58 protein-coding genes and 1 pseudogene (1 of these 59 only partly in view) are annotated in these 55,625 nt (G+C 61.0%); 26 read left to right on the plus strand and 33 right to left on the minus strand.

Going from position 1 to position 55,625, the window contains the following annotated elements; all coding sequences use genetic code 11:
* Nucleotides 1-340: 340 nt before the first annotated feature.
* Nucleotides 341-727, minus strand: a complete 387-nt coding sequence (locus KSW38_RS10045) for a hypothetical protein (RefSeq protein WP_216924779.1) — start codon at nucleotides 725-727, stop codon at nucleotides 341-343.
* On the opposite strand from KSW38_RS10045, the gene KSW38_RS10050 reads away from it, so the two are divergent.
* A complete protein-coding gene (locus KSW38_RS10050; RefSeq protein WP_216924780.1) occupies nucleotides 726-1,340 on the plus strand; it encodes a dihydrofolate reductase family protein in 615 nt (204 codons plus the stop codon). The genes KSW38_RS10045 and KSW38_RS10050 overlap by 2 nt on opposite strands.
* A 38-nt stretch (nucleotides 1,341-1,378) precedes the next feature.
* Here KSW38_RS10050 and KSW38_RS10055 read toward each other — a convergent pair whose 3' ends face one another.
* From KSW38_RS10055 to KSW38_RS10065, 3 genes and pseudogenes are all read right to left on the minus strand, one after another.
* Nucleotides 1,379-2,479, minus strand: a complete 1,101-nt coding sequence (locus KSW38_RS10055) for a CU044_5270 family protein (protein ID WP_216924781.1) — start codon at nucleotides 2,477-2,479, stop codon at nucleotides 1,379-1,381.
* On the minus strand, nucleotides 2,476-3,150 hold the full coding sequence (locus KSW38_RS10060; protein ID WP_216924782.1) for an RNA polymerase sigma factor: 675 nt from the start codon (nucleotides 3,148-3,150) through the stop codon (nucleotides 2,476-2,478). The genes KSW38_RS10055 and KSW38_RS10060 overlap by 4 nt, the downstream gene beginning before the upstream one ends.
* Nucleotide 3,151: 1 nt before the next feature.
* A pseudogene (locus KSW38_RS10065) lies at nucleotides 3,152-3,652 on the minus strand (FAD-dependent oxidoreductase); the annotation flags it as partial.
* Between the two features lie 96 nt (nucleotides 3,653-3,748).
* Between KSW38_RS10065 and KSW38_RS10070 the strand changes: the two are divergent.
* Both KSW38_RS10070 and KSW38_RS10075 read left to right on the plus strand, forming a co-directional pair.
* A complete protein-coding gene (locus tag KSW38_RS10070; RefSeq protein ID WP_254186321.1) occupies nucleotides 3,749-4,120 on the plus strand; it encodes a dihydrofolate reductase family protein in 372 nt (123 codons plus the stop codon).
* 341 nt (nucleotides 4,121-4,461) lie between these two features.
* Nucleotides 4,462-5,310: an esterase/lipase family protein gene (locus KSW38_RS10075; RefSeq protein ID WP_216924783.1), complete on the plus strand. Its 849-nt coding sequence runs from the start codon at nucleotides 4,462-4,464 to the stop codon at nucleotides 5,308-5,310.
* A 333-nt stretch (nucleotides 5,311-5,643) separates the two neighbouring features.
* Here the strand turns inward: KSW38_RS10075 and KSW38_RS10080 are convergent, their stop codons facing one another.
* The gene (locus KSW38_RS10080) at nucleotides 5,644-6,567 is read right to left on the minus strand and encodes a phosphotransferase family protein (protein ID WP_216924784.1); all 924 of its coding nucleotides are present in this window, start codon (nucleotides 6,565-6,567) and stop codon (nucleotides 5,644-5,646) included.
* A gap of 426 nt (nucleotides 6,568-6,993) precedes the next feature.
* Between KSW38_RS10080 and KSW38_RS10085 the strand changes: the two genes are divergently transcribed.
* Nucleotides 6,994-7,254: a hypothetical protein gene (locus tag KSW38_RS10085; protein WP_216924785.1), complete on the plus strand. Its 261-nt coding sequence runs from the start codon at nucleotides 6,994-6,996 to the stop codon at nucleotides 7,252-7,254.
* Nucleotides 7,255-7,355: 101 nt separating this feature from the next.
* Nucleotides 7,356-7,958 carry a T6SS immunity protein Tdi1 domain-containing protein gene (locus KSW38_RS10090; protein ID WP_216924786.1) on the plus strand — a complete coding sequence of 201 codons (603 nt, stop codon included), beginning with the start codon at nucleotides 7,356-7,358 and terminating at the stop codon, nucleotides 7,956-7,958.
* Nucleotides 7,959-8,036: 78 nt separating this feature from the next.
* On the opposite strand, the gene KSW38_RS10095 is transcribed toward KSW38_RS10090, so the two are convergent.
* Together KSW38_RS10095 and KSW38_RS10100 are read right to left on the minus strand one after the other, a co-directional pair.
* Entirely contained in the window at nucleotides 8,037-8,588 is a 552-nt protein-coding gene (locus KSW38_RS10095) for a hypothetical protein (protein ID WP_216924788.1), read from the minus strand.
* A 982-nt stretch (nucleotides 8,589-9,570) separates the two neighbouring features.
* Complete coding sequence (locus KSW38_RS10100) at nucleotides 9,571-9,906, minus strand: hypothetical protein (protein WP_216924790.1); 336 nt, start codon at nucleotides 9,904-9,906, stop codon at nucleotides 9,571-9,573.
* Between the two features lie 207 nt (nucleotides 9,907-10,113).
* On the opposite strand from KSW38_RS10100, the gene KSW38_RS10105 reads away from it, so the two are divergent.
* Nucleotides 10,114-10,578 (plus strand): hypothetical protein, encoded by a 465-nt coding sequence (locus KSW38_RS10105; RefSeq protein ID WP_216924792.1) that lies wholly within the window; start codon nucleotides 10,114-10,116, stop codon nucleotides 10,576-10,578.
* A 15-nt stretch (nucleotides 10,579-10,593) separates the two neighbouring features.
* Here KSW38_RS10105 and KSW38_RS10110 read toward each other — a convergent pair whose 3' ends face one another.
* Entirely contained in the window at nucleotides 10,594-11,121 is a 528-nt protein-coding gene (locus KSW38_RS10110; RefSeq protein WP_216924793.1) for a hypothetical protein, read from the minus strand.
* A 183-nt stretch (nucleotides 11,122-11,304) separates the two neighbouring features.
* On the minus strand, nucleotides 11,305-11,781 hold the full coding sequence (locus KSW38_RS10115) for a hypothetical protein (protein WP_216924794.1): 477 nt from the start codon (nucleotides 11,779-11,781) through the stop codon (nucleotides 11,305-11,307).
* 204 nt (nucleotides 11,782-11,985) lie between these two features.
* Here KSW38_RS10115 and KSW38_RS10120 point away from each other — a divergent pair, with 204 nt between their 5' ends.
* Nucleotides 11,986-12,519, plus strand: coding sequence for an ankyrin repeat domain-containing protein (locus KSW38_RS10120; protein ID WP_216924796.1), 534 nt, complete (start codon nucleotides 11,986-11,988; stop codon nucleotides 12,517-12,519).
* Between the two features lie 100 nt (nucleotides 12,520-12,619).
* Entirely contained in the window at nucleotides 12,620-12,898 is a 279-nt protein-coding gene (locus KSW38_RS23915) for a hypothetical protein (protein ID WP_487345392.1), read from the plus strand.
* Between the two features lie 702 nt (nucleotides 12,899-13,600).
* On the opposite strand, the gene KSW38_RS10130 is transcribed toward KSW38_RS23915, so the two are convergent.
* Nucleotides 13,601-14,464: a hypothetical protein gene (locus tag KSW38_RS10130; protein WP_216924799.1), complete on the minus strand. Its 864-nt coding sequence runs from the start codon at nucleotides 14,462-14,464 to the stop codon at nucleotides 13,601-13,603.
* A gap of 571 nt (nucleotides 14,465-15,035) precedes the next feature.
* On the minus strand, nucleotides 15,036-15,401 hold the full coding sequence (locus tag KSW38_RS10135; RefSeq protein WP_216924801.1) for a hypothetical protein: 366 nt from the start codon (nucleotides 15,399-15,401) through the stop codon (nucleotides 15,036-15,038).
* A gap of 279 nt (nucleotides 15,402-15,680) precedes the next feature.
* Between KSW38_RS10135 and KSW38_RS10140 the strand changes: the two genes are divergently transcribed.
* The gene (locus KSW38_RS10140; RefSeq protein WP_216924803.1) at nucleotides 15,681-16,184 is read left to right on the plus strand and encodes a hypothetical protein; all 504 of its coding nucleotides are present in this window, start codon (nucleotides 15,681-15,683) and stop codon (nucleotides 16,182-16,184) included.
* Nucleotides 16,185-16,553: 369 nt separating this feature from the next.
* On the opposite strand, the gene KSW38_RS10145 is transcribed toward KSW38_RS10140, so the two are convergent.
* The 4 genes from KSW38_RS10145 to KSW38_RS10160 form a co-directional block, all read right to left on the minus strand.
* Nucleotides 16,554-17,798 (minus strand): flavin-containing monooxygenase, encoded by a 1,245-nt coding sequence (locus KSW38_RS10145; RefSeq protein ID WP_216924805.1) that lies wholly within the window; start codon nucleotides 17,796-17,798, stop codon nucleotides 16,554-16,556.
* Entirely contained in the window at nucleotides 17,788-18,561 is a 774-nt protein-coding gene (locus tag KSW38_RS10150; RefSeq protein ID WP_216924806.1) for an alpha/beta fold hydrolase, read from the minus strand. The genes KSW38_RS10145 and KSW38_RS10150 overlap by 11 nt, the downstream gene beginning before the upstream one ends.
* Before the next feature lie 56 nt (nucleotides 18,562-18,617).
* A complete protein-coding gene (locus KSW38_RS10155) occupies nucleotides 18,618-19,481 on the minus strand; it encodes an SDR family NAD(P)-dependent oxidoreductase (protein ID WP_216924808.1) in 864 nt (287 codons plus the stop codon).
* Between the two features lie 67 nt (nucleotides 19,482-19,548).
* On the minus strand, nucleotides 19,549-19,914 hold the full coding sequence (locus KSW38_RS10160) for a TfoX/Sxy family protein (protein ID WP_216924809.1): 366 nt from the start codon (nucleotides 19,912-19,914) through the stop codon (nucleotides 19,549-19,551).
* Between the two features lie 209 nt (nucleotides 19,915-20,123).
* Here KSW38_RS10160 and KSW38_RS10165 point away from each other — a divergent pair, with 209 nt between their 5' ends.
* The 6 genes from KSW38_RS10165 to KSW38_RS10190 all read left to right on the plus strand — a co-directional run bounded on the left by KSW38_RS10165 (nucleotide 20,124) and on the right by KSW38_RS10190 (nucleotide 27,840).
* On the plus strand, nucleotides 20,124-20,756 hold the full coding sequence (locus KSW38_RS10165; protein ID WP_254186322.1) for an MBL fold metallo-hydrolase: 633 nt from the start codon (nucleotides 20,124-20,126) through the stop codon (nucleotides 20,754-20,756).
* 239 nt (nucleotides 20,757-20,995) lie between these two features.
* Nucleotides 20,996-21,199: a transcription antiterminator/RNA stability regulator CspE gene (gene cspE / locus KSW38_RS10170; protein WP_011773907.1), complete on the plus strand. Its 204-nt coding sequence runs from the start codon at nucleotides 20,996-20,998 to the stop codon at nucleotides 21,197-21,199.
* Between the two features lie 185 nt (nucleotides 21,200-21,384).
* Complete coding sequence (locus tag KSW38_RS10175; RefSeq protein WP_216924811.1) at nucleotides 21,385-22,002, plus strand: hypothetical protein; 618 nt, start codon at nucleotides 21,385-21,387, stop codon at nucleotides 22,000-22,002.
* Nucleotides 22,003-22,347: 345 nt separating this feature from the next.
* The gene (locus tag KSW38_RS10180; protein ID WP_308169330.1) at nucleotides 22,348-24,906 is read left to right on the plus strand and encodes a LuxR C-terminal-related transcriptional regulator; all 2,559 of its coding nucleotides are present in this window, start codon (nucleotides 22,348-22,350) and stop codon (nucleotides 24,904-24,906) included.
* An 83-nt stretch (nucleotides 24,907-24,989) separates the two neighbouring features.
* Nucleotides 24,990-26,255, plus strand: a complete 1,266-nt coding sequence (locus KSW38_RS10185; RefSeq protein ID WP_216924813.1) for an APC family permease — start codon at nucleotides 24,990-24,992, stop codon at nucleotides 26,253-26,255.
* Between the two features lie 325 nt (nucleotides 26,256-26,580).
* Entirely contained in the window at nucleotides 26,581-27,840 is a 1,260-nt protein-coding gene (locus KSW38_RS10190; RefSeq protein ID WP_216924815.1) for a plasmid pRiA4b ORF-3 family protein, read from the plus strand.
* A 24-nt stretch (nucleotides 27,841-27,864) separates the two neighbouring features.
* Here the strand turns inward: KSW38_RS10190 and KSW38_RS10195 are convergent, their stop codons facing one another.
* From KSW38_RS10195 to KSW38_RS10235, 9 genes are all read right to left on the minus strand, one after another.
* A complete protein-coding gene (locus KSW38_RS10195; RefSeq protein WP_216924817.1) occupies nucleotides 27,865-28,293 on the minus strand; it encodes a MarR family winged helix-turn-helix transcriptional regulator in 429 nt (142 codons plus the stop codon).
* Nucleotides 28,293-28,709, minus strand: a complete 417-nt coding sequence (locus tag KSW38_RS10200; protein WP_216924818.1) for an SRPBCC family protein — start codon at nucleotides 28,707-28,709, stop codon at nucleotides 28,293-28,295. Before KSW38_RS10200 ends, KSW38_RS10195 begins: the two co-directional genes overlap by 1 nt.
* 81 nt (nucleotides 28,710-28,790) lie before the next feature.
* Nucleotides 28,791-29,363, minus strand: a complete 573-nt coding sequence (locus tag KSW38_RS10205) for a hypothetical protein (RefSeq protein ID WP_308169331.1) — start codon at nucleotides 29,361-29,363, stop codon at nucleotides 28,791-28,793.
* 276 nt (nucleotides 29,364-29,639) lie between these two features.
* Nucleotides 29,640-29,948, minus strand: coding sequence for a hypothetical protein (locus KSW38_RS10210; RefSeq protein WP_216924820.1), 309 nt, complete (start codon nucleotides 29,946-29,948; stop codon nucleotides 29,640-29,642).
* Nucleotides 29,949-29,956: 8 nt separating this feature from the next.
* Nucleotides 29,957-30,232, minus strand: a complete 276-nt coding sequence (locus KSW38_RS10215) for a hypothetical protein (RefSeq protein ID WP_254186323.1) — start codon at nucleotides 30,230-30,232, stop codon at nucleotides 29,957-29,959.
* An 11-nt stretch (nucleotides 30,233-30,243) separates the two neighbouring features.
* Nucleotides 30,244-30,705, minus strand: coding sequence for an Hsp20/alpha crystallin family protein (locus tag KSW38_RS10220; RefSeq protein ID WP_216924823.1), 462 nt, complete (start codon nucleotides 30,703-30,705; stop codon nucleotides 30,244-30,246).
* Between the two features lie 159 nt (nucleotides 30,706-30,864).
* Nucleotides 30,865-31,752 carry an SGNH/GDSL hydrolase family protein gene (locus KSW38_RS10225; RefSeq protein ID WP_216924824.1) on the minus strand — a complete coding sequence of 296 codons (888 nt, stop codon included), beginning with the start codon at nucleotides 31,750-31,752 and terminating at the stop codon, nucleotides 30,865-30,867.
* Nucleotides 31,753-31,838: 86 nt separating this feature from the next.
* Nucleotides 31,839-33,188: a UDP-glucose dehydrogenase family protein gene (locus KSW38_RS10230; RefSeq protein WP_216924826.1), complete on the minus strand. Its 1,350-nt coding sequence runs from the start codon at nucleotides 33,186-33,188 to the stop codon at nucleotides 31,839-31,841.
* The gene (locus tag KSW38_RS10235; RefSeq protein WP_216924827.1) at nucleotides 33,185-34,351 is read right to left on the minus strand and encodes a glycosyltransferase family 4 protein; all 1,167 of its coding nucleotides are present in this window, start codon (nucleotides 34,349-34,351) and stop codon (nucleotides 33,185-33,187) included. Before KSW38_RS10235 ends, KSW38_RS10230 begins: the two co-directional genes overlap by 4 nt.
* Before the next feature lie 153 nt (nucleotides 34,352-34,504).
* Between KSW38_RS10235 and KSW38_RS10240 the strand changes: the two genes are divergently transcribed.
* The 3 genes from KSW38_RS10240 to KSW38_RS10250 all read left to right on the plus strand — a co-directional run bounded on the left by KSW38_RS10240 (nucleotide 34,505) and on the right by KSW38_RS10250 (nucleotide 39,522).
* Complete coding sequence (locus KSW38_RS10240) at nucleotides 34,505-36,403, plus strand: FG-GAP-like repeat-containing protein (protein WP_216924828.1); 1,899 nt, start codon at nucleotides 34,505-34,507, stop codon at nucleotides 36,401-36,403.
* A gap of 67 nt (nucleotides 36,404-36,470) precedes the next feature.
* Entirely contained in the window at nucleotides 36,471-38,366 is a 1,896-nt protein-coding gene (locus KSW38_RS10245) for an FG-GAP-like repeat-containing protein (RefSeq protein ID WP_216924829.1), read from the plus strand.
* Nucleotides 38,367-38,508: 142 nt separating this feature from the next.
* Complete coding sequence (locus tag KSW38_RS10250) at nucleotides 38,509-39,522, plus strand: Abi family protein (RefSeq protein ID WP_216924830.1); 1,014 nt, start codon at nucleotides 38,509-38,511, stop codon at nucleotides 39,520-39,522.
* Nucleotides 39,523-39,582: 60 nt separating this feature from the next.
* On the opposite strand, the gene KSW38_RS10255 is transcribed toward KSW38_RS10250, so the two are convergent.
* Complete coding sequence (locus KSW38_RS10255; protein ID WP_428982379.1) at nucleotides 39,583-40,041, minus strand: MerR family transcriptional regulator; 459 nt, start codon at nucleotides 40,039-40,041, stop codon at nucleotides 39,583-39,585.
* A gap of 142 nt (nucleotides 40,042-40,183) precedes the next feature.
* On the opposite strand from KSW38_RS10255, the gene KSW38_RS10260 reads away from it, so the two are divergent.
* The 3 genes from KSW38_RS10260 to KSW38_RS10270 all read left to right on the plus strand — a co-directional run bounded on the left by KSW38_RS10260 (nucleotide 40,184) and on the right by KSW38_RS10270 (nucleotide 41,632).
* Nucleotides 40,184-40,606, plus strand: coding sequence for an Hsp20/alpha crystallin family protein (locus KSW38_RS10260; protein ID WP_216924831.1), 423 nt, complete (start codon nucleotides 40,184-40,186; stop codon nucleotides 40,604-40,606).
* A 226-nt stretch (nucleotides 40,607-40,832) separates the two neighbouring features.
* A complete protein-coding gene (locus KSW38_RS10265; RefSeq protein ID WP_216924832.1) occupies nucleotides 40,833-41,258 on the plus strand; it encodes a J domain-containing protein in 426 nt (141 codons plus the stop codon).
* The gene (locus KSW38_RS10270; protein ID WP_216924833.1) at nucleotides 41,255-41,632 is read left to right on the plus strand and encodes a hypothetical protein; all 378 of its coding nucleotides are present in this window, start codon (nucleotides 41,255-41,257) and stop codon (nucleotides 41,630-41,632) included. Before KSW38_RS10265 ends, KSW38_RS10270 begins: the two co-directional genes overlap by 4 nt.
* 42 nt (nucleotides 41,633-41,674) lie before the next feature.
* Here the strand turns inward: KSW38_RS10270 and KSW38_RS10275 are convergent, their stop codons facing one another.
* The 3 genes from KSW38_RS10275 to KSW38_RS10285 all read right to left on the minus strand — a co-directional run bounded on the left by KSW38_RS10275 (nucleotide 41,675) and on the right by KSW38_RS10285 (nucleotide 44,163).
* Nucleotides 41,675-41,869, minus strand: a complete 195-nt coding sequence (locus KSW38_RS10275) for a hypothetical protein (RefSeq protein ID WP_487345393.1) — start codon at nucleotides 41,867-41,869, stop codon at nucleotides 41,675-41,677.
* Nucleotides 41,870-41,906: 37 nt separating this feature from the next.
* The gene (locus KSW38_RS10280) at nucleotides 41,907-43,379 is read right to left on the minus strand and encodes a flotillin family protein (RefSeq protein ID WP_216924835.1); all 1,473 of its coding nucleotides are present in this window, start codon (nucleotides 43,377-43,379) and stop codon (nucleotides 41,907-41,909) included.
* Between the two features lie 313 nt (nucleotides 43,380-43,692).
* Complete coding sequence (locus tag KSW38_RS10285; protein WP_216924836.1) at nucleotides 43,693-44,163, minus strand: DUF4383 domain-containing protein; 471 nt, start codon at nucleotides 44,161-44,163, stop codon at nucleotides 43,693-43,695.
* Between the two features lie 129 nt (nucleotides 44,164-44,292).
* On the opposite strand from KSW38_RS10285, the gene KSW38_RS10290 reads away from it, so the two are divergent.
* A complete protein-coding gene (locus KSW38_RS10290; protein ID WP_216924837.1) occupies nucleotides 44,293-45,624 on the plus strand; it encodes a cell division protein PerM in 1,332 nt (443 codons plus the stop codon).
* A 38-nt stretch (nucleotides 45,625-45,662) separates the two neighbouring features.
* Here KSW38_RS10290 and KSW38_RS10295 read toward each other — a convergent pair whose 3' ends face one another.
* A complete protein-coding gene (locus tag KSW38_RS10295) occupies nucleotides 45,663-46,112 on the minus strand; it encodes a hypothetical protein (RefSeq protein WP_216924838.1) in 450 nt (149 codons plus the stop codon).
* Between the two features lie 11 nt (nucleotides 46,113-46,123).
* Here KSW38_RS10295 and purN point away from each other — a divergent pair, with 11 nt between their 5' ends.
* The gene (gene purN, locus KSW38_RS10300; RefSeq protein ID WP_216924839.1) at nucleotides 46,124-46,696 is read left to right on the plus strand and encodes a phosphoribosylglycinamide formyltransferase; all 573 of its coding nucleotides are present in this window, start codon (nucleotides 46,124-46,126) and stop codon (nucleotides 46,694-46,696) included.
* A gap of 420 nt (nucleotides 46,697-47,116) precedes the next feature.
* Complete coding sequence (locus KSW38_RS10305) at nucleotides 47,117-47,752, plus strand: hypothetical protein (RefSeq protein WP_254186324.1); 636 nt, start codon at nucleotides 47,117-47,119, stop codon at nucleotides 47,750-47,752.
* Nucleotides 47,753-47,821: 69 nt separating this feature from the next.
* Here the strand turns inward: KSW38_RS10305 and KSW38_RS10310 are convergent, their stop codons facing one another.
* The 3 genes from KSW38_RS10310 to KSW38_RS10320 form a co-directional block, all read right to left on the minus strand.
* Complete coding sequence (locus KSW38_RS10310) at nucleotides 47,822-49,174, minus strand: MFS transporter (protein WP_216924841.1); 1,353 nt, start codon at nucleotides 49,172-49,174, stop codon at nucleotides 47,822-47,824.
* A 73-nt stretch (nucleotides 49,175-49,247) separates the two neighbouring features.
* The gene (gene murQ / locus KSW38_RS10315) at nucleotides 49,248-50,198 is read right to left on the minus strand and encodes an N-acetylmuramic acid 6-phosphate etherase (protein ID WP_216924842.1); all 951 of its coding nucleotides are present in this window, start codon (nucleotides 50,196-50,198) and stop codon (nucleotides 49,248-49,250) included.
* Nucleotides 50,173-51,120, minus strand: coding sequence for an N-acetylglucosamine kinase (locus KSW38_RS10320; protein ID WP_216924843.1), 948 nt, complete (start codon nucleotides 51,118-51,120; stop codon nucleotides 50,173-50,175). Before KSW38_RS10320 ends, murQ begins: the two co-directional genes overlap by 26 nt.
* Nucleotides 51,121-51,297: 177 nt before the next feature.
* On the opposite strand from KSW38_RS10320, the gene purH reads away from it, so the two are divergent.
* Entirely contained in the window at nucleotides 51,298-52,968 is a 1,671-nt protein-coding gene (purH, locus tag KSW38_RS10325; RefSeq protein ID WP_216924844.1) for a bifunctional phosphoribosylaminoimidazolecarboxamide formyltransferase/IMP cyclohydrolase, read from the plus strand.
* 105 nt (nucleotides 52,969-53,073) lie between these two features.
* Here purH and KSW38_RS10330 read toward each other — a convergent pair whose 3' ends face one another.
* The gene (locus KSW38_RS10330; RefSeq protein WP_216924845.1) at nucleotides 53,074-54,075 is read right to left on the minus strand and encodes a trypsin-like serine peptidase; all 1,002 of its coding nucleotides are present in this window, start codon (nucleotides 54,073-54,075) and stop codon (nucleotides 53,074-53,076) included.
* 320 nt (nucleotides 54,076-54,395) lie between these two features.
* Here KSW38_RS10330 and KSW38_RS10335 point away from each other — a divergent pair, with 320 nt between their 5' ends.
* Nucleotides 54,396-55,625 carry the 5' portion of an NADP-dependent isocitrate dehydrogenase gene (locus tag KSW38_RS10335; RefSeq protein WP_216924846.1) on the plus strand. 990 nt of this gene lie beyond the right edge of the window, so only the first 1,230 of its 2,220 coding nucleotides appear in the window; the start codon lies at nucleotides 54,396-54,398; the stop codon falls past the right edge of the window.

Here is a 55,625-nt window from a genome sequence, read left to right on the forward strand (position 1 = left end):
CTAGACCGTGTGCCCGAGCGCGTGCAGGTAGTTGATTCGTGCCCCCACGGTCTTGCGTGACCTTGTGGGGCTCGCCCACGGGTCACTGGCCAACACCGTGGTCGGCTTTGGGTGCAAAAGCCGTTGAGGTCTTCGATGCGTTGGCGCAACTTTCACCCGCCTAGACGACATTATGACGACCGTCTAATGAGGAACAGTTCGGGTTTGTATCCGGTGGCCCACAGGATTGATGTGATGTTTGCCTGGGCCAGGTCCAACCGCGCTGGCTCCGAGGGCATCCAGTCGTCCTCTGGAGTTGGAGGCTGCTCTTCTGTGTCGATGCCCGCGCCTGCCATAGGCGTCAATGGCTTTCCGCATCCGGGTTGAACCGAGATTCGACGGTTGCGGGGCGTTCGGGGAGGTCGTCGCTGAAGGTGATGTCGCCGTCGTCGATGTTCTCCATGTGGCGGTGCAGGTGCATGCCGCGGCGGCCGAGTTCGCGGAGGTGGATCTCGTGGCCGCCTTCGGTGCCGGATAGTAGTGGTTTGCAGGCAAAGCGGGCGGCGGGGAGGAGAGCGCCTGCGGGTCCCTCATACGGCTCAAGGCCCCTGATTCGGCGCGACAGCGCAAGTGCTGTCGCCGTCGTAGATCTGCTCCGGTGACCATTGCCTCTTTGGGGTTCGTGTGTCAGCCTCGACATGATCCTGTCGCCGGGGTGACGACGGGCAGCAGGGAAGGAACCCGACATGGGACTGATCCATATTGACCTGTTCACCACGCTCGACGGCGTCGCGCAGGCGCCCGGAGGGCCTGAGGAAGATCCCGAGGGCGGTTTCGAGTTTGGCGGCTGGCAGGCGCCCCTGTTCGACGATGCGGTTGGCGAGCAGGTCGAATCAGGGATGGTGGGGATGGACGCGCTGCTGCTCGGGCGCCGGACCTACGAGATCTTCGCTTCCTACTGGCCTCATCAGGACAGTGGAATCGCGCAGTTGTTTAACCGGATCCCGAAGTACGTGGCCTCGCGCCAGTCCCTGAACCTTGAGTGGGATGGTTCCTCCCAGCTAGGTCCTGACGTGGTGGCTTCTCTGGGTGAGCTCCGTGGCAAGCACGAGAACATCCACGTGATCGGCAGTCTGGACTTTGTACAGACCCTGTTCGCTGAGCGGCTGTTCGACCGGCTCAATCTCTGGGTGTATCCGATCATCCTGGGCCGTGGGAAGAAGGTGTTCGCCGATGGAGTAGTGCCGACGAACCTTCAACTTATTGAGCCGGTTGTTGCCTCGCCAAAGGGGGCGGTGATGCAGCGCTATGCTCTGGTTGAGGGGATGCCTGGAGTAGGGGATATGACCGAAATCGATTAAGGCTCCGCTCATGCGCCCCACCTAGGACCGGGTAACAGTCAATCGATAGAGTCTACGACTGATGTTCGGACGGAAGTCCAAGCTGTGGTGGTGCCGGCGGGGACGCTTGAGTTTCCTGTTTCGTTGACCGCGCGCATGCCGATGAACAGCCCGCTGGCCGGGTCAAAGATGACGTCCGTGCGCACCCCATCCTCGGTTCTGCCGACGGCTGTCCCGGAGCGGCCATCCAATGTGATCTGCTGTTCCGTGACGATGGCGCCGGGAACCAGGGCTGCGGCCCGGTAGAGCGCCGCCCTCCACTCGGCCGGCACGATTCCGGTGGCCAACTGACCTGCAATGAAGCTCCAAACGCTGGCGTCGGTGCCTTTGATCTCGGCCTTGATCCAATCCACCAAGGCTGCAGGTTCCCTCGGAATGGTCGCTTCCTCCGTTGGGCTCAGATTCCCAAATGTCACAGAATTCGCGCTGAAAACGACGCTGCCTCCCAGACCGCGTAGTTGTCGACCGGGCTCAGGGCTTTGGAGCTCTTTGGACCTATAGTAGTTTTCTATTTTTTCCTTGGTGGCGGCGCCGAAGTACTCAGCTGGCTCAAGAGGACCAAGATTAAGGACCCATTCACCGTTCCGGTCGTACGGAACAAAGAGTTGGTTGTCGGAGCGCGCGGTCCACGTGAGACCGCTTTCGGAGTAAGCGATTGTTGATTCGGCCATATCGAGCCTTAAGTACTGCCCCGGACCAACCGCCGGATCCGTCGTTGCAATGACGGAGTCGGCTGCCCTGTTCAACAGCTCAGCAGCATGAGCCGTTGCCGGAATGGTGTTTCCTCCAAGATGAATCACGTCGGATACCACGAGACCTCCAGCCAGCACGGCTGCCGCTGCGGAGACAAGGATTGTCCTCCGGAGTATCCTCTTCGGCTGCGAGAGCTGTTGCGCTTGGGCTTCGCCGTTGCTTTCGGCGCGTGAGGCGGAACTTCTATGTTGGGCGTCGGCCCCGAGGGGCTGCAGTGTTCTGGCCCGGATCCCGGTGATTTCTAGCCAGTTACGAGCGGACCGGGATGTCCGGTTCGCTTCCTCGACGAGAAGGATCTGGACGCGGCTTTTGGTGTCCTTCGGATAAGTCACTTCAGACAGGTTCATGACAGTCTCGTTTCAACGATCTTGATGTCGGTTTGTTCGATGCGCTCTTTTGACCGTCTAAAGGCGGTCAGCTTCACCCGGGCGCGGTGAAGTCTTGACTTCACCGTCCCGGCGCGGATGCCTAGTGTTGTTGCGGCTTCGTCCTGACCGATTCCGTTCAGTAGGCACAGGATCACTACGTCGCGTTCGCCGTCGCTTAGTCCCTCCGTCGTGGCCAGCAAGTCACGAACGGAGCGTTCGGCGTCGAGTCTTGTGGCGATCGCTTCCGCATGGTCAGCTTCGTGTTCTCCATGACGTGAATCCGAATGCGGCAGCCTGGCAAGAAAAGCGGCATGCCGTTTGGCTGCCCTGGCGCGGTTGCGGTTCGCGTTTGTTGCGACCCCAAGAAGCCAAGGCAAGACACTATCCCGTTCTAGCTTTAGCCTGTTCCGTTGCCGCCATGCCTCCAGAAAGGTGATTGACGCGAGTTCTTCTGCATCGTGCCATGAACCGCAGCGGCTCAGGCAGTACCGGAAGACCGCGTCTGCATGCCGGTCGAATAGGGCACCGAATGCGTCAGCGTTGCCTGCGACGCACTCTTGCCACAGGTCTTGATCGGATTCCCCCGTTTGCCTCATGCCTTGTAGTGTCCGCAGCTCCTGAATTGGTTCCCGGAAAGCCAGATCTTCCAAGTTAGGCCATTTTGCCCGCCACGTACTCCGCGTCCAGCCCCACGCCGCCGAGGATCGAGGAGTAGTGTCGCGTCAGCCACGGAAGCCCCACCGCGTATAGGCCGGGCTGTTCGGTGACGCCGGCCGTGTGCTTTGGGTAGCCCCATTCGTCCAGGACCGGGATGTCGATGAAGGACAGATCGAGTTTGTATCCGGTGGCCCAGAGGATTGACGTGATGTTTGCCTGGGCGAGGTTTAGCCGCGCTGGTTCCGACGGCAGCCAGTCGTCCTCTGGTGTTGGACGCTGCTCTTCTGCGTCGATGCCCGCGGCTGCGATGTAGGCGTCGATGGCTTTCCGCATTCGTTGGTGGAAGCTGGATTCGACTGTCGCGAGGCGTTCGGGGAGGTCGTCACTGAAGGTGACGTCGCCGTCGTCGACGTTCTCCAAACGGCCGTGCAGGTGCATGCCCCGGCGGCCGAGGTCGCGGAGGTAGATGTCGTGGCCGCCGTCGGTGCCGGAGAGCGCGGCCGCGGCCATGGCCTTCGAGATCTTGTGTGCCCGGCACCGCGATAGGGATTCGCTTCGTACTGGCCGCACCAGGATAGCGAAATCGCGCAGTTGTTCAACCGGATTCCGAAGTACGTGGCCTCGCGTCAGTCGCTGAAGCTTGAGTGGGATGGCTCCTCCCAGCTCGGTCCTGACGTGGTGGCTTCCCTGCGCGAGCTACGTAACCAGCACGAGAACATTCACGTGATCGGCAGTCTGGATTTTGTGCAGACCCTGTTTGCTGAGCGGCTGTTCGACCGGCTGAATCTGTGGGTGTATCCGATTCTCCTTGGCCGTGGGAAGAAGGTGTTTGCCGATGGGGTGGTCCCGACGAGCCTTCAACTTATTGAGCCTGTGGTCGCCTCGCCAAAGGGTGCCGTGATGCAGCGCTATGCTCTGGTTGAGGGGACGCCTGGGGTGGGGGATATGACCGAAATCGATTAAGGCTCCGCTCATGCGCCCACCCACGAGGAGAGCTGGGCTCGCCTTTGGACCATCACGATGCTGGGAGCATTCTGGCAAGCCTATGCGATGGCCTTCGCTGCCTTGATCTTGGTTCGCCGAGGCCGGCGCTAATGACTTCTACTGGACCCTGGACCGCTGCTGATTGCTGCGCCGCCCAGTGAAGATCGGCTTACGAGCGCTTGTGCGGCAGGCCAGGTCCGCGTGAGAGGTGCACGTTTTCTCAAAATCATGGCACGCTATTGCAACCCGTCGGTAAGTTACTGCAAAGTAACTAGGGATGCCGTGGACATAGGGGTTCGCGGCCAAGAGAAAGGCAGGCCATGCGCCGATTTCGACTAACCGCCGTCCTCGCCGCTGCGGCGCTCACGATTGGACTCTTCGCCGCACCCGCGGCTCAGGCCGACTCGATCTCGCCAGACCCGCCCGGAGCCAATGACTGGACGTGCAAGCCGTCGAGCGTTCATCCATATCCGGTGGTCCTCGTCCCCGGGACGTTCGAGACAATGTACAAGAACTGGGCGCTGCTTTCACCAGTGCTCAAGGACCAGGGGTACTGCGTCTTCGCGCTCAACTACGGTGTGGCCAACGATCTCCCCGCCAGCGGGGCAATTCGGAACTCCGCAGCTGAGCTTGCGACGTTCGTGAAATCAGTTCTCGGCGCGACGGGTGCGAAGAAGGTCGATCTGGTCGGGCACAGCCAAGGCGGGATGATGCCGCGGTACTACATCGGCTTCCTAGGCGGCGCCAAGTATGTGCACCACCTCGTCGGCATTGCGCCGTCGAACCATGGCACTCAAGGCCTCATCGCGCCGTCGCCCGCGGGGATGATTCTCGACACGACCGCAACCAGCACCCTATGTCAGGCCTGCGCGGACCAGTACGCCGGGTCGGCGTTCATGGCCGAGCTCAACTCGATCGGCGACACCGTACCCGGCCCGTCCTACACCGTCATCTCGACCCGTTACGACGAGATCGTAACCCCTTACACGAGCCAAGCTCTCGTTGGGCCGGTGAAGCAAGTATCCAACCTTGTGCTTCAGGACTACTGTCCTCTCGACACTTTCGAACACGATCAATCTCCTAACGATCCGAACGTGTGGTCCCTCGTCTCCAGCGCGCTCCTCCAGAGCGGCCCCGCAGATCCAATGTATCGCCCGCAGTGCGTGTAGCGGGCAGTATCCCGCCTCGTATTGTTGGTCCCCACCGATAGGTCCGCAGATTTGCCGCACCCACAATCGATGTTAGTGGTGTCCCATTCCTTCGAACCAGGCCATTCCAAGCGGGGACACTTCCCAAGGTATTGATTTGATAGCCATATATTGAGTTCTGTGATCGCTCGGTATAGCACCGGGCGCACGTAAGACGATCGGCTTAGGGACGGGGCGGGGGCAGGCTTAAGCCTGTCTCTTCGGCGGCCACTCCCAAGGTTCCTTTGTCCGTGTCACATGCAGCAATGTTCCATGCACGCCTGAGTTCGGCTGGCTTCTTAGACGGGGTCACTGTCACAGGAGCAGCGCCTCGAGCTCCGGAAGTCGGCTGAACAGGTCGGGGAGGCCGCGCACCCCGTTGCGCACGGACTCGTGCGACAGCGCGAGGTCAGGGCCGGTGCTCGCCTCGACGCCGGCGAGGCACCGGAGGATGTTCCACCTCGTGTGCCCCAGCCAGCCGCCGATCATGTAAACAAACCAGCTTGGACCTGGTGGCGGCAGCGCTCCGCCCCCCGCGACGTAGCCGTCGAGAACCGAGCGGAATATGGCGGGCTTGATGTCGTTGAAGCCAGGCCCCTTCGCGAGGCTCAGCGCGGTCGAACCGAGCTCGCCGGAAAGGTCGAGCATCCCCGAGAGCTCCCAGTCGAGCACCACCGGCCGACCCTCTCGGGAAAGCAGGTTCCACGGTTGGATGTCCCTGTGGGTCAGCACGACGGGGCCGGGCCGTTCGCAGGTCTCGACGAAGTTGGCAATCGCGAGGAACGTCTCGACATTGGAAGCGAGCTCGTCGGCCCACGGTTGCCGGGTCGCCGCCGCCCGCGCGGCGAGCCCGGCCCAGTCCCTTGACGTCGTGTCCTCCACCGACACATGGCTCCACGCGACGTCGAGCACGTGGATGCGCGCGAGGATCTCACCGATCTCACGCGCGTAGGCCCCCGGCACCGGCGCTTCGGGCACCTTCTCGCCTTCGACCCACCGGTGAACAAGCATGTCGTGGCTGGCCGAGATCGGCTCTGGCATCGGAATGCCGGTAGCGAAGGCCGCCTGTTCAAACCTGAACACGTCCTCGGCGGGATGGGTCCAGGGGCGGTCGACAAGGTTCAACTCCTTCACCGCGAACGACCCCTGGTCGGTGTCGAGTCGGTACATCCGGTTGGCGAACCCGCCGTGGACGCGAATCATCGGCCCGATCGGTGCGCCGAGATGCGACAGGTCCACCTAGTCATTGTAGGAGCTGGCACTTCATTGGTGCACCGGACTTTCCCGTACATCGCGGCTCCAGCTCCCCGGATGATCATGGTCCAATGTGATCATGCCCATAGGTCGGGATAGCAGGCTGTCGTCCCAGACAGTGGTTCCCAACCACGATCGGCGCCCCCTCCAAAGTCGTTGTCGTGGTGTCGACGCTCACCGAACCGCTTTGTCTGCTTCAATCGATCTTCGGGGCGGGTCTGGCGAGCCGTTGGTCAGGCACTTCAGTGAACGACCAGGCACCAAACCTCAGAAGCGTCCGGTAAGGGATCCTTCTGCGGACACTAATGAACTACTTGCGCGGAGAGAACTTGGCAGCTCTTGATGACGGACTGCGCACTCTCCGCGACCGCTTGTGGTTAAATCAACGCGTGCTTCTGACACGGAAACGACTTGGTGATCGCTGACATGCCACGGCCACCCCTTGACGAGTTCCTTTCTGGGGAGTTGAACGGCTATATCCGGGCTCAGCTCCTCACGGCGATAGAACAGTTGCAAACTGGGCGGCGATACTTCACGTACAACGCCTTCAATGTGCTGCTCGACGCGGAAGCAGACACAGTCACAGTTGAAGATGAGTTTGACGTTGATCGCCAGAGTACGGTGGCGCTTGAAGAGTTCCGGAAGCTTCTGCTAGCCGTCGAGGATTCATGAGTCGCTAGCTCCATAAGGCGCTCGGCATAAGTACATAGACACAACTGAGTGGCTGGCCAGGGGGAGCCGCTCGCTTCAATTTGTGAGGCATGATGGTGCACATGCTCGAGATCTTCGGTACGAGGTTCGATGTCACGGATGGAATCCCTGGATCTCCCGAGAATGCCGGAATTAATGTCGCCTACTTATTCAGCCGTTACGGCGGTTGTACCTTCAATGGCGGCCTCTATCGCGTGCATTCAACAGAATCATTTCGCAAAGCGTCGGCTATGGTAGCCGAGGCCCACCCAGAGTTCGGCTTTCCACTGATTCCCTTCGCGTTCGATTGGCTGGGCCGTCAGTTTGTCCTTGACCTGCGAAGCGGTGACGCTGATCCCGAGATCCTTCTTCTGGAACCGGGAACGGGTGAAGCGTTGGAGATTCCAAGGAAATTTTCGACCTATCACGACGACGAGCTAGTACGGGATCCGGAACCCAGCCTCTGCGTTGGCTTCTTCAATGAATGGAAGATCGAAAACCCTACCGACTTGGCTTTCGATCAGTGTGTAGGCTACAAAGTCCCTCTTTTTCTAGGCGGCGAAGACTCCATCCACAACCTTGAGCTCAGCGATATCGAGGTCTATTGGTCTCTGATGGCCCAGCTTCGTCTCGCCACGATCGATCTCGCTCCAGGCACGCGGATAAGCGAGATCGAATTCGGTTAATGACCTCCATTCGGGTCATCACTCAGCCAGAGCAACTGGAGACGTGCCCGTATACCGATCCTTCAACGGGACAATGGCTCATTCGCTGCCAAGACCACCACGACCGGCCGATGCACCGTCGAAAAAGACGGCGCTGATGGGCTCGAAGAATGAGTCCCAGTCGGCGACCTCGGAGCCAAGGGTGGCGCGGTCATGATTTGCGTAGTTGGGCGGCGCCTCCGTCAGTCCCAGCACATCCCCAGTAAAAAAGGCTGCGCTCTCGGCCTTCAGCGACAACTGGGCACCTGGAGCGGGCCACATTCCAAGCTGCAACGCGAAGAGTCCGTCAATCGATTGCGGCTCGCAGCCCGCAACAGTCCAGGCCGTCAAAGGAGTGTCCCGGCTGGGCCCGGACCACGTCATCTCACGGACACCATGGGCGATGAGGACTCCGGTGTTCGTCTCCCGCAATTGGAGGGCCACCCGAAGCTCAAACAACAATCCCGCCACGCCAGACAGAACGTCGAACTTAACGCCGAGGAGTTGCGCTTCTTGGAGCGCGCCTGCCTCCGTCAGCGGGTCCATCTCGGGCATTGGGGTGTGCTGGCGAAGCTCGTAATCCCGGAGCAGAAGATCACCGATCCTCATCATGGCAGGGGAAGGTAGGAGGAGGAATGAGTGGACAGCATCGTCTCGCCAACGAGCATGTTTGTGATTTGTCCAATGCGGTTCATGTAGACAGCGTAGCGATCGGGGATCCTTTACCGTACGCCGCCGCCTAACGTGGTTAGGAGCAGGTGCCCCCATACATGGGCACCGAAACTGTGGAGAATTTACCGGTTGCGGTCTCGGTCGCTCTGATAACCACACAGGCTGGCCCTCGGATCAAGGTCATGCCCGGGAACTGCGTGGGCCGGTCCTGATATGCGCTGACCGTATAGGAGCTCGGTAGGTCGAGGTCTTCTTGTCGGAGCGCTTCGCTGGTTTCCCACTCTGTTGCGGAAGAAACAATGAGTGACGCATCTGCGGGAGCGTCGATGGTGATGGTCCGTTCCCCAGATCCCGCTGCCACAGTTATCGGGGTCTTCCAGGCCCCGAATTTCGTGCCTCCGCCGTCCGTGTAGGAATACCCGTTCACCTTGTCTCGGATGGGCCAGGAATGGCTTGTAGGGCTGCCCTCCCAAGCAAGGGAGGAAACGCCTTCGGCTGTCGGAGCTTCAGGTGCGGGTGGAGGACTGCCTTCCCATGCATCTCCGCAATTCAATGTGGAGGAAAGGTGAAGCCGTGGGCTGGCGGTATCTCTGACCGGATCCAATTGTTTCGGAGTGCAACCATTGGCTGCCACTAAAGCAGCCAACACCGCTGGCACGAGGACCCGAATTGAATGCATAGCTGCCCCCGTTGAGCCATTGAACAACTCTAAGCACAGCACGCAACACTCCAAACTGGTACCCAGCGCGATAGGGATCCCCTAACGGGCGCTTGGAGCGTCCGGAGAGCAACCGGATAACGGGCGCAATCTCTTCAGCCCGAGGGAGAGAGAAAGCGGTCGCCAAAGCAGGTACGCATCCATCCTCACGCTGCAAGTCTTCGAACTGGTCCGGGACTCACTTGGCACCCTGGACCTCTGGCATCACGACACTGAGAATACTTGAAGCTCCTCCGGCCAAACGATCACAAAGCATTCTCCATTTATCGGTCTATATGCCGCCCGTACGCTGGCCCATCGCCGGTCAGTACTCAGTGATGTCATCGCGTGCTGGAAGGCTTCTAGCGGTCGGTCGGTGTGGATGAAGATGTTCATCTCGCCGGCGCCAAAGTCGTGCCCGTCTACGACGCCGCATGCATCCAGGAGATCCGACCGAAGCAGGGCCTCCTCCATCGAGATGAGCGCACCATAGTCGGCCTCAGACGTTGCTGGCCACTGCAAAGCGAGGATGTATTTATGGATTCCCTGTTCACTGGACATCGCGCCACCCCGAGCATTCGCCATGTGTGGAGTCTTTCACTTCTGGCGTCGGCATTGATAGATGCCAGGGGGTCCACAGCTCAACTGACTTGCCGTGGTCCGGTGAAGGATCCTCCAGCGGACATCTCGGTCACAGAGAAGCGCAACGTTCCCTTGGGACCAAATCACAACGCTGATATCGTGCGGCACGTATGTAAGGCTGATCAAATGAAGCTGCAGCCGACCCCTACCCAGGCCATGGCTCTGTTAGCCTCCGGGCTGTTAGCAGTCGAAGAATCCCCTGACATTGCTGCTCAGTGGCTGGCAGACGGCATGGATTCGGAGAACCTTCGCATGCTTGCCGCTGCCGGCCAAGAGGATCCGGACGACATCCGCGAATTATGGACTGCAACCCTCAAGGACCTGAAGATCCGAGCTATTCCGCTTGAAGACCGATGGCCGCTCATCTGGGCATACGAACTAGCCACTTGGAAAGCGGGCGAGCGAACTAAAGGGCAGGTCCTGCGAGACGCCGTTACGTACCTTCAAGAAGTCGAATATGCAGACCGGGAAGCCGACGAAGCGTATGTTCTTTGGAACCTTTGGGACGAGCTCACCAGCAACTACATCCTGCCAAGGACCGATGCTGAGATCTGGGCCGACGTGGAAAGGTACCTTCACAGCTTTGTTTGACCCAAATCATGTAAGTCAGCTCGACTGAGAAATGAGGGGTGCCCGGCGAGGGACCTTCAGCGGGGCCCTAGTCACCAGTGTCAGCCGACCGCTTCTGCTGAGTGAGGCGTAGATATGGGTGAAGTAGACGCCGTACTCGCTATCGTCCGAGAACTCCGACAGGTCCAAATCGCCGCTTGTCTCGAACTCTGACCACAGCTTTTTCCCAACAGACTCCCATGGCGTCGGACCGCAGCCGCAACACCAAGGGAACGTCTTCGACATCCAACCCAGGACGAATCGAACCGTGGTGTCAATCTCGGAAGGCGATGTGAGGTAGGCAGCCAGCTCGGGGAAAAGAGAGGTGTCGTAGTCAGGTAACCCGGTGAGAAAGTCAGGTTCACTGCAAGAGCACCACTCGATGAATGCGAGCCTAAGTGCGGTTCCTTTGTCCGGCGGAAGGGAGTGCCAGCGGTCAAGCAACGCTTCGCGCGATGCGGAGAGTGCTCCCGGGCGCTCCAACTCAATTGCTTCTCGCAATGACAAGGCCCGGTTCTCGTTCACGTCGCGATTCTACGGCACCTGTTTCGGCTGAGTTTGGCGTCCGTAAGCCGGTGGCTCATCGGGCGCCGACGCGTCCCGTAAAGGATCCCCCTGGCGTGCACGGGCCGGGTGTCCCGTCCTGACAGAGGATCCTTTCTCACCAGGGAAAGCCCGCCCTGAGGGGCCGCTAGCTGTCTTGCATGGCTAGTGTTTCGAGACGCTTCGAATGTCTCTGGTAAGCATGAATAGGGCAGGCACTCCCGCGACCAGAGCAGGGATAAGTAGCAGCAGCCCGTAACCGGGAATAGACGTAGAGATGACGGCCGCGGTAACGGACGCTGCCAAGGAAGTCACCAGCGCAAGGGACAAGCCTCTGCGTTCGTCCAGGGCATTGAAGAAGCGAAAGCCTCCAAGAGCCGCAGTTGCCACGGCACAGGCGACGACACTGACTGTAACCGATCCCGTCCCTGGTCCCGGAACATCCTTGAGCCGATCGATGAGGGTGATCGGAACTACGAGCATCCAGCCACCGAGAAGTACCGCGAAAACGCAGCCGGCAAAGCGTCGTTTGGGCACGCCTTTCCGCTTGTAGATTTGGTCTGCAGGCAGGTCCGTCTGCTGGACGTGGCGATGGGCTGCCGGTGGTGGCGGCTGCGATGGTCGAGCGGTATCTTCAAGCATTGTTCCCCCGGATGTCGTTGCTCAAACTATCGTTCAGCATGGCACCTGCCCCTCGCTGCAGGAAAGCGTGTCGGCCACCGCAGATAGTAGGGTGCCCGATAGAGGATCCCTTACCGGACGTTTCCGGTGCTCTGAACAAAATCTGCTGCAGGAATTGGGTGGGCACCTCCGAGCGAGTCGCGACTCTTGGTGGATGCTTAGAACATGCCCTCGAAGCCGAGCACCCCACGCACATTGGGGTTCGCCGTATGGAGCGACAACGTCGCCCTTGTCCGCGAATTACTGGACGCCGGTGCCCCTGTTGACAATTACGGATCTGACACCGCTGCCGATGTGACTCCCTTGATGGAATCAGTCGACGAGCTTGAGCCCTTCTATGACCCTTCGAGGCTCGTTGTGACACAGCTTCTCCTGTCGGCCGGTGCTGACGTATCGAGGCGCGACAATGCCGGACGTACCGCCTTGCACTATGCCGTCGGTGCAGGTGGTTTGGCGGTCGAGGTTCTTCTGGCGGCAGGTTCGGATGTGAACGCCGCCGACGACGGAGGGGGCACACCGCTACACGAAGCGATCGTCCGCGGTAATGTCTCAGCTATCGAAGCTCTCTGTCACGGCGGCGCCAATTGCAGCGCTCGAGACCGGAGAGGTCGGACACCTGCCGACCTCTTGATCGAGAACAAGGACGTGTTCACATCTGACGAACTTGCCGCCGTCAATCTTCTGCTTGTATCCACCTAATCCGCGCCCGTTAGCCGGTCGCTCACCGGGACAGCTTGTGGGTTTGTTGTTGCGTTCGGGGAGCCACCGCAGGCATTGGCTGACGGGTGATAATCAGACAGTGATCCAACTAGAATTTTGGCCGGACTATGGCCCAGGCCCACTGTGGGAGCAAGGAAAAGCTGCGGATCTGCGATCTCTGGGGCTTTCTCGCGAGCTCTCCGAGCAGCTCATGTCTTGGAACTCTCAGTTCGAAGAAGACAAAGTCCCACTTTCGGGCCCAGGCGACGCTGGCTGGGTTGTAGAGGGAGTGCGCCTTCTGCGCCAGGTTCGCGTTGCCCTGGGAACTGGCTACAACGTCGTGGTCACTGAGCCTTGGTGGGGAGAGGCTCTTCTCTGAGATTGCGTGCAGTTCGCACAGTTCAGCATGCAACGATCACGGAAGACGGCCTCTGTTTCCGGTCCAGATTGTCCGATCAACGATCCTTTACCGGGCAGTCATTCGGGTGTTCCTGCTGCCGAAGGTAGCGCGATAGGATTGCTCCCAGTTAGCCGCGACCGTGTTGGACTGACTACCAAGAATCTCCGGAAGGCAGCGCTCCACGATGGTTGGAAAACCTTCACGGCCTGGGTGGTGGCGCCGGGGTGAATTGAAACCCAGATTCCTTTTGCTGGGCGTCCTCCTCGGGGTGGCTGGATCAGCCGTTTATTTCCTTAGTCTGGGGTGGGGAAAGCCAGTCGAGCTGGGGGAGCTCCTATGGGCTCTGTTCGCCTTCTTCTTCATCACGTTAGCCACAGCAGCGCTCGGGCTTCTCGTTGCTGGAGTCGTCGATGTTTTAGAGCGTTTAGTGCCAGAATCGTCATCTCGATCGAGGCGTGCCATGTTCGCAGGTGCCGTGGCAGTGGTAGCTTCATCTATCGCGACCTTTGCCTTCTTCAGTTCTCTTCCACTGGTACTGCATGCAGATCGCTGGGCGACGGCTGCTGTCACAGGAATTTTCGGAGGCGTCGCATTCGGCGCGCTGTCATATTGGCGTTCCCACGAGGTCTGACCGCTGCAACAGCGCCCTCAAGCCGATCCCTTACCGGGCATCTTGATGGATCATCTTGTACTGAATTCACGGGCTGTCCGTTGCGGACATCGCCGCTTCGATGGCGGCCTGGAATTCAGGCTGACGTGGATGGATAGGTTGCCGTCCTCAGCGAGCTGTGTCAATTGCTCGTAGGCTGTCCCGTTCCACCAATAGACATGAGGGCTCACCGGACCAGGGGCATCGCTGTATCCCAAGGCCGTGAACCGGACCATGCCATCGAGCGCTGCAATTACGCTTTCGCCTTCGATGAAGTGCCACACCAGCTGATGGCGGTTCGGAACGCTCATCAGCCAACCAAGGTTCTTGCTTGGGTATTGCCCGGTGAGTTCGGCAGCAAGCCCGGGCAGCAGAATGGCCTTCCCCGCCGTGTACACGGAATCGCCTAGTAACGCTGTGAACGAGCCGTCGCCCTGCGTTGGAACAGTATGGATCTGCTCGTCGTTGAGGGCACGAAGGTTGGCAATGCCCTGTGCGCGGAGGGCCTCCCAGCCGCCGAACATGGTCGCATGATCCCGATTGAATACAGCCACTGTGTCCGGAAGGTCGAGTGCCAGCATTTCGACAACACCTGGAGCGAACTGGCTGTGAGGGTAGTGGTCGAGGTTTGGAATGCTTGCTTCGTCATAAAGACGTGCATACGTCCGGCGGGACACCTCGTCCGGTGTGAACTCGTCAAATGGATCCGCCGCCTCGAAGCTCGCCAAAACCCGCTGAAGATGTAGGCGGATGATGTCGCGCCACTGAGACTTCGTTCCGTTGTGACACGACGCGGCAACATTCCAGAATCCATAGGCGCGTCCAGCAGCATCAGTGGCGTGGTCCGAGTGAATATGCACCTCGTAACCCAGCTCGGCGAAGACTTCGCGCGCCATGGTCCGAAACTCTTGAGCTTCAGAGACTGTGAAGAAGGTCAGATCCTCATCGGCCACTTCTTGCCGTGAGGGTTTCTTTTTGAAGAGGCCCACAAAGTCTCGCTTTCGTCATGGCAGATGGTGAGGTCATTCGTTGAGCTGGTAACTCGTCCCCGGATTCTGGGAAGACTACTACAATCGAGAACCCGTTCTTCATCGGAATTCGAGCATTTCGTCGATTGCCGAATGGAGCCACGCCGCAAAATTGGGAAAGGCTCTCCCTTTTGGGAGTCCCATCCCGGGCTGGCGAAGTCGTGCACTGGCCACCACCCCAGTCTCCAAGTCCCAGCAAGCTAGGTCGTCGTTGTCCTCCCTGCGAGCGAATGGAACCCGGTGCCGTCACAGTAGCGATCTTTCATGCCCTATTGAGGATCCTTCGCCGGACACTTAAGGCCTCCGTTTGGGCTTTCGGGGCCGAGCGGGCCTCCGCTTGCGCCTTAGAATCGCGGCGAAGACGATGTGAAGCCCTTTTTATTGTGGGAAACAATAGGGCTAGAGCTCCCGGGAGGCTCTAACTGCATCGCGTGATGCGTCAGCGCTTATCGTCAGGCGAAAGAACTTCAATACTGCGGTCGTTGCCCCTATGTATTGTCACGACGACGCCACTTGACCAGTCCGCCATTCCGGCCTCGACTTCGGTTTTCAGCGCGCTGAGGCGCTCATCGTCGGGCGCATACTCTTTGTTCGTCGAGAAGTCGATTCGGCACCACGGCATCATCCCACCGTCGCCCCAAGTGCTGTTTATGGATGGTGCGGACCCGATGGACTTCTCGATGACCGGAGAGAGCTCGTTCGCAAGACCGTCGCAGTCGTCGGACGCGGAGTAGTCGCCCACACAGCCAGCTAGCAGTGGGGTCAGCAACAGAAACAGCCCACCTGTCGCGAACGTGCGTTTCATGCTCCGACCATAACAGTCACGGCTCCTACCGAAAGATCCGGGACGCGCGGGCGCCCAACCTCACGGTGCCTAGCAGCTGTCCGCTTCCTTACGACACAACAAAAATCTGTTCTCCATAGCGACCGGTCTGAATACACTGGGCGAACTGTCTTCATGATCCTTCGATGAGGTTCCGGGACATCAAGCAGCCGTAACCACAGCCAAAGAACGCGAGGATCAAGGAATGGGCATCTTCATGACACCTCCAATGAACCAACTCGAAATAGCAGGTTTGGCTCGGTGACAATCCCTGCACGTGCGACGATGACCGTGTTCTGGAACGTCGAAGACGGACAGGAAGAAAAGCGAGGATTTGTCGTCTTTGGGCTCGTCGATCCCGAGCGCTGGCTTGGAAACTCCTTCCCCCTCGAGATGTGGCCTGCCGGAACTGAAGTGGCAGAGACTCGCCTTTACGGCAAATCTTGGGAAGTGAGGCTGTGGGACGTAAAAATCTCCGAGTTTCCGCATAAGCCAGACTGGAGTGAAGCCGTTCACGCGACCTTGCAGACGGTCATCGACGCTGGCTGCAGAGTGGCTTGGATAAGCAGCGAGGGTTATCCATTCGTGGACCCTCCGTATCTGTTTCTGGCTGAGGACATGTCGGGAAGTGTTTTCGCCGCCCTAACTTCAGCAGGCGAATTCTTCTGTCCGCTGGACCCAGACCAGCCGATCCGCGCAATCTCAGATGATCACCTGGCCCTTTTGCGTGAACATGGGCGCGGACTAGCAGATGCCGCCTCATGATCGCCCGTTAGCCGGTCGATCATCGTGCTAGTGAAGCCGCCGACACGTTCCGTGCTGTTGCTGGCTTGGATCACGTACGTAAGACCCGCACGATGAGATGCGCGATGATGGGGGGCGGATTCTAGGGATTACCGCAACCGTGTTCCCTATGTATGACTGGAATGAAAATCGGCGCGTCTCAACGAGCGATCAGGATCTCGCTGCCCAGCGTCGTTTGACCGACGTCCGGCGAGGGCCGGAACATTAGCTGCCCTGGCCGATTCAGGTCGGTAAAGTGCTCGGATACCAAGACTCCCTGGTGCCTGAACAGACATGAGGTTCCCGTCGCTTACTTTTGTTCCGCGGCGGTGTGTGTCCTCAAGCTATTGTTCACTCAGCAACCTTGCCCGCCACGTACTCCGCGTCCAGCCCCACGCCGCCGAGGATCGAGGAGTAGTGTCGCGTCAGCCACGGAAGCCCCACCGCGTATAGGCCGGGCTGTTCGGTGACGCCGGCCGTGTGCTTTGGGTAGCCCCATTCGTCCAGGACCGGGATGTCGATGAAGGACAGATCGAGTTTGTATCCGGTGGCCCAGAGGATTGACGTGATGTTTGCCTGGGCGAGGTTTAGCCGCGCTGGTTCCGACGGCAGCCAGTCGTCCTCTGGTGTTGGACGCTGCTCTTCTGCGTCGATGCCCGCGGCTGCGATGTAGGCGTCGATGGCTTTCCGCATTCGTTGGTGGAAGCTGGATTCGACTGTCGCGAGGCGTTCGGGGAGGTCGTCACTGAAGGTGATGTCGCCGTCGTCGATGCTTTCCAAGCGGCCGTGCAGGTGCATGCCCCGGCGGCCGAGGTCGCGGAGGTGGATGTCGTGGCCGCCTTCGGTGCCGGAGAGCAGTGGGTTGCAGGCGAAGCGGGCGGCGGGGGAGGGGAGTGCCTCACGGGTGAGGGCGTTGATGCCGTAGTCGGGGCCGTGTTTGGCGGTTTCGAGCATCCAGTAGATGAGGTCGTGGCCGCGGTAGCGTCGGGGTGCTTCGGGGCAGGTGGAGACGGCGATGTGGACTTCGCGGCCGGCGTCGTGCAGTTCTTCGGCGATCTGACCGCCGGACTGACCGCTCCCGACGATGAGGACAGCGCCGTCGGGCAGCTGGTTCGGATTGCGGTAATCGTGCGTGTGTAGTTGAACGATGTCCTTGGAGAGGCTGGCAGCCACAGCCGGGACCTTGGGGACCTGGTACGCGCCGGTTGCCAACACCACCTTGCGGGCTTTCATGTGCCCGAGCGACGACTCAATACTGAATCCGCCGTCGGGGGAAGTGGCCAGCCGCGTTACGTCCACGCCCGTGTGGACGGGGGCGTCGATCACCTCCGCGTATCGCCTGAAGAGGTTGACCACTGCGTTGCGGGGAATGAAAGCCTCAGGTTCGTCGCCGGTGTAGGGCATGCCGGGCAGGTCCAGGCTGAAGTTCGGCGTGTTCATATAGAACCCGTCCCAGCGATCCTGGAAAGCGCCACCCAGGGAATCCCGACGCTCCAGTATCCGGTGCTCGACGCCGGCCTGGGTGAGCCAGTAGCTCGTCGCGAGTCCCGCCTGGCCTGCGCCGATGATGACAGTGTCTATTGGTCTAGTCGGCATTGTTGCTGCCCTCGGCTCTTTGCCAATGCTCGCGCAACATGCCCGCGAGCCTCCCGGGTTCAATCCGGTGCGGGGGATCGAAATGGTGGCGTTCCTCAAACACCTCAACACGGTAGTCCCGGAAAACAGTGGACAGACGATCGGCGATGTCACCGTACTGGTCCGGGTTGCTCAGGCCGCCCAGCACGTACAGCACGGGACGTTCAAAAGAAGCCAGCCGCCCGCGGTCCAGACGATAGCTCCGGAAATCCTTCAGGAATGCCCTGATTCCGGCAGGCCGCTTGGCCATCCACGGCGGCGGGTCACCCGCTGGCGGAGGCGGAAGGACGACGTCGGGCCTCACCGACAGCCTCATGAACTCTGCCATGAACTGCTGCGGAGGCAGCGGTTCGAGCGTGCCCAGCTCGTCCCAGAAGCGGGAGTGGGCCTGACTCCAGCCCCAGTCACCGGCCCAGGCGGGTTCCAAGAGAGTAAGGCTTAGCAGCCGCTCGGGATACTTGGCAGCGAAGGCGAGGGCCGCAGCTCCGCCGCCCGAGTAGCCCACGAGGTGGAACGTGTCCCAGTGTTTGGCGCCTGCCTCGCGCAGGACGCCCTCGACCTCCGTGTCGAGTGTCCACCCCGACGGCGGCTCGTCGCCCTCATAAAGATCCAGGTCCTTGGCCACGGCGTCGACGTCCGGGCCCAAGGCCTCGAGCAGCGCACCATAGGCGGGCCCCGCAGGAAGGACACTGCCCGGAAGGAGGGCCACTCGAATGGGTTCCATGGCTGCACTGTACGCCTGGAGATGCGAGTACGGGAGGGCTCTTCAGGGGTGGAATGTCACAAGATCTTGGACAGGCGGGTGCACTCTTCCCACAGCCGCTTCCGCGCGGCCGGATCAGAGCCCATGCCCGGCGTCGGCAGTTCCTTGCGCTTCGCCCAGAGCTTCCCGGACACGGCGGCAGTCTCCGGCGCGGTGGCCAGCCAGACGGGCGTATCTGCAGCTTTCTCAGCGGTCGCGCCGAAGGTGTTCGTCATCCAGCGGAAGGGTCCGCCAACGTCCTGCAATAGCGCCGTGTGCTTGACGAGGCCCGGGTGCACGGCGTTCACCACAACGTTGGACCCGCGAAGGCGCTCCGCGAATTCCTGCGTCAACAGGACCCGGCCGAGCATTGTTGGGGGAGTGGCTCGCAGGTAACTGTAATTGCCCTTGGCGGTTTGCAGATCGTCGAAGTCGATCTTGGTGGTGGACGGGCCTCCCGAATACTTGGAAGCGATGTTAACGATCCGCGAGGTCCGCGCCCCGTCCGCGCCACCGCCGCGCTTGAGCGCGTCCAAGAGAAGATTCGTGAGCAGGAAGTAGCCCATCACGTTGGTGGCGAACGTGAGTTCAAGCCCGTCCGGGGTCACGTGGCGCTCCTTGCGGAATACTCCAGCCGCGTTGACCAGGACGTCCAGCTTGTCGTGGCGCAACAGGAACCCGTCCACTGCCGAACGGATTGAGGCCTGGCTTGAGAGGTCACAGACGAGCGGTTCGAGAACCGCGTTCGGTTCTTTGGCGCGGATATCGCGGATGGCATCTTCTGCCCGCGCTGCGGAACGTCCAACCACGACGACGGACGCTCCTTCGCGTGCAACTGCAGTGGCGATGGCCTTACCCAGGCCGCCCGTCGCCCCGGTCACGAGCGCTGTTCGTCCATTCATGGAGGGCATAGCTTGATCTCAGCACTTATTGGCAGGTTTGGCGAGGGTTCGCTGAGCTGAGGAAGACTTAGTTTTTGGACCGCTTTTCCTTGGGTGCCTTCGGCGGTAGCCCTGCCACGTGGTCAAAGGCCTTGGCCACCCAAGGCTCGGCCTGCGCGGCGTCGTCGTTCCACGCTTCCGGTAGGCCGACATAACCGCCCATGGGGCGTTCCTCGGGACCGAAAGGTTGAGTTTCGTGATCCGACTCGAGCTCGGCCTTGTCAGCCTCGGAAAGGCGGACGCCGATGGTAGGGCCGAACAGGCCCGCGAACATGTTGCCGTTCACGAAAGCGCCGAGGTTGCCGAACATGGGTTTGACCACGACGTCGGGATGGTCGGGGAGCACTGAACGGAAACGTTCCTTGTCGGCATCCGACGGCTTGGGCATCTGCATTGCTCGTCCTCCTGGGTTGTACCTCCATGCCCACTGTACGCAGAACATGAGAATCAGTCCGGAAATCAAACAAATGGGTTTGCCTCCTCGACGGACGCGCCGACCGATGGGAGTCTGGAGCATGGCCACAGATCCCGGCGCGCGCTGGGCAGAAGGATCTGTTGCCTCCGGGACACATCACGGCCTTGATGTGGGACTGAGGTGAAGAATTGAATCCTCCCGCTGCAATCCGTGTTACTGCCATTCGTGTCGCCGAATTGCTTGCCGAAGGCGAGGCAATGCCGGTGTATGTGCACGTCATCGACCACCCCGAAGGGCGCGTGCTGGTGGACACCGGCATGACTCAGCTCCATCCGGCGGTGGCCGACATGGAGCCACGTATTTATCCACTGAATGAGCAGGACTTCGACATCGACAGCGTCGACATTGTGGTCAACACCCACCTGCATTTTGACCATTGCGGTGGTAACCACCTCTTCGCGGGCAAGCCCGTCTACGTTCAGCGTCAGGAACTTGACGACGCCCGCAACCAGGACGATTACACCATCCCGGAATGGGTCGACCCACCAGGGATGGAGTACGTCACTGTCGACAGCGAATTCGAACTTCTTCCCGGAATTCGGCTCGTTCAGACACCAGGACACACTCGGGGCTCACAGGTCGTGGTCATTGACGGAGACGGACCACCTACCGTCATCGCCGGTGACACAGCGGTCTTTTTCGACGAACTTGATAACCCCCGCACCGAAGGTCAGCAGCTCATTCGCTCCCTGAATCCTGCAATGGTTTGGCTCTCGCACGCGGACACGCCATGGAAACCGGGAGCTTCAGTCTCCCCATGACCAGTGACGGCCCTCTTAAAGGGGGGTAATCCGGCCATCGGATTGATTAATCTGACGTCGCACTAGCTATCTGCTCAGATCTATGTAAACTTGACGGTGTTGTTGTGTTTGGCATTTGGTAGTTCAGGCAGTCCCCGTAATCCATCTGGATCGCGACCTTCTGAAGTAACGGTGGAGAACACCCCACACCGGAGACCCGAAAGTCGGGAGAATCTCCACCTTCAGTAAGGACTGAAAAAATGGCTACAGGTACCGTGAAATGGTTCAACTCCGAAAAGGGCTTCGGCTTCATCTCTCCTGAAGATGGCAGCCAGGACGTTTTCGCTCACTACTCTGCGATCAACTCCTCGGGCTACCGCTCCCTCGAAGAGAACCAGAAGGTTTCCTTCGACGTCGAGCAGGGCCCCAAGGGTCCCCAGGCAGTAAACATCCAGGCTATCTAGTCTTCGGATAAGCAAGAAAGCAGGGCCGGTCATTGACCGGCCCTGCTTTTTGTTGTGCCCTGCTGGGGGGCATTAGCCTGGGCACTTGCCCTTCGCTCGCCGGCCGCCATAATTACTGCATAGCCGCAGAATGATGGGTCGGGATGGGCCTGTGTGCCAGCCTGTCCTGGATAAGAGGGTGCTGCATGGGCAAAGAAACACCAGGAACCCGCTCCCCATGGGTCCTTCCTTTACTATGGCTCCTCACTACGGCCCTGAGCGTAGCGGTGTCCGGGGTCCTGTTCCATTTCCCCGGTGCCCTGCCGCCCAATAACGGTGACTCCTTCAACCCCAACCCCGCCGGAGCGCTGGTGAACGGCGTTGCCACCGGGGTCTTGGTTGGTGGTCTGCAGGCACTGCTGTTAAGGCGGTCCGGATTACGCGCCTGGCGGTGGATCATTGGGACCACTGGGGCCTTGCTGGTGGCGCACGCTTTTGGAGACATGCTTCCGGACGCTGTGGGGTGGCCGTTAATGGCGGGTCTGGGAGGGTTACTACTCGGCCTGGGGCAATGGTGGGCCGCCCGGTGGCCCGCCAAAGTTGGGGCCATATGGACTGCAGTGACCGGCGTCGCCTGGGCCTCCAGTATGTGGTTGTCATATCAGGCGGTCAATGCGCCGGAGGACTGGCGCGCCGAGCACCTGATCGTGGCGGCGGCAGTTGGCATCACGGTGGGCGCCTGCACGGCAGCAATGTGGCGATGGCTGCCGCTGCGATCCGGGCAGGCAAGAGCGTCAGCCCGCTCACGGTCCCCGCGCTTGTAGTAGATATGTTCCTATCCTAAGAATCAAATTCGAACACATATCCACATAGCTAATTACATCCCTGTAACTCACCTTCGAACGTCCGTAGCGTGATCGGTATCAACTACGAAACCGAGGGCCTCCCATGGACGAACAGACTGCAAACGACTCCTTCCCGCCAGCTCATTCAACGCAGGCTGACCACCTAGGCGAGTCGCGCGAGCACTCATTCTTGCCGGAATCACCACCTAGACGGGGGCTAAGCGGCCTGTGCAAGGCTGTTTTGCCACCTAGTCCCGTTTCCGAGATCTAACCTGCGAAGTGAGCCGCATGTCGGTCATCCACAGAAACAGAAGGTTGGATCGAGTGTTCGATTCTGAGGTGCAGCGCATCCTCGATTTCGTTGGCCGCGGCATAGGCGTGCGGATTATTGGAGCACCCGGAAGCGGCAGGACCACGGTGGTGCGGAACGTCGTGGCCAACTTGGAAAAGACCGGAATGGCTATCCACTTCATCAGCGGCCTTCGAACCCATCGCTCAATTCCGTACGCAGCCATCAAGAGTTTGGGTTTGGAGCTTCGGCCCGGCCGTAGCGGAGTCATGGATATGGCCGATGCGCTGGCTAGCCAGTTGTCTAAGCCTGGAAAGCACGTCCTGATAGTGGACGACATCCATCTGCTGGACAACGAATCACTGGCGGTCCTGGAATCCGTTCGGCGCAGGTCCGATTGCCCGCTGATCGTCACGGCTCCGGACAGCGGTCCGATCTCAAGAGGTCAACTGGCTGTCATGAACAGTGGCCGCGAAGCTTTGCTGCAACTGGACCCCCTCCATTTTGAGCAGGTACACACCTTGGTGACGCAGGTGCTGGGGTCTGCTGCAGATGCAGACACAACAGCCAGGATCCTGACCAAGTCCGGCGGCAACCCTCGGCTAGTCGTCCGCATTACGGAGACCGCGGCGTTAAGCGAGCTGCTGATTATGCGTGGTGGTCAGTGGCAGATGACAGGTGACACCCTCTGGAACGACCATCTGAGAGGCACCCTCGAAGCGTTGCTGGCGGACCTGGCTCCGGAAGAAGTCACCGCCCTGCACACCATGGCAATCCTCGGCACCGCCCGGGTGGACGTTCTGCAAAAAGTGGTACAGCCCGACGTATTGGAAGGCCTTGAACGGCGGGGATTCCTGTCAGTCATGGACGATCACCACAATGGACCAATCGCGGCGATAAGCCCGCCCGTAATTGCCGACTATTTCCGGGGCCAAAAGACGCTCAGAGACCGGCACCTCTTGCGGAACAAGATCGCGGGCGCGCTTGAGGGGGTGCCTCAAACCACGCAGGGCAATTCAACCACTGCCGACTGCCTGTCCCGGGTGTTGGCATCCTTGCGGCTCGAGAAGGGAAACGATGACGCCGTAACTGCCCGGCATTTTCACGATCACAGTGCCGCCCGCGAACGGACGCGCTATGAGCGATGGCAAGCGAACAAGTCCGCGACCAATGCTGCGGCACTGCTCAGGGTTTACTGGGGAGCGCCGGTGAACGTTATGAGGGCAACCCGCGTATGCCAGGAGACGTCCACGCTCAACGGCGACCCCAACGATATTCTCTTTCTCGCGATCACAAAGGCTTTCCTTGCAATCTACTCAGGGCAGGGCGTGAATACGGCCGTGGACATCCTCAAAGGATTCGCCGAGCACAACCCGGAACAAGCCTCTACTGCCGAGGCCGCTGTCCTCTTCATCAATGCCTCCCATGGTCGGGTCGCACCCATGCCCGAGCCCTCTGCCGAACCCCAGCAGCCTGCATTGCCGGGGTTGGAAGGACTCGTCCAAAGCTTGCTCGAGCTGTATCGATTTCGGCCGGACGCTGTCCTCAGCCTGACTGAGAAGGCTGAGGACGACGACACCTTCCCGCACCTGCGTCCGTTCCTTCACGGCCTCGCGCTCTTCGCAGCAGGCAGGATCGAGGACTCCCTGGTCTTCGCACTGGATTGGCGTGCCGAGGCCCGCCGCAACCTCGATCAATTCGGCGTTGTTGCCAGTAGCTACGTGGCAGCGCTCGGTCTGCTGTATCGGGGCTACTTCGAGGAAGCCGAGTACCTCATGAGCAGTGTGTTTGCCATGGGCCGTCCCGGCTTCGTCGTCGACGTCCTTTATGACGCCATGCTGCGGCTCGCCGGCCTACGGCATGCGACGACGGCCATCTCACCGTCGCTGTCCATCGCCTCCCAAGCACGGAGTGAGGTGCCTGACGTTGGACCGTTGCCCGGTATCGGCAAGGGTGCACATGAGCTAGTTGCCGCAGAGACTACCCAGCCGTCGGTTTTTGATCGGCTGGCCGTGAAACTCATCAAACGCCAGATGAGAAGCGGCTACATCCTGGAAGCAACAATGACGGCGCTGCTCTGCACATGCCTATGTCCCGGCGCGCCGGTACTGGATCTCCTGCGCAAGATCCTGCGGGACAGCGGAGTGACGGCTCACGATCAAATGATGGCCGTTGCCACCGCTGTTGTGGAAGGCGATCACAAGCTGCTTGGTCTCCTCCTGAAACACTACGAGTTGGACGCCGACAACTATCAGATCGGCATGCTCCTTCGAGGTGCCCTCAAACGTCATGTTCTGGAAGGGAACACAGCAGCGGCGGAGGCCATGGCCGAAGCATCCTCGATGTTCGCAGCAAGGTTTCCGTCAACCAACGAGCAACTCTCCTTCAACACTTTCAGGACGACACCTCTGACCGAACGCGAAATTGAGGTTGCCGCGTTGGCGGGACATCGCTCGAATGTGGAGATTGCTGAACATCTCGGGATCAGCGCGAGAACAGTGGAAAACCACATCTCCAACGCCCTGCGAAAGACCGGCGCAACCTCGCGTAATGGCCTGTTCATCCTCGTGGGGAATTCAATGGCAGCACGCTGACTCACGTTAGGCTGAACGTATCTTCCAGTACGAGTCTCCGGTGACACCGGTAGAGCTCAGACCTTGATGCGTGAAGGGTTCTCGTGAGCAATTCCCCGGCCTTGGCCCGCCGCCTCGGCACGTTTGATGCTTCCCTCATTGGCTTAGGCTCCATGATTGGCGCCGGGGTCTTCGCGGCCTTCACACCAGCCGCAGCAGCTGCCGGATCCGGGCTGCTTATAGGTCTGGTGGTTGCCGCCTTCGTGGCCTTCTGCAATGCGACCTCCTCCGCGCAGCTCGCTGCCAGATACCCCACCTCCGGCGGAACCTACGTCTACGGACGTGAGCGGCTTGGGCCCTGGCCCGGATTCCTGGCCGGGTGGGGATTCGTGATCGGCAAGACGGCCAGTGCCGCAGCCATGGCCATGACCTTCGCGGCCTATGCAGCACCGGCAGGCTGGGAGCGCCCGGTGGCGATTGCCGCCGTCGTAATTTTGACTGCTGTGAACTATCACGGAGTGACTCGCACAGCGGGACTTACCCGAATTTTGGTGATCGCCGTCCTGACCGCTCTGGCCATAGCGGTGGCGGCCGTTTGGGGTGGTTCCGGACCTGACTTCAGCAACTTTGTGGGTGAGGGGCTGCTGGCGCACGGCTGGTACGGCATCTTGCAGTCGGCCGGGCTGTTGTTCTTTGCCTTCGCTGGCTACGCGAGGATTGCCACGATGGGGGAGGAAGTTCGGGAGCCCCGCCGCACCATACCTCGTGCCATCAGCATCGCCCTGGGAATCACCATCGTCATCTATGCGCTGATAGCCGTCACGCTGTTGGCAGCCCTGGGGCCGGACGGTGTTTCCGGGACGCCGACACCCCTGGCCGATGCCGTCACTGCTGGTGCGATGTCTTGGGCTGCTCCGATTGTTCGCATCGGAGCCGCCGTTGCCTCTTTGGGTGCCCTCCTCGCGCTGATCGCAGGGCTGGGCCGGACTAGCCTGGCGATGGCCCGCGAGCACGACCTCCCGCACTGGCTCGCGGCTGTTCATCCGCGCTACAAGGTTCCCCACCGGGCGGAAACAACGCTAGCCGTGGTAATTTGCCTGATCATTGCCGTAGCTGACCTCAGGGGCGCCATCGGTTTCTCGTCGTTCGGTGTGCTGCTCTATTACTTGGTGGCAAATATCGCCGCCTTTACCCAGCCCGCAGAGGACCGCCGCTACCCGAAGGCCTTGCAAGTGGCTGGAGCCGTTGCCTGCGTGGCTTTGGTTGCTACGCTGCCGCCACTGTCTGTAGGGCTCGGTGTGCTGATGTTCGTGGTGGGTATCGTGTTCCGGGTGATCCGTTTGCGCCGGACTCCGTCCAGCCCTCGATAGGCCCTGATCCAGAAGCGGCTGGTCCAGCAGCCGGCTGGGCACGACTCCACCTGGGGGTACTTCGGTGGAGCCGTGCCGTCGTGCCTTCTTCGCCTGGGACGAGTGGGGTTCCCGCCGGACACCGGGTTTCCCGTCCCGAAGGCACAAGAGGAGACTATGGCCGGGAATCGTGGTCTAGGTGTTCGTTCCACTGTTCTAGGTGTTCAAATAGGCGTAATTTCGCGGTTTTGACGGTGCATCAATCCAAAAATGAGTGTTTGCCGGGACAGACTAGGTGGTGGGACGCGATTGCGCCCTGCTCCAAGGTCGCTGGCAGAATTGGCGCATGGAGTCACCCACCCAAGTCCCCGCCGTCGAGCTGCGCATTTCCATCAGTGAGACGGACCCGCTGATTTGGCGGCAGCTCGTTCTCCCGGAAAGCGCCACGGTTGCCGAGCTTCACAGTGCGATTCAATGCGCGTTTGATTGGAAGAACGCGCATCTTTACGCCGTGGCCGGCCATGACCGGTACGGCAAGAAGCGGATCATCACCAGGGTCGCCGAAGATGACGATCCGCCTGTGGGCGCGGAGGAGGCCGCCGGTGTTGAACTGCACGAGTTGTTCGACTCAAGCCAGCCTGGAAAGTCGTCCCTTGAATACGACTACGACTTTGGTGACAACTGGACTCACGAAATCGAAGTCGTGGGGCCAGCTGTGGTTCAGGAATCGACGATCACGTGCACAGGCGGCGCAATGCGTGGCCCAATCGAGGATTCAGGGGGAGTGCATGGATACGCCAACGTTGTGCGGGTGGTCGGAGATCCAAAGCACCCAGAGCATGCGGCAGCTGTTGAGTGGTTTGAGCTGGTAACGCAGGAGAAGGCATCAAAGTTCGACGCCCGCGCTTTCGACCCTGATTCCGTTAACGGGCAGCTGAATCGTTTGGCGCAGCGGCTCTGGCCAGGCGAGGTAACCCCTGACGAGATGGAGTTTGTTCTGGGGCCAGCTCTTTGGTTCTTGAAAGAGGCGGAGCTTGATGGATTCCCTCTGACATCGGCTGGCTACCTGAAGCCGATCGTTGTCAAGCGGGCAATGACTGAACTGGGATGGCACGAGGTCTTGCACGGAAGCAGTTCCACGGAGTACAACGTTGCCCCAGTGCGCATCGTCCGCGAACACTTGCAGGAATGGAAACTCCTGCGAAAGGACAAGGGCAAGCTCGTCCTGACCCCAGCGGGTAGAAAACTGGTAAACAAGCCAGCAATGTTGTGGCACTACATTGCTGACCGTTTGGCATCACCTGACGGTGCGGGACTGGATGTCGTTACCCAACTCAAACTGCACTGGGAATTATCCGGTAGTCGCCCACCATGGAACCTGAGTGCCCAAGTAGTCCAGTTGGCGCTCAACGAGCGCGGCCTCCGGTTGATGAACGGCGCCGCTATACCCATCGAAGTAGCTCGCGAATTGGAGCAGGACGCCCACAGCGCATTCCTCTGCCTTAGGCTTTGGGGCTCCGAAAAATGGGGCCAGTATGAGCGTGAATTGTCCGACGCCGGCATCAAGTTCCTCCTCGACGTCCAGCGCCGCCTGGGTGACGGCTAGCCGAATAGCTCCAGCCGCAAGCAATCAATCGCTCGGATGCGCCAGCCTTTTCAGCAGCGGTACCAGCTCCCCGGCGGGCGCTGGCTCGAAGAATTGGGCGTCCGCGAGCTCCACTGCCTCGATTGAGCGTGGAGCCAGCTCCGAGCCTGCTTCAGTAACACGTAGCCGTTTGGACCTCGTGTCCGAGGGGTCGACTTCGCGCTCGATTAGACCTTTCAGCTCCAGGGTTCGAAGGACCTGCGAGGCCATCTTTACGTCGGTACCGGCCTGGCGGGCAACGGCGAGCTGATTGGGATGTTCGCCTTCTTTGTTGAGCCACCAGGTGCAGGCAAGAAGCACGAACTGCACGTGGGTGAGGCCGATCGGGGCCAAGGCCGCAGCTATCTCACGCTGCCAGCGAAGGGTGGTATGCCACAGCAGGAATCCGGGGCTCTCGCCCGGGCTGAGCGGCATCAGCGCTGCGCGAGTTCGACGAGCGAAGCCATGGTGTCCGGCCAATCGGCGGTAATGGCAGGCCCGATCTCGGGGCCAACCTGATCGGCGCCGGCACCGGTGATCTCCATCCGGTAGACGACCCGGACTCGACCGCCGTCGAGCCTGTCCAATCGGTGGGCGGTTCGGATCAGCAGCTCATCGAAGCGTGCTTCGTCGACGAACAGCTCGCCGTCCACCATCTCAGCGATGCGCAACTGGATGGGGTCATCCCCGGGTGGCGTCATGAGGATTTGCGTACCCTCCGCGAAGGGACCATCGATTTCAACGCGTTCAATTTCGGCGTTCCAGGACCCCCAGTTCTCGACGTCGGCCCAGAGTCGCCAGAGCGCCTCTGGTGCCGCGGTGGTCTCAATGCTGTGCTCGTAGTCCCACATGGTTGCCTCCCGAAATAGATGATCTATGCACAGACTATCTGTGCATAGACCATCTTGTACAGTGGCAATGTCAGGGGGCTACTACTCGCAACCAATTCCGTCGTGGTCGTTGTCCAGGCCGTAAATGTCAGAACCAACCACCGTCACCGGGCCTCGGACATAAGCAGGTCCGTTGCCTTTGCCGCCAGCACAGTCGACGTCGGACGCAATGGGTACGCAGGCGCCGGCGTAGTTCGGGTCGCAGCTACTTTGAACGAGAGGCGCAGGCTTGGCAGGGGCGGCAGCAGCCTGATCGGCGGCAGCTTGGTCTGCCGCTGCTTTGGCAGCGGCCGCTTGGTCGGCAGCGAGCTTGTCCGCGGCAGCCTTGTCAGCCGCTGCCTGGTCCGCTGCGGCTTTCGCGGCTGCGTCCGCTGCCGCCTTCTCTGCCGCGGCTTTTGCCGCAGCGTCTGCAGCGCGTTGATCAGAAAGCTTTCCTGCTGTTGCGGAGTCCAGCCAAGCGAGTTTTCCGGATTGATCAATGGTGCAGATGTACGTTTCGCCGGCCACAGACTGGGTGTTCTTCTCTGTGGTGCAGGCTTTCCCGGCTATCTGGCTCGGCGTTGGAGTAGGCGTAGGCGAGGGAGATGCTGACGTCGATTCCTTGGTGCTGCTCACCGATCCAGCAGCTCCCATGGATCCCGAACCGCAACCGGCCAGCAAAATCAATAGTGACCCGATGGCCGTGATTCCGAGTGCTTTACCGCGAAAACCCCATGACGATTTGCTGCCGAAAAGCGAGTGTTTTCCGGCGCGCGAAAGTTGTGTGTGCAATGTGTTGCCCCCTTAAAGTGCGCCCATGCGAAAGGCGCGTGGAGCGACAGTAACACCGGTCAAACGGGCCCCAACAGGAGAAGTCTTCTATGACTTAGCACAGGGGGTGGGGGGCTGCTTCTAGCCGACCTCCTCGTTGTCTTCGCGGTAGTCGTCATCCTCTTCGAAGGAGGGTGCGAGGGCCTGCTCGATATAGTCCGCTTCCGCAGCCTCTGCTTCAGATGCGCCTGCGAGCCGTGAAAATGCTGACCCGCCGGGAAGCACGTCTGTACGCTGCTCCAGGACGTCGGCCTCAGGGGCATCATCGGGTAGCGGTTTCGTTAGCTCGAACTCCTCAGAAGCCTCCGGGAGGACGGGCGTTTGCTGTTCAAGCGCATCGGCCTCCGGCACTTCGCGCGGTGTTTCCGGCTCTTGTCCGATCTTCATCATCTTTCCTCCTAACCTGAGCCCAACAACCACGATTGGTCAGTTTGGGTTTCCTTCGGGTGCCGGCGCAGTTTCCGGAACACCAGTTCCAGTGGCCACACCAACACCCGAAGTGCCCCTGCCACCAGCAACAGAATCACAAAGAGCACTATGGCTGGCAGGCAAAAAATGAACACCGTGATTGCCGTTATGAGATAACCGACGATATAAGCCGTCATCACTCCGGTGTCCACCGTGAGCTCCCGAAGATTGAATTGCCAATAGGGGATCTTGCCCGGTGTATGCACCAGGCTACGGTCTAACGGGTTTCGGTGGGCCCGGTGCTGGGACTGGTGCCGGCCCCCGAAGAAGCGCCACGGGTGATGGGTATCTTGCGTGACTGTTTCTCCGATTGCTCCGGCATCGGAATCCGCACTTCGAGGATGCCATCCGTATAGGAGGCCTTGACGTCTTGTTCGGAGACCGCCGTCGGAAGTTTCACGGTTCGGGAAAAAGTGCCGTACCGGAATTCTGAGCGGTATCCCCTCTTATCCTTATGCTCGGACTTTTCCTCATGGCGGACCTGGATCTGCAGCTCGCCACCGGACAGAGTGATATCGACGTCCTTTTCAGGATTGATGCCAGGAACTTCGGCTTTGACCACCATCGATCCGCCGTCCCGGTATTCCTCCACACGGAGCCAGGAGCCGGCCTCTCCTTCAAGGAACCGACGGACAGGATCGGCGATGTCACTGGCCGACCAACGAAGTAGATTGCTCATCGTGGTGCCTCCTGTTTGTTACCAGGCCCCGCGGACCGACCCCCGGGCGGGGCCTCGATCGGATCTACACAAATAAAATACGCCCAACATGCATCGTTGTTAAGACGCCCTTGGCCTTGCTGGAAGCTCCGTGCTTGGCCCGCGTTGAGGAGCCCGAAGTTATCCCTCTACGAGCGCAGCGGACGCTCCCGAGGCGTTGTCACTTTCGAAAACCGGACCTGCGGACGGTCGCTTCGCCAGACGTTCCTCCCCGGGACCGTGCGGTCGGAGCTGTTTGAACACCCAAGGGAAGAAGTATGTCTTTGCCCATGCCAGGTCACCTGCCCGTGCTTGACGCCAGCTGCTTTCCGGTAGCTCTTTGGGTTCCAACGGCCGGAGGGTATGGGGCACATTGAGTGTGTCCAGCACAGCAATGGCCACGGTGTGATGACCCAACGGGGAGAGATGCAGCCGGTCAGGGTCCCACATTCTCGGGTCCCTGAGTTGTCGTAGGGCCCAAAGATCTGTGAGGACTGCCCCGTGGCGGGCAGCAATAGCGTGAACGTCCTCGTTGAAGATGGCCACTTTGCCACGATTGCGCCCCAGTAGCGGGGTGGATCCCCAGTCCGGTCCTGTGAACAAAACAATCGTCGCGCCGGTCTCAGCCAAGAGGCTCACGCCGGTCTCAAGTTTGCTGGCAAGCTTGTCCGGGTCACTGCCATGGAACACCATGTCGTTCCCGCCTGCCGACAAAGTGATCAGGTCCGGCTTCAGGGTAAGGGCCTGACCGATTTGCCGGTCCAGGATCTGCTGCATCAGCAAGCCGCGAATCGCCAGGTTCGCATAGGCAAAATCCGGGCTGTCAGCTGCCAGTTCTTCGGCAACACGGTCAGCCCAGCCGCGCAGCCCTCCGACGCTTCCTGGTTCCGGATCCCCAATCCCTTCGGTAAAGGAATCCCCAAGCGCCACATACCTGCTCCACGGGTGCGGGCGGTCCTTGGTAGTCAGCCCAACATCCGGTGTGAGATCAACAAGGCCTTTGGGGGTACCCCGGCCACGCCACCTCATCGCCCTACCTCCTTGTAAGGAAAAAGGTTTCTTACAATGTGGATAACGGCAGTGCTTGTCGTGATGTTCCCGGGACTTCGAGTCGGCTAGAGGAACATTTCCTCCGCCACCACGGACGCTCCCGTCCCCAACCCGCGGACGGTCCATCCCGCACTCCGCCAAGCCTCGGCGTCCAGTACGTTCCGGGCGTCCAGCACCATCCGGCGTCGTACCAGTGAAGCCGCAAACGATGGCGAGAGGGACACATATTCGTCCCATTCGGTCAACAGCAACACCAGTTCGGCGCCCTCAAGGGCGCGCTTGGTGGAGGCCTCGAAGCGGATCTGCGGGTAGCGGATCCAGGCGTTGTTGATCGCTTTGGGATCGGTGACGGTTACGTGTGCGCCGGCAGAAGCGAGTTGCTGCGCGACGTCCAGGGAGGGGGAGTCGCGGATGTCGTCGGTGTCCGGTTTGAATGCCGCGCCGAGGATTGTCACTGTTCTGCCGGACAGGAAGCCCCGGCACATTTCCCTTGCCACATCCACGGCACGGGTGCGCTGGTCCAGGTTTATGGTGTCCACCAAGGCCATCCATCGATCCACGGACGGAACGGAAAGCTCGCGCGATTGGGCGCGGAACGAACGGATGTCCTTGGGCAGGCAACCCCCGCCGAATCCGAGCCCGGCATGCAGGTACCGGTTGCCGATGCGCGGATCCAAACCCATCGCCTCGCTGAGCTCGCCAACGTCAGCACCCGAAGCATCGCAGAGCTCTGCCATCGCGTTGATAAAGCTGACCTTCGTGGCCAGGAACGCGTTCGACGCCGACTTGATCAGCTCCGCGGTGGCAAAGTTGCAGACCAAACGGGGGATCCCGGCGCTGATCAGCGGCTCGTACACGGCATCCAGAACGGCTGTCACCGGAGCTCCGGCTGCGGCACCCTTACCGCCCGGAACCCCGTAAACCAATCGATCAGGAACCAGGGAATCCTTGATGGCTGTGCCTTGACGCAGGAACTCGGGGTTCCAGCCGAGCAGGACGTCCGAGCGTCGGGCCAGGATCGCCCGAAGCGTCTCCACAGTGCCTACTGGCACCGTTGATTTACCCACGACGGCGGCACTCTTGGCCAAGTGGGGGAGGAGGCTCTTCGTGGCGCTCATCAGGTAGGAGAGATCGGCCGTGTCAGAGGTCTTGGACTGCGGCGTGCCCACGCAGAGGAAATGGACTTTGGCGTCGGCTGCCGCTGAGAAGTCAGTGGTGAACTTCAGCCGGCCCGTGGTGCGTCCATCGCTGAGAAGTTCGTCCAGGCCGGGCTCGTGGAAGGGAGCCAGCGCCTTGTTGAGCTGCTCAACCTTGTGGGAATCGACGTCGATGCCCACCACGGTGTGGCCCATGGACGCGAGCGTTGCGGCGTGGACGGCGCCGAGGTAGCCGCAGCCGATCACGGAGATCTTCATGAGGAGGGTCCTTTGCTTGAGGTCAATTCAGTGGGGCCGGCTTCGCTGGGAATGCCGGCGATGACTTCGTTGTAATGCCGTACCAGATCGGCGCTGAGCACGGGCCACGTCCGTCCCTGGACCGACGCGGTTGCTGCCGCTGCGAACGCGCGGCGCTTGGCGTCGTCGCCCATCAGGTCCTGCACGTAGTCGCGCAGTTGGGTGAGGTTCCCCGGCTCGTACAGCCAGCCTGTGCGGGAGTTTTCCACGAGGTCGAGGGGGCCGCCGCGGCCCGTCGCAACCACAGGAACGCCCGACGCCATGGCTTCCTGGATGGTCTGGCAGAAGGTCTCGAACTCGCCGGGATGAACAAAGAGATCGAAGCCTGCCACAGCCTGCGCCAACGAATCCCCGCCGAGGAAACCAGCAAAGTGCGCGTTCGGGAGGGCCGTTTGGAGTGCTTCCCGCTGCGGACCGTCACCAACAATCACGAGCTTCGTATCCGGCAGGTCCGACAGCACGGCGAGGTCTTCCACCTGCTTTTCCACCGCGAGGCGGCCGACGTAGCCGATGATCCGGTGACCGTCCGGCGCTACCGAGCTGCGCCACGCCGTCGAACGTTTCGCGGGGTTAAAGCGTGCGGTATCGACGCCGCGGCGCCACATATCCACGCGCAGGATGCCGCGTCCGCGCAACTGGTTCAGCGCGAACGTGGACGGCACAAGGGTTCGGGTGGCAAGAAGATGGATGTTGTCCACGCGGTTCCACGCCCAGTTCTCCAGGAACGGCACGCCATAGCGGGCAGCGTAGCTGGGGACCTCGGTTTGATAGATCGCAACCGTAGGGATCCCGAGTGGATCGGCAGCCTGCACAGCCCGCCAGCCCAGGACGAAAGGGGAGGCGAGATGAACGACGTCGGGGGCGAAATCGGCAAGGATTCGCTTGACCCGATTCACACCACCCAAAGCAACCCGCACATTCGTGTAACCGGCCAGCGGCACTGAGGGAAGCCTGTGCACATACGCACCCTTGACGACGCTCGAAACATCAGTGTCCGACGTCGACGGCGCGATCACCATCACCTCATCCCCGCGCTCCTGCAGATGCTCCAGCACCCGCAGTATCGAATGGGTTACCCCATTCATCAGTGGCAGGAATGATTCGGCGACGATTGCGATCCTCACGGTTTCAACGGTGGTCGGAGCGGTTGGCCTTGCGGGTTCGAACGGGTGGCCTGTGGAGGAAGAGTTGGTTAACAGGAGTCTTCATCGCTGCCGGAGGGCCGCGTAGACTTCCCGCATGGGCGCGCTGGGGCGTCACGACTTTTGGGGGTCAAAATGGGTGCTGTTGGGGATTATTCGCGTGCGCTTTGGGGAGTGGGCGTTCGACGGCGGCGCCTCGTATCGGTGCGGGTGGTCGCCGTCGGACTGGCGTTGGCTCTTTTGGTGGGAGCCGTTGGTTTTTTGACAACGACGACCTCCCCGGCTGTGGCCGATGCGGTGACCAACGTTGTTCCTGTGGGGGACCAGCCTGGGGAAATTGCCGTGAACCCTTTGACGAACCAGGCGTATGTTGCCACGTTTGAGGGCGTTTCCGTCATCAATGGCATTTCAGGCGGGGGCGACTTGTATTCAGGTGATATGCCTGTGGACGTTGCTGTGAACACGGCGACAAACAAGATCTACGTCAGCGAGATTGGTGGGTCAGTTGCCGTGGTTGACGGTGTGACGCGCGCTGTAACTTCAGTGCCGGTGGGCTCCGGGGCTGGTGTGGTGGCCGTGAACGAAACGAACAACAAGATTTACGTCGGTATCGCTTCCGGCGTTGCCGTCATCGATGGTGTTACGAACGCAGTTACCACCGCTCCACTCTCGGCGGGTGCGCAGGACATTGTGGTGAACGCTGCCACCAACAAGGTTTACGTAAATTCCGGCGGAACCATCAGGGTCATCAACGCCGCTGGGAGCGTTACAGGCGACATCATCATGGGCGCCGGATTCATTCGCGCTCTCGCAGTCAATCAGGCAACCAACAAGATCTACTACACCACGCTTGGCAGGTACGGTGCCGGCGTGAGTGTGATTGACGGCGCGACCGATAAAACCACGGGAAAGTACGAGTCTTCCAGCAAGGTGGGGATGTTGGCTGTCAACCCTGCCACCAACAGGATTTACGTGGCGGCGGACAGCAACTCAACGGATGGGTACGTCAAAATCCTTGATGGGGCGACCCTCACTGAGATGGCGCAGATCATCACACCCTCGCTTGTCCGTGACATCGTGGTGAATCAAGCGAGCAACAAGGTCTACGTTCCTATGTCCGGCCGGGGAACCACCATCATTGATGGCGCCGACAACAGCAGTTCCGCTGTGTACACCGGGCAGGAGCCGGTTTCGGCGGCCGTGAACCCCTCCACCGGCAAGACGTACGTGGCCAACAATGGCAGCGACTCCGTGTCGGTGATCGATGGGACGGAGCCGGCACCTGTTAAGAACGACTTTAACGGCGATGGTTTTGCCGACGTTTTGGCTAGGGAAGCTTCCGGCGTGCTGTGGCTTTACCCGGGCAACGGCTCGGGTGGCTGGTTGCCTCGCCTCCAGGTCGGGCAGGGATGGAACGTCATGACCGCACTGCTTGCTCCCGGCGACTTCAACGGCGACGGCCATGCTGATGTGCTCGCCCGCGATGGCGGCGGATTGCTCTGGCTGTATCCGGGTAACGGTTCCGCAGGCTGGAAACCGCGGGTGCAGGTGGGCAGTGGTTGGGAGGGCATGAGCGCGATCGAAGGGATTGACTTCCACGGCGACGGGTTCGTAGACGTTGCAGCCCGCGATCGTGGTGGTGCCCTTTGGGTATACCGGGGAGATGGCAGCGGTGGCTGGTTGCCCAGGATGTGGGTTGGTTCAGGGTGGTCCGACATGTCCGAGATCACCGGGGTCGGCGACTTCAACGGCGACGGCCTGTCAGACATCGCGGCCCGCGACGGCGCCGGTGCATTGTGGCTATACCCGCCCAACGGATACGGCAGCTGGCAGCCTCGCCAGGCAATCGGGCAAGGCTGGAACACCATGAACTCTCTTGTTGGCCCCGGCGACTTCGACGGTGATGGCCGGGCCGATATCTTGGCGCGAAATGCCGCTGGGGAGCTTTGGCTGTACTCGGGGCAAGGCGGATCCTGGTGGCCAACGGCTTCGCGCGTCGGTACGGGGTGGAATGGGATGACGGCGATCCTGTGAATTTCCTGACAGCCATGTAGACTCCGCTCATCGACGCGGCAGTCGCGTCTCATTTCTTGGGGGTCTCATGAACTCTGTCGCGTCTGGTTCGTCTGTGTCCGGGTTGAAGAAAACGGGCCGAAAGCGCTCGACGGCGGCCCTCGCAGTTGTGGGGGCACTGGCCGTTTCGTTGTTGGTTGGCTCGCCGGCAGTTGCTGATTCCACATCGTTCGATATTGCGGTCGGCACGGCCCCGCATGACATTGCCGTCGCCGGCAATGGGGATGTCTACGTTGCCACCGACAGCGGGGTGTCCGTCATCGATGCGGACACGAGAAAAGCAACCACAGTTGATGTAGGTGGCATTGCTCAAGGTGTTGCGACCCAGGGAAGCGGCCGTGCCTATGTGAGTGTTGCGGGGAAAGCAGGTGCCAACGGATCCGTGGTCATCGTCGATGGGGCCACAGTGGTGGGACGGGTCAAAACCGGCCCCGATCCTCGCGCTGTGGCCGTCAACGAGGTCACTTGGAAGGTCTACGTTGCTTACAGCAATGGGATCACCGTCATTGACCCCTGGGCGGGTCACTCAGCAGTGGACATCCCGTACTACAACTCAACTCCGCGAAGGATGGTCATCGACGCGTCGAGAAACAAGGTCTTTGTCCCTATTGGCGGCGTTCTCACAGTCATCGATGGACAAACGAATGACAAGACCGTCTATGTCTTCGGTGCAGGCAACGCCGTCGATCATGCTGTGAACACCCGAACCAACGAGGTTTACCGGACGCTCGCGGGAAGCTTCATCGACAGCCCGCAGAGCCAAGTGGGACTTGTTGACGAGTCCAATCACGCAAGCAACCTGTATCAGGCCAACGATACGTTTGGGAAGGTGGCCGTCGACTCGTGGACTGGCACCGTTTATGTCGAATCGTTGGGTGCTACGGGCAACTCGTCGGTGGTGCTGGTCAACCCACCAACGAGGAGCAAGATCGCCCAGATCAGCCTTCCCAGCCAGCCCACATCGTTAGCAGTGGACTCCACCCGCCACAGAACCTACGCAACGTTGAGCAGGGGCGGGGTTTCCGTCATCGATTCTTCCAACACGTCGGTTGTCGTCCGAACTGGAGCCCAGCCCGTGGCCGTGGCCGTCCACGAATACACAGGTACTACGTACGTAGCTAACAGCGGCAGCGCTTCGGTGACTGTCATTCAGCCGGCAGATCCACAACCGGTAAAGAATGACTTCAATGGCGATCGAAACGCCGACGTTTTGGCCCGCGACGGTTCCGGAGCGCTCTGGCTCTATCCCGGTGACGGCGCGGCCGGATGGCTGGATCGGCGGCAGGTCGGTCAGGGGTGGAACATCATGACGGCCCTTCTCGCCCCGGGTGATTTCAATGGGGACGGGAAGTCGGACATTCTTGCCCGCGATAACACCGGCGTGCTGTGGCTGTATGGCGGGAATGGCGCGGCTGGTTGGCTGCCGAGGGTTCAAGCTGGACAGGGATGGAACGGCATGACTTCCATTACGGGCGTCGGCGATTTTAGCGGAGACGGCTATCCCGACGTAGCAGCCCGAGACAGCAGTGGTGTCCTTTGGCTGTATCCCGGAAATGGCAAGGGAGGGTGGCTGACCCGGGTGCAGATTGGATCAGGATGGTCTGGAATGACAGACATTCTTGGAGTAGGGGACTTCAACACTGACGGTGCGTCAGATGTAGCCGCACGCGATGCAAGTGGTCGTCTGTGGCTCTATCCAGGGAACGGCGCTGGCGGCTGGCTGCCCCAAGTGCAGTACGGCCAAGGCTGGAATGGCATGACTGCCGTGTTTGGTCCAGGCGACTTCAGCGGTGACCGCAAACCTGATGTGATGGCTCGCGACTCGTCCGGTGCCTTGTGGCTTTTCTCTGGTAGTGGTGGGGCGAAGTGGCCCATCGGCAGCGTTATTGGTCAGGGCTGGAACGGCATGACCGCAATTCTTTAGGTCAGAGCCGCACGTCTGAACGTGCTCCGCAGCTGACCCGATATTTGTCAGTCGATCGTGATAGATTCTAGACATCAGACATCGCCCCCCTCTGAGCCTCGGCTCAAGGGGGCGATTTTCATTTCCCTGTCAACGGTGAAGCGTGGAGTACACAAAGGATTTCAAAGAGCGCGATGAGTTGATTCGGCAACTGGAAGTCCGCGGACTTGCCGTCCCTAACGCGGCCGATGCACTCAATTTTCTGATACGCGTCGGCTACTTTCGATCCGGCGCGTACCGGTACGTTTTCCGGCAGTTGCTTTCGCCAGACGAAGTGGACGAACGCAAGCGTGAGTACAGACAGGACGAGTACATTCCTGGCGCCAGCTTTGAGCACGTGATGAAGCTGGAGGCATTTGATTTCAAACTGGCGCGAGTGTGCCTCGAGGGTCTCTTGGATTTTGAGGTACGAGTGAGGGCGGCGATCGCGCACACTTTGGCAGCTAAGAATGTCGCCGCGCACGTATCCAGGGAATACCTCGACGAGCAGATCTGCGATCAGCCAAGTGGCGACAGGACCAAGTTTGAAGCGTGGTTGGAGACGTGCCGTGACGCAGTGCGGTCCGGCGGCGAAGATGAGGACTTTATCGCCCACCATTTGCTGAAATATCCACACCAGGCTGTACCAATTTGGGCTGTAACCGAAGTGCTAAGTTTCGGTAAGCTTCCATTCCTCTTCGACCTCATGCAGACTTCGGATGCCCGCGAGGTTGCGCGCATGTTTGGATTTGTCCACCCGCGCCCGTTTGGCGCTGTGCTCCGCATGATGGTGGACCTACGCAATGTCTGTGCTCATGGCTCACGTCTCTTCAACCGTGCTTTCAAAAGATCGATGTCCCTCAGGAGCCACGAAACTCACGGGGACTTGCTTAATCATCTTCTTGAGCCGGGTTTTACTGCCACACCTAAGCCGAATCAGAGGCTCTACATCTACGCTGCGGCCTTGGCCTTCATGCTTCGATCACACTCGAGTGGCTCCGGGTGGCATATGACCTTCAAGACGCAGGTTAGGAAGCTCGACATCAAGCTTTTGGCCCCCGACGGAACGCAACTCGTTTGCCCTGAGGGGAACATGGGGTTTCCTACGGACTGGCAAAGCTTGGAACTCTGGAAATAGCACCAGTCATCAGAGCGCGCGTCCGCCAGCGACCCGGGCCCGCCCGCCTGAAGACAAGGTTCAGTGTGTGCCCGGACCGGACTGTGCGTCCCGTTCCGTGCGGGCCTCTTTCAAATCCTTCCGCAGCCCTTTGTTGTCCGCCCGGAGCTCGCGATTGTGGTCGGCCAGGCCCCGGTTGTCCTCCGTCAGCCCCCGGTTTGCGGCTTCCAACTCCAGCACGAGCTTCACGCCGGCCAGGTTGAGCCCCTCGTCCAGGAGCGCGCCGATCCTGCGCAGCGTAGCAAGGTCCTGTTCGCTGTAGCGGCGAGTGCCGCCGTCGGTCCTTTCAGGAGTCAGCAGCCCTTTGCGCTCGTACTGCCGAATGTTCTGTTGCCCGGTGCCCACGAGTTCCGCCGCAACCGAGATGGCGTAGACACCCATGGCGTTCCGGTCGGCGCCGCCGCCCGAGCCTCCGTTAGGCACGGAGGGGGCAGGTCCGCCGTCGTGATCCAGCCGCCCGCTGTCAGCGTCACCAGCCATGCAAACCTCTCCAAAATCTTTGAAAAAACCTCTTGCACCACTCTCTCACCAGTGCTATAAAAAATCTATACCAGCAAACACAGATCTGGAAGGCTGGCAAAAACAACAAAACCGCATCAAAATCTGAAGGAGTGAGAACCAAATGCTGATGCGCACAGACCCGTTCCGCGAATTCGACAGGCTCGCCCAACAGGTTTTTGGCACAACAGCACGGCCTGCCGGCATGCCGATGGATGCTTGGCAGGAGGAGGGACAATTCATAGTTGCCTTCGATCTGCCGGGCGTCTCGCCTGATTCGGTGGAACTGGACGTCGAAAGCAACGTCCTGACGGTAAAGGCAGAACGTAAGTCGCCTGCGGGCGAGAACATCGAGATGATCGCCGCCGAACGCCCGCAAGGCGTCTTCAGCCGGCAGCTCATTCTGGGTGACACACTGGATACCGAAGGCGTCCAGGCCAGCTACGACGCAGGTGTGCTGACACTCCGCATCCCCGTCGCCGAGAAGGCAAAGCCGCGGCGCATTGAGATCCAGTCCAACAGCCAACGGCAGGAGATCAACGCCTAGCCACAGCTGCTCCGCTGGAGCTCCACCCGGGGGTGGCCACCCAGCGGAGCGTCAGACCGGGAGCTTCAGACCGACCACATCGGAATAGTTGGGCGCAGGCTTCGCGCCACGCCACAGCACTTGTTGTGCAGATGAAACGTGGTCCCCGACGTTGCCTCCCGATTGATGGCCCCCGGCCCATGCCGGGGGCCATCGCCAAATCCTCAGCACGTCACCGGAACCGGCCGTGAGCAACAACCAACCCGACTACTATTCGATTCTGAACGTGGCTCCCAGCGCGACAGCCCGTGAAATCACCCATGCCTACCGCTCATTGCTGCGGACGCGTCACCCGGACACCCGCGAAAAGGTCGACGACGGCGACTCCACCCGGGCGGCCGACCTCCAGGAACTGCACGCCATCATGCAGGCGTACGTTGTGCTCTCGGATCCGGCGAAGCGGAGCGCCTATGACAGCGCCCGACGAACCGGTACCTCAACGGGCGGCTCCCCAGGGAAGCCGGTCAAAGTTCGCATCCATAAGACGCCGGCCTCTCCTGCGCCAAGCCAAACGGATCAACAGCCCCTTGTCTTCGGCCCGGTCCACTGGGAACCGCTGCCGAGGACTACGCCCGGGTACCCCTCGCCCAAAGTCAGAAGGAGATACATATGAGTGCCTGGCGCTCGTACGACAGCCATTTGATGCCCGCGTTCTACGAGCGATTCGAGAATCGCTGGGGAAAGGGAACCGCGCCGTTCCTGGACCCGGAGGTGCACGAGCAGCCAATGCCGCGTGCTCAATGGATCAATGTGGATACCGGTGCGGCTGTGGCGGTGGTCCCTATTTGGACCGAAGATCCCGAGCATAGGTCTTTCGGTGTCTTCTACCTCCCGCCCGCCGGCGACATTTGGATCCTCCGCCCAGGACCAACCACCTTCGTCGAACCCGGCAAGGGCGGCACCACTGAACAGGTCTCGCTGCGTAACGATGCCTTTAAGAAGGCCGTCAAGCACGCCAAGGAATTCATCTACGGGCCGCAGCCATAAGAATCATCTCCTTTGGGGGTCGGTCCGGCCCGAAGTCCAAAGTCAGGATTCCCGCAACACATCCGGAAGCTCATCCACATAGACGGTCTGGGGCGGCTCAAAATAGATCACCAGCACCTTCTCGCCCACAGGAAAGACGCTGGTCTTGTCGAAGGGGTAGGCAAAAAATGCACTGGTACCGCCATGGAAGGGGAGCATGACTTCGCCAATGGTGCCCGGAGCGATTGTCCCTGTCACCCTGCCGATCTTGCCGGTGAGGCTCCGATTTACCTCTCTATGCATCTGATGCCGCGTCTGACGCCTTCGCTGGCGGCGACTTCACAGGAGCGGGTCGGGTGGGTCGGTTAGCTCCGTTCCCCTTCAACGCGGAAGCCAAGGACGGCAGGAAGCTGCCAACCTGGGACAGAATCCCGCCCACCATGCTGTTCAGTCCATCGCCACCATTGAGCACCGTCAGCTGCCCGATGCGCGAGAAAGGCTCTGCCGCGGCAGAAACGATGGCGGGCATGTTCTCGGCGATTTGCTGGTTGATGACAGCTTCCTGATTTGTCTCCAGCGCTTCGCCCCTGGCCTTGATACCTTCGGCCTCAGCCAACGCCTTAGCCTTCACTGCCGATGCTGCCGCATTTCCTCGGGCAGTCGTCGCAGCTGCTTCGGCTTCACCTGTCACACGAGTGGCGCCGGCCATTGCCGCCGCAGCTCCCGCATTCGCTTGGGCCTCGAGTTCAACACGCCGGGCGTTGGCCTGAGCGTCGAGTTCGATGCGTTTCGCCAGGGCCTCGGCGGCACTGATGTCAGCGGCCTTCTTCGCTTCGGCCTCGGTGCGTTGTGCGTAGGCCTTGGCATCGGCAGGCTTGCGGATGGTTGTCTGCAGTTTCTGCTCTTCGCGGTCGGCCTCAAGCTTGGCTACTTCGGTTTCCTGGACCACCACTTGTTGACGGGCAGTGGCATCGGCCAACGGTCCGGCCTGCGCAGCGTTGGCACGGGCTTGTTCAGCATTCGCCTGCGCGGCAGATTGCTTGATGGCGGACAGGCTTTGCGCATCAGCAATCAGTGCAGCAGCTTCCGCTTCCTTCTCAGCCGCCTCACGGTTGCGGGTGGCTTCGGCGATCCGGGCCTCCATCTTGACCTGGGCAATGTGCGGCTTGGCGAGGTTCTGGATGTAGCCCGTGGGGTCCTGGAGGTCCTTGATCTGCAGGGAATCCACCACGAGTCCAAGCTTCTCCATCTCCACGCCACTGGCACTGCGGACGAGTGAGGCGAGCTTGTCGCGCTCGCGGATGATCTCCTCAACAGTCATGCTGCCGATGATCGAGCGGAGATGCCCTTCAAACACGTTGTAGACCTGGCTCTCCATCTTTGGCTGCTGTCCAAGGAACCTCCGCGCAGCGTTCGCGATGAACGGGGGAGCGTCGCCGATCTTGTAGATCACCACGCCGTCCACAATCACCTGGATACCCTGCGACGTCACACACGAAACCTTGAGCTCTGTTTCATTCAGCGTCAGCGCAAGGGTCCGGACTGTTTGCAGCCCGGGAACTACCAAGGCGCCCTTGCCAGTGACGATCTTGAAGTCCATGCCGTCGGTATTTTCGAGCGTGCCGCGGGTCAGCCCTGAGATGATCAGGGCCTCGTTCGGTTCCGCCACTTTCCACATTGCCTTGGTTGCCAGCCACACGAAACCGATGACAACAATCACGCCAAGAATGCCGGCGATCAAGGGGAAAAATGCCGAGAGGTCGTTCATTGACCTTGTCCCTTCAGACGATGTGAACCGGCCTCATCCGTTGACCCCCATAGGCCATGTGCCTGTTCGTGTACACAGTCTCGTTGGGCGGCAGCAGGGAAGTCCAGCACTTTTGTGCGTCATTTGTGCCACGACGTCCAAGCAGGCTGAGGGGTCCGCCCGCCTAACCCAGCCACCCGCCGTCGAGCATTAACAAAGAAGGCTGGTGCAACCTTTGGAGAGAATCCGTAGGTGGCTGCACCAGCTGCTAGTACGACTTTCTGTTATTAGTTGTGACACCTGTTCATTGGCCGCTCCTAGTTCCCGGCTTCTATTATTTCCGGGCCTTTTTGTCGTCTGTGAAGTACTGGGCGAACATCCAGCCGGCGGCGATCATCAGAATGCCCAGCACCATGTAAGACCAGTTGTCCACGCTGTTCAGGGACAGGAAGTTTGCTGCCGAGTCGACTCCAACGCTCAGCCCGTAGATGCTCAGCACGATGTACAGGGCGCCGAAGCCCATCAGGAAGTTACGTGCGCCGTGGGCCGTACGGGACATGGCCCACCCTGCAGCGCCGATGGCGAGCTGTACGAGGTTCAGCAGCATGGAGACCTGGAACACGCCAAAGAGCATCGCGTGAGAGTCCGGCCCTAAGAACTGCAGCTCCGAGTACTGCATGGTGATGCCCGGAATGAACCCCAGGACGCCAACCAGCGCAAGGACGGCGCCCACACCCAAGCCAACAACCTGGATGTCTTGCCGTCCGAAGTGGACACCGCGTGCATGTGAAGCAGAGGTACTCATTCGCTCCTCCAGTCACCCCTTGCGAACATCTCCTATTTTACGGCCGGTTCAGGCAAAAAGCGCTGGAATTGGCGGTATTACAGGGCGCCTGCCGGGGGAGAGCCGCCTACCGTGGCACGATAGGACACGATGAAACTGCGCGCTGATCAAACCGGAAACCGTGGCCTCCCGATGCCCCTTTGGCTACAGGGTGGTTTGGAAGCGGCACAGGCAGCCTTCATTTCAGCCATCGTTGTTATCCTTCCGTTGGTTGGGGTGTGGGCCACCGACGGATTCCAGAACCGGAACGTAGACTTCCTGGCTCGCCTCGCCGGCCAAGCGTGGCTGCTGATCCACGGTGTTCCGTTGACCTTGGCACAGGTCAACATTGGAACCGCCGGCCAGCCCGGAACCGGTCTTCTTTCACTGATTCCCCTGGGTCTGACGCTCATTCCGTTCCTGCTTGCCTGGCGGGCGGGACGACGACTTGCACGCGCCTCCTACACGGACCAGTTGTGGCAGGCGTTCCTGGGCGCCTGCGTTGTATACGCAGCGTTCGGGACAGCTACGGGATTCGTGTGCCGCACCCCCGAAGTGGTCATCAACCTCTGGTTCGCCATGACCATCCCTCTGATCTCTTTCGCACTCGGCCTGGTGGTCGGCGCCCGACGCGAGGCAGGCTCCTGGAGCAGGCTCATCGGCGTGGACGCCGTCGCATGGATCGCCAAGACAAGCCAGCACTCACGGTGGGCGGGCTCGTATGTGGGCTCAGGTTTGAAGGCCGGGTTCGTTGCCACTATGGCGGCAGTTTGCCTCGCCGCAGTGCTGTTGGCCGTGGACATTGTGTGGCACTGGACTGACATCATCGCTGTATACGAAGGGCTCCAAGCCGGTGCCTTGGGCGGGGCCGTCCTCACCATCGCGCAGCTCGGATTCCTTCCCAACCTAGTGGTCTTTGCTCTGGCCTGGTCCTCCGGGGCTGGCTTCTCGCTCGGTGTCGGCTCGCATGCCGGGCCGCTGGGCACCGCCGTCGGGCCTTTGCCTGCCGTCCCGGTTTTCGGTGGGCTTCCCTCTGGACAACTCGACGCCGGGCCGATGGCTCTGGCCCTCCCCGTGGTTGCCGGGATCATGGCCGGCTGGTGGTTCCTCCGTGAAGGCGAAAATCACTTTGACGAATGGCTCTCCATCAAGATCAAGGCCCGCTGGTTCACAGCCACGGCCTCGACGTTGTTCCTGGGTGCGTTCATTGGAGCTGTCGCCGGGGTCTTGAGCGGTGCCTTGGCATGGGTCGCGCGTGGTTCAGCCGGTATCGGCCGACTCACCGAAATCGGACCTCACCCGCTCTGGACGGCAGTCTGGCTGGCCGCCGAGGTGGGCATCGGCGTCGTGATCGGCTACGCAGTGGGGCCCTGGCTGGAACGCCGCCAGAAGCTGCGCGAGGCGAACCTGGACGAGGTAGCGTTCGACGACGAACACGCCTGAGCCTGGGCGGCTCGGCTTTTCGTTCGGCTGGGCTCGCTTTAGCGGACCGGACCCGGCATCGAGTCTTCAAGCTGCGTGAGGCACTGTGTCTTGGCGGATTCCGTCAGGGCGGAGCGAGCGCAATCCTGATAGGTGGTGACTTGTTTGAAGAAGAGCACCGACGTCAGAATCAGCAGGCACATGACCGCCGAGACCACGAGTCCGGAAATGGTGCCAAACAACACCAACCGGGGATGCTTGTACTTCACCGAACGGACCAGGACCACAATCCCCAGCACCAAACCAGCAACGGTCAGGATGGCGCTCAACCACACGTAATTCACGTTCAGGGAGAACACGAAAAACGATCCCAAAGCCGTCAAAAGGAAAGCGCGGAACAGGATCTGTGTCACGCCGAAAGCGGACTTTTCCGCGGCAGTGCGGGGTTGCTGGCTCGGCCGGGGACCGACGTCGGGATTCATGTTTTCCAGCCTACGCGAGCCGCCCATAAGCTAGTGCAATGCGCATTGTTGTCCTCGTGTCCGGTACTGGTTCCAATCTTCAGGCTGTCATCGACGCCGTGAAGTCGGGTGAACTGGACGTCGAGATCGCTGCTGTGGGTGCGGACCGGCCCGATACATACGGCGTGGAGCGCTCCGACGAAGCCGGCATTGAGACCTTCGTGGTGAACTTCAACTCGTTCGAAACCCGCGACGAATGGGATGCCGCCCTCCGCGACAAGGTGCTTTCCTATAACCCGGATGTGGTGGTGTCCTCCGGCTTCATGAGGATCGTGAGCGCCGACTTCATCGACGCTTTCGGCGGCAAGTACGTTAATACGCACCCCGCGCTTCTGCCGTCCTTCCCGGGAGCTCACGGTGTCCGGGACGCCATGGCCTACGGCGTGAAGGTCACGGGCTGCACGGTTCATTGGGCAGACGCCGGCGTGGACACGGGCCCCATCATTGCGCAGGAAGCCGTGTCCGTTCTCCCGGACGACTCCGAGGAAACCCTTCACGAGCGCATCAAGGTAGTGGAGCGCCGCCTGCTGGTCCAGACCCTCGCAGACCTTGCGGCCTCCCTTCCCAACTAGGTCGCATTTAAGCGCGTTTTGAGCCCTCTAAACGCGCAGTGCTGCTACTTAGATTCCGTTCGACGGGCTCTGCCTGTGGATAACGCCGCACGCCCCTAGGGAAGTTTGTCAGCATGGGGCATGAAGACTCCGCGACCCCTTCCCGAATCACTCGCTTCGTTGCCTTTCACCTGGCAGGAAGCCGTTGCAGCCGGAGTGTCCCGACGGCGGCTGAGTCACCGAAGCCTGGTCTCTCCGAGCCGGGCGATACGGGTGCCTCAGTCGGATGCTCCGCGCGCCCTTGCTGAAACCGTTCGCCCGGTGACCCTTGTTACGCCGTTCTCGGCTGCGTCCCACGCGACCGCCTTTTTGTTGTGGGGGTTTCCGGGCTTCTTGCCAGGCAGCAACGACCCAAGAATCCACATCGCGCGCCCTCACACCATGGCTATTCCTCGTCGCCGAGGCGTCATTGGCCATCGGGGCCAGTTCTTTGAAGACGAAATCACCACGCTCAACGGCCTGTACATCACGAGCAGGGCCCGCACATGGTTGGACTGCACGCGGAAAATGGACATCGACGAGATCACGGTAGTGGCGGATCACTTGCTGCGCATTCCAAGACCGGATTTCGAGGGCCGCCGCGCGCCTTACTGCACGGTGGATGACCTGGAAGAAATGTTGGATCGCCACTGGGGAACACCAGGGATCCGCAAAGCCCGTCTTGCACTGGAACAGGCGTGCGTCGGTGCCGACTCTGCCCCCGAGACGCGGCTTCGGCTGGCACTGGGCCGGGCGGGGCTACCGACTGCGGAAGTCAATGTGCCCACGGAGTTGAGTCCCGGCGTCGTGCGTCAATCGGATGTGACCTATCGCGAGTGGCGGGTGGCGGTCGAATACGAAGGGGAGGGCCATTCGGAGGCCGATCAGATTGTGAGGGACATTGCCCGCGAGGAAGATTTCAGCCGCGCTGGATGGATACTTATCCGGATCTCTAAGCGTCACATGTCCCCCGGCGCGACTACCGCGGTGGCCAAGGTGAGGCGGGCGCTCGAGCAGCGCGGTTGGTCACCCAAGTAGGTCGCAGTTGTGCGCGTTTAGGGGCCTCAAAACGCGCTTAAGTGCGACCTAGTTGGGAAAGGAGGGGCACTACTCGAGGATGCGCTGCTTCGTCTCCGGGGCAAAGAACGCCATCCACAGGACCGAGAGCAGGACCAGCCCGCCGGCCATCGCAAAGGACTGAGCCAAACCGAATTCGGGCCAAAAGAACGATGCGAACACCAAAGGCCCGAAGCCTGCGCCAATGCGGGAGAACGTCGATGCCCAGCCGAAGCCCGAACCACGAAGCTCAGTGGGATACAGCTCGGACACATAGGCGTACAGGACCGGGATGGCCACCTGGACCACGAAGCCGAACACCAACAGCCAGAACACGGCGGCTTGCGGCACGTCCACTACAAACGCGACGATCACCAACGTCAGCGCGGAAAGCGGACCGGTGACGGCGAGGATCCACTTACGGCCCACCCGCTCCACCAGCAGCGCGGCAGCTACCACGCCCAAAAGCCCGACGGCGGCCATCCCGGCTGTAGTGACGAAGGCTTTGTACTCCTCGAAGCCGGCGCCGATGAGGATCCGGGGCATCCACGTCAGGGACAGGTAATAGACCAACAGGATGCTGAAGAACAGGGCCCAGGCTGCAGTGGTGATTTTCCAGTTGAACGTCCAGATCCTGCGCAGCTGTTCCCACGCGCTGCCGGGAGAGAGCCTGGGGGCGGCTTGAGGTTCCGGCAGGCTGTACGCCCGCGGTTCGGCGCCCGTGGCCTCAACCAACTTATCGATCACAGCCGCCGCCTCCTGCCGGCGGCCGGACCGAATCAGGAACAACGGAGACTCCGGAACACTGCGCCGGACCCAGAAAACGAGGAGTGCAGGCAGCACCATAATCAGCATCGTGAGCCGCCAGTCGCCGAAGGCAGCAACAAGTCCCGCCGAGATGAACCCGCAAAGCGCCGCACCCACGGGCCACCAGCCATCCATTGCAGTGAGAACTCTGCCCCGCTGCTTGCGCGGCGTGAACTCACCCACCAGCGCATAGTCCACCGGGATGCAGCCGCCCAGACCGAACCCGGCCATGAAGCGGAAGATGCAGAACCATACGATGTCCGGAGCGAAGGCGCCGAGCACGGTGAAGATGCTGAAGATCAGGAGGGTTGCCGTGAACGCCTTCTTGCGCCCGATCGTGTCGGCGATGGTTCCCCACGCGAACGCGCCTACGGCCATGCCGATCAGGTTGGCCGTGCCGATCCACGCAGCGTCAGCCGGCTGAAGGGACCAATGCTTGGACAGCAGCGGAATGAGGATGCCGTTGAGCGTCACGTCCCACGCATCGAACATGAACCCCAGGCCACCGATCACGAAGATCCTGCCTTGAACCTTCCACCGCCACGGCAGTTCCTGCACAACTTGTTCGCCGCTGGGCACGGCTGTGTATGTATTCATCTGCCCTCCTGCATGCAACTTTATGCGCTCGGGCGAACACCGCCATGCGCTCAGGCCAACACCGCCGTTTGGGTTACTTCTGGTTTTCGATCGCCCTCCGCAGGAAACCGCCGGCTGCTTCCAAGGCACTCTTGGCCTGAGCTGGTTCGATGCCGGTCAACAGCACCAGGATGGCCGCTTTTACGGAGCCGTTGACCGAGTCCAATGCGGCTGCGGCTTGATGCGCGTCCACCCCGGTCGCGTGCTGAACTGTCCTTTGCGAGCGGGCCAGGAGTTTTTCGTTGGTCGCCCGCAGGTCAACCATCAGGTTTCCGTACGTCTTACCGAGCTTCACCATCACCAGCGTGCTGATCATGTTGAGGACGAGTTTCTGGGCAGTTCCCGAATTCAGTCGCGTGGAGCCCGCAATGAACTCCGGACCCACCACAACCTCGATGGCCACATCCGCGAGATGGCTGACGGCCGAGCCCTTATTACACGCCAGCGACGCCGTGAACGCGCCCTTCTTTCGGGCCTCTTCCAACGCGCCAATCACGTAAGGCGTTCGACCGGACGCAGTAATACCCACGACGGCGTCCGCTTCCGTCACGTTAATATCGTGCAGGTCGCGCGCGCCTGCGGTCGCGTTATCCTCGGCGTACTCCACCGGCTTCTGGATCGCTTGGACGCCACCTGCGATGAGTCCGACGACGAGTCCCGGCGGGGTGCCGAACGTCGGCGGGCACTCACTTGCGTCCAGGACCCCCAGGCGCCCGGCCGTTCCAGCCCCGACATAAAGAAGGCGACCCCCGCGCTGGAGCCGCTCCGCAACGGCGTCGACCGTTTGCACAATCGCAGGGCTCGCCGCCTCGACTGCAGCGTGTACTCCTGCAGTGTGGGCAAGCATGGCCGCGACGAGTTCCTCCGTGCCCATGATGTCCAGCTCGCTCAGGTTCTCGGCCGCGGCTTCGGTCTCCAGCCCGGCAAGTTCCGTGCGCAGGCCCGCGAGCCTGTCCGCGTCAGTCTGTCCAGTTTGTTCCGTCACGGTGGATGTACCTTTCCTGGATGAGCCCGCGGCGCGTCGCAGCGAGAGCAGCACCGTCCAAGCCATCGCCCAGCGGGGCCACCACCTCAATCCCAGCCGAAGCGAGGGACTTGCGCAATAGCTCCGCGAAGAACCCGGAGCTGACCACTCCGCCGAGCAACGCCACACGGCGTGAGCTGGCCTCGTCACCACTGGACGCGAGCTTCACGGTATGGGTCAGGATGCGGCAGGCCTCGTCCACAATGACATTCGCGACGGCGTCACCCGCCTCCGCTGCGTGCAGAACCAGCGGCGCGAACAGGGCCATTGCCCTGTACGGGTTTTCGACGGACGCGAGCCAGCCCGGGAGCTTTTCCGGGGAGTCGACCAGAGCCCCTGCCGCAGCCGAAAGCGAGGTGGCCGGGCCGCCGTCGTGCGCTTCCAAGACGGCTTGGAGCCCCCGCTGACCGATCCAACGCCCGCTGCCACGATCCCCAAGATAAGGTCCCCAGCCGTCGGCGCGATGAAGGATTCCGGCTTCGTCGAACCGGAAGGCAACTGCGCCTGTGCCCACGATCAGTGTGGTGCCCGGTGCGCCTTGGAGGGCTCCGAGTTGGGCTGCCGTGGCGTCCGAGAGGACAGCTGCCGGGACGCCGAAGCGTTGCGACAACATGATGGCGAGTTCACGGGACTTCTCGGCAGAAGCTTCGACGCCGGCCACAGCTGCGCCGATCCCCGTCAACGTGCTCACAGGCAGGCCGGGCGGGAGCATCGAGACCGTCTCAAGGAGGAGCTCGAAAGCGATCGTGGGGCCGTTGTCGGTGTGCACTCCGGGAAACCCGTGCTGGTCCGCTGCGCCCAGTAACTCCGTGCCCCTACGCAGTTCCACCCGGCAACGGCTCTTCCCTACATCGGCGGCGAGAACGACATCGGTGGCTTCCATGGCTCAACCCTATGTTGTGGGGACTGGTGTGCGTGGGAAACGTGGGGGATGGGGCGCAGAGCAGGCCTCGCAACGCAGGAGCAACCAGGACGCAAAACCAGTGCGCCAAGGAAACACGATAAACTGCCCATATCCCACCACCCCGCGACATCTACGCGAACTAAGACGGAGACTTTTGTGAGCTTGACGCAGCTTGACCGTGTTCCCATCCGCCGTGCACTGATCTCGGTTTACGACAAGACGGGACTGGAGGAGCTCGCGAAGGGCCTGCACGCAGCCGGCGTCGCTATCGTTTCCACCGGCTCCACCGCCAAGAAGATCGCCGCCGCAGGCATCCCGGTCAAGGAAGTCGAAGAAGTCACCGGCTCCCCGGAAATGCTGGACGGCCGCGTCAAGACCCTGCACCCGCGCGTGCATGGCGGCATCCTGGCCGATCGCCGCGTCCCGGCGCACATGGAAACCCTTGCCGGTATGGAGATCGAAACCTTCGACCTCGTTGTGGTGAACCTGTACCCGTTCGTCGAGACCGTGAAGTCCGGCGCAGCGCAGGATGACGTTGTTGAGCAGATCGACATCGGAGGCCCCGCCATGGTGCGTTCGGCTGCGAAGAACCATGCCGCCGTCGCCATTGTTACGGACCCCAACTTCTACGGCGCAGTGGTTGCCGCTGCACAGGAAGGCGGGTTCGACCTCAACACGCGCCGCCGCCTGGCCGCCAAGGCCTTCGCGCACACGGCCAGCTACGACAACGCTGTTGCCACCTGGACCGCCAGCCAGTTCCTGGATGAAGACGGCGACGGCGTCATCGACTGGCCCGCGTACGCCGGACTGTCCTTGGAGCGTTCCGAGGTCCTGCGCTACGGCGAAAACCCGCACCAGCAGGCCGCGCTCTACGTGGACAAGGCTGCCCCGGCTGGCATCGCCCAGGCTGATCAGTTGCATGGCAAGGCCATGAGCTACAACAACTTCGTCGACGCCGATGCCGCCCTCCGTGCTGCCTTTGACTTCGCCGAGCCCGCCGTCGCGATCATCAAGCACGCCAACCCGTGTGGTGTAGCCGTTGGTTCAGCCGACGCCGCGGACCCGATTGCCGACGCCCACGCCAAGGCCCACGCGTGCGATCCCGTCTCCGCGTTCGGTGGCGTCATCGCCGCGAACCGGACGGTGACTGCCGGTATGGCCCGCACGGTTGCCGACATCTTCACCGAGGTTGTTATCGCCCCGGACTTCGAGCCCGAAGCTGTGGAGATCCTCTCCAAGAAGAAGAACATCCGCCTTCTCGCGCTTCCGGAAGGCTACGGTCGCTACCCCTCCGAGATGCGCCAGGTCTCCGGTGGCGTGCTGGTGCAGATGAGCGACAAGGTGGACGCCGACGGCGACAACCCCGCCAACTGGACCCTCGCCGCAGGTGAGGCTGCCGACGAAAAGACCCTCGCGGACCTCGCCTTCGCCTGGACGGCTTGCCGTGCCGCAAAGTCCAACGCCATCCTGCTCGCAGATCACGGCGCCGCAGTGGGCATCGGCATGGGCCAGGTCAACCGCCTGGACTCCTGCCGCCTTGCTGTCGAGCGCGCCAACACGCTGGGCGTGAAGGTGGAGTCCGACGTCGAAGGTGCTGGCGGCGCTTCGAACGCCGACGCGACCAACGCACCGGAGCGCGCCCGCGGTGCCGTTGCAGCCTCGGATGCGTTCTTCCCGTTCGCTGATGGCCTGCAGATCCTGATCGACGCTGGCGTTCGCGCTGTCGTCCAGCCGGGCGGCTCTGTCCGCGATGAAGAGGTCATTGCCGCGGCCAACGCTGCCGGCATCACGATGTACTTCACCGGAGCTCGCCACTTCTTCCACTAGAAGGGTCCGGCCACAAAGGCAAAAGCAGTACAACGCCACGGCGGCCGCCCCCGGGATGGGGACGGCCGCCGTCGTAGTTAACAGGGACCTGCTACAGGGAAACCGTTACGAAGCTGCCGCGGTGGTGTAGGTCGACTGAATGACGGAGCCCCAGTAAGGGCCGTACATGGTGTTGGAGTTGCTGCCGTAGCCGTAGCTGTTGATCGAGTTCTGGTACCCGCCGGAGCTGTTGCCGATAAACCACGGACCGCCCGAGGATCCACCGGTCATGTTGCACGGGATGCCCTGGGTGGCGAACTGCGGGTTATAGGGATCATTGGTGGCGGTGCCGGAGCAGCTCTTGAGTGATTCACCATTGAAGGGAGGAGCTGCCGGGTAGCCGAAGGACTTGTAGCTCAGGCCGCGGGCGGCGTTGAACTGGACACCCGAGGAGCCCACCACGTCCGCGAGCCGCTGGCCGTTGAGGGTGTTCATTACGGCGAAGGCGGTGTCGTACTGCATGTTGCCGTTGGATGCCCACTGGGTGGGGGAGTACAGCGCCCTTGCTGTCCACTTCCCATAGGGCGCGGAGCCATTGAGGTAGGCAGGTACGAAGACGAAGTTGGTGGCGTAGGCGCCCGGTCCCTCGTTGACGCAGTGGCCGGCGGTGGACACGGTGCTCTTGTTGGCCGCGGTCACGGAGTTGCCGGAGCAGACGTAGTTTGCTCCGCCCAAGGTGAAGAAGATCTTGCCGATGTGCTTGACGGGGGTTTCGCTCTGGTTCGTCTTGAGGTTGATGGCCTTGGAGTCGGTGGACGCCTGCTGGCCTTCGACGCTGCTCAGAGCGCCCGGGGCTTCGGTCACGGGGGCTTTTCCGAGGTTGAGGAGCCGGCTGCGGTCCAGTGCTTTGCTGGCGAGGATGTCGCCGGACTTGGCGTTCTTCATGCGTTCCGGGGTCCAGTAGTCTGCGGCGCCGTTGTCCGACGCCACATGGCTGCTGACCGCAACGCCGCTGGAGTCGGTGTCCTTGGCGGGGGCCGCGTTTGCGCTGGTGGTTCCGACCAGGGCAAGGATTGCGGCAGCGGACAGACTCAGCAGGCTTGTGGCCAGGGTCTTGGTTTTTGTCACGTTGTTCCAACCTATCGAGGGAGTGGGGCGGCCAGTGATGGCGACCGCCGACTGACGGAATCGAAGCTACCCAACGTGTGACAACTTTGTAAAGAGTTGTTTCATAGTTTGTGATATTTTACTTTCACTTCTTGTCACACGCCGAGGAGCAATGCACGACGCCGGTCGGCAGCTTCGGCGGCAAGGTCGCCGTCGGGCGTTCAACACCGCTGCGAGCGGTAACGAAGGAGTGATCCCGGACACGAAGGGCCGCCAATCCGGCCTACTCGGGTAAGTTTAGAGATGTTGAAATCTGCAGACTTTCAGGGAGAACCCCGCCAATGGCCAAGATTATCTATACCCACACAGACGAAGCGCCGATGCTGGCTACCTACTCATTCCTGCCGATTGTGGAAGCGTATGCCTCGACCGCAGGTGTGGAGGTCGAGACCCGCGATATTTCGCTGGCAGGCCGCATCATCGCCGTTTTCGGCGATTTCCTGACTGAAGAGCAGCGCACGGGCAACGCCTTGGCTGAACTTGGCGAGCTGGCAAAGCGGCCGGAAGCCAACATCATCAAGCTGCCCAACATCAGCGCCTCCGTGCCGCAGCTCAAGGCTGCCATCGCCGAACTCCAGTCCCAGGGCTTCGCCCTCCCGGACTACCCGGACAACCCTTCCTCGGACACCGAGACGGACATCCGCTCGCGCTACGACAAAATCAAGGGCTCCGCCGTGAACCCGGTGCTGCGTGAAGGCAACTCGGACCGCCGCGCACCGCTGTCAGTCAAGAACTACGCCCGTCAGAACCCGCACTCCATGGGCGCCTGGTCTGCTGATTCCAAGACCAACGTTGCCACGATGGGCCAGAACGATTTCCGCTCCAACGAGAAATCCGTTGTGCTCAAGGCCGACGATTCCCTCAGCATCCAGCTGGTCCGTGAAGACGGCACCACCAAGGTCCTCAAGAAGGACTTCCCCGTGCTGGCCGGCGAAGTTGTGGACGCTACCGTCCTGCGCGCAGACGCCCTGGACGAGTTCCTCAAGGCCCAGGTTGCCCGTGCCAAGGAAGAAGGCATCCTCTTCTCCGCACACCTGAAGGCCACCATGATGAAGGTCTCGGACCCCATCATCTTCGGCCACGTGGTCAAGGCTTACTTCTCCGAGCTGTTCGACACCTACGGTAAGCAGCTCGCAGCCGCAGGCATCAGCCCCAACAATGGCCTCGCAGCCATCCTCAGCGGACTGGAAGACCTTCCGGAGGACGTCCGTGAAGGCGTCAAGGCAGCCATCACCAAGGGCCTGGAAGACGGTCCCGCACTGGCTATGGTGGACTCGGACAAGGGGATCACCAGCCTTCACGTTCCCTCGGACATCATCGTCGACGCCTCCATGCCGGCCATGATCCGTTCCTCCGGCCACATGTGGGGCCCGGACGGCAAGGAAGCGGACACCCTCGCCGTCATCCCGGACAGCTCCTACGCCGGCGTCTACCAGGTTGTCCTGGACGACTGCCGTGCCAACGGCGCGTTCGATCCCACCACCATGGGCACCGTTCCCAACGTTGGCCTC

The organism is Paenarthrobacter aromaticivorans (assembly GCF_019038615.1).
Taxonomy (GTDB): Bacteria; Actinomycetota; Actinomycetes; order Actinomycetales; family Micrococcaceae; genus Arthrobacter; species Arthrobacter aromaticivorans.

Bases quoted from the DNA above. Each gene is read 5' to 3' on its own strand.
- KSW38_RS10050 (WP_216924780.1), top strand. From the start codon at position 726: ATGGGACTGATCCATATTGACCTGTTCACCACGCTCGACGGCGTCGCG.
- KSW38_RS10045 (WP_216924779.1), bottom strand. From the start codon at position 727: ATGTCGGGTTCCTTCCCTGCTGCCCGTCGTCACCCCGGCGACAGGATC.
- KSW38_RS10055 (WP_216924781.1), bottom strand. From the start codon at position 2,479: ATGAACCTGTCTGAAGTGACTTATCCGAAGGACACCAAAAGCCGCGTC.
- KSW38_RS10075 (WP_216924783.1), top strand. From the start codon at position 4,462: ATGCGCCGATTTCGACTAACCGCCGTCCTCGCCGCTGCGGCGCTCACG.
- KSW38_RS10090 (WP_216924786.1), top strand. From the start codon at position 7,356: ATGCTCGAGATCTTCGGTACGAGGTTCGATGTCACGGATGGAATCCCT.
- KSW38_RS10095 (WP_216924788.1), bottom strand. From the start codon at position 8,588: ATGATGAGGATCGGTGATCTTCTGCTCCGGGATTACGAGCTTCGCCAG.
- KSW38_RS10100 (WP_216924790.1), bottom strand. From the start codon at position 9,906: ATGTCCAGTGAACAGGGAATCCATAAATACATCCTCGCTTTGCAGTGG.
- KSW38_RS10105 (WP_216924792.1), top strand. From the start codon at position 10,114: ATGAAGCTGCAGCCGACCCCTACCCAGGCCATGGCTCTGTTAGCCTCC.
- KSW38_RS10115 (WP_216924794.1), bottom strand. From the start codon at position 11,781: ATGCTTGAAGATACCGCTCGACCATCGCAGCCGCCACCACCGGCAGCC.
- KSW38_RS10120 (WP_216924796.1), top strand. From the start codon at position 11,986: ATGCCCTCGAAGCCGAGCACCCCACGCACATTGGGGTTCGCCGTATGG.
- KSW38_RS10130 (WP_216924799.1), bottom strand. From the start codon at position 14,464: ATGGCGCGCGAAGTCTTCGCCGAGCTGGGTTACGAGGTGCATATTCAC.
- KSW38_RS10135 (WP_216924801.1), bottom strand. From the start codon at position 15,401: ATGAAACGCACGTTCGCGACAGGTGGGCTGTTTCTGTTGCTGACCCCA.
- KSW38_RS10145 (WP_216924805.1), bottom strand. From the start codon at position 17,798: ATGCCGACTAGACCAATAGACACTGTCATCATCGGCGCAGGCCAGGCG.
- KSW38_RS10150 (WP_216924806.1), bottom strand. From the start codon at position 18,561: ATGGAACCCATTCGAGTGGCCCTCCTTCCGGGCAGTGTCCTTCCTGCG.
- KSW38_RS10155 (WP_216924808.1), bottom strand. From the start codon at position 19,481: ATGAATGGACGAACAGCGCTCGTGACCGGGGCGACGGGCGGCCTGGGT.
- KSW38_RS10160 (WP_216924809.1), bottom strand. From the start codon at position 19,914: ATGCAGATGCCCAAGCCGTCGGATGCCGACAAGGAACGTTTCCGTTCA.
- cspE (WP_011773907.1), top strand. From the start codon at position 20,996: ATGGCTACAGGTACCGTGAAATGGTTCAACTCCGAAAAGGGCTTCGGC.
- KSW38_RS10175 (WP_216924811.1), top strand. From the start codon at position 21,385: ATGGGCAAAGAAACACCAGGAACCCGCTCCCCATGGGTCCTTCCTTTA.
- KSW38_RS10190 (WP_216924815.1), top strand. From the start codon at position 26,581: ATGGAGTCACCCACCCAAGTCCCCGCCGTCGAGCTGCGCATTTCCATC.
- KSW38_RS10195 (WP_216924817.1), bottom strand. From the start codon at position 28,293: ATGCCGCTCAGCCCGGGCGAGAGCCCCGGATTCCTGCTGTGGCATACC.
- KSW38_RS10200 (WP_216924818.1), bottom strand. From the start codon at position 28,709: ATGTGGGACTACGAGCACAGCATTGAGACCACCGCGGCACCAGAGGCG.
- KSW38_RS10210 (WP_216924820.1), bottom strand. From the start codon at position 29,948: ATGATGAAGATCGGACAAGAGCCGGAAACACCGCGCGAAGTGCCGGAG.
- KSW38_RS10220 (WP_216924823.1), bottom strand. From the start codon at position 30,705: ATGAGCAATCTACTTCGTTGGTCGGCCAGTGACATCGCCGATCCTGTC.
- KSW38_RS10225 (WP_216924824.1), bottom strand. From the start codon at position 31,752: ATGAGGTGGCGTGGCCGGGGTACCCCCAAAGGCCTTGTTGATCTCACA.
- KSW38_RS10230 (WP_216924826.1), bottom strand. From the start codon at position 33,188: ATGAAGATCTCCGTGATCGGCTGCGGCTACCTCGGCGCCGTCCACGCC.
- KSW38_RS10240 (WP_216924828.1), top strand. From the start codon at position 34,505: ATGGGTGCTGTTGGGGATTATTCGCGTGCGCTTTGGGGAGTGGGCGTT.
- KSW38_RS10245 (WP_216924829.1), top strand. From the start codon at position 36,471: ATGAACTCTGTCGCGTCTGGTTCGTCTGTGTCCGGGTTGAAGAAAACG.
- KSW38_RS10255 (WP_428982379.1), bottom strand. From the start codon at position 40,041: ATGGCTGGTGACGCTGACAGCGGGCGGCTGGATCACGACGGCGGACCT.
- KSW38_RS10260 (WP_216924831.1), top strand. From the start codon at position 40,184: ATGCTGATGCGCACAGACCCGTTCCGCGAATTCGACAGGCTCGCCCAA.
- KSW38_RS10270 (WP_216924833.1), top strand. From the start codon at position 41,255: ATGAGTGCCTGGCGCTCGTACGACAGCCATTTGATGCCCGCGTTCTAC.
- KSW38_RS10280 (WP_216924835.1), bottom strand. From the start codon at position 43,379: ATGAACGACCTCTCGGCATTTTTCCCCTTGATCGCCGGCATTCTTGGC.
- KSW38_RS10285 (WP_216924836.1), bottom strand. From the start codon at position 44,163: ATGAGTACCTCTGCTTCACATGCACGCGGTGTCCACTTCGGACGGCAA.
- KSW38_RS10290 (WP_216924837.1), top strand. From the start codon at position 44,293: ATGAAACTGCGCGCTGATCAAACCGGAAACCGTGGCCTCCCGATGCCC.
- KSW38_RS10295 (WP_216924838.1), bottom strand. From the start codon at position 46,112: ATGGGCGGCTCGCGTAGGCTGGAAAACATGAATCCCGACGTCGGTCCC.
- purN (WP_216924839.1), top strand. From the start codon at position 46,124: ATGCGCATTGTTGTCCTCGTGTCCGGTACTGGTTCCAATCTTCAGGCT.
- KSW38_RS10305 (WP_254186324.1), top strand. From the start codon at position 47,117: ATGGCTATTCCTCGTCGCCGAGGCGTCATTGGCCATCGGGGCCAGTTC.
- KSW38_RS10310 (WP_216924841.1), bottom strand. From the start codon at position 49,174: ATGAATACATACACAGCCGTGCCCAGCGGCGAACAAGTTGTGCAGGAA.
- KSW38_RS10320 (WP_216924843.1), bottom strand. From the start codon at position 51,120: ATGGAAGCCACCGATGTCGTTCTCGCCGCCGATGTAGGGAAGAGCCGT.